Below are 53021 nucleotides of genomic sequence, written 5' to 3'. Positions count from 1 at the left end.
CCTATGACGAACGTTCCTATGTCGAAAGCATTGCGATACGTGGACGTGTTGGTCATCGGGGCGGGGCTATCGGGCGTCGGCGCCGCCTGTCGGCTGCGGAAGACGGGCCGTACCTACGCGGTGCTGGAGGCAAGGGCCCGTCTTGGTGGCACGTGGGACCTGTTTCGCTACCCGGGCGTCCGGTCGGACTCAGACATGTTCACCTTGAGCTACCCTTTCCAGCCGTGGCGGGGGAGCAAGTCGCTGGCTGATGGCGACAGCATCCGCCGCTACATCGAGGAGACGGCTCGCGAGCACGGGATCGACCGGCACATCCACTGCGGCGTCAAGATGGTGGCCGCCGCATGGTCCTCCAAACAGTCCCTGTGGGTCGTCGAAACCGAGGAGGACGGGCAGGCGCGGATGTGGACGTGCGCGTTCCTCTACATCTGCGCCGGCTACTACGACTACGAGCACGGCCACCAGCCGGACTTCGCGGGCCTCGACGCCTTCACCGGCCAATTCGTGCACCCGCAGTTCTGGCCGGACGACCTCGACGTGACCGGCAGGCGAGTGGTCGTGATCGGCAGCGGGGCCACCGCCGTCACGCTCATTCCCGCGCTGGCCAGGACTGCGAAAAAGGTCACGATGTTGCAGCGGTCGCCCACCTACCTGGCCTCCCTGCCCGAGGTCGACCGGGTGGCCGACGCGCTGCGCCGATGCCTGCCCCCGCGGCTCGCGCACGCGGTCATCCGAGGCAAGAACGTGCTGAACAGCCAGCTGACCTACTGGCTGAGCCGACGTTTCCCGGAACAGACCAAGCGGCACCTGCGCGCGGCCATCCTGCGACATCTGCCGGATCCCGGCTATCTGGAGCGGCATTTCACCCCCCGCTACCAGCCGTGGGACCAGAGGCTGTGTGTCGTACCCGACGGCGACTTCTTCCGCGAGGTGACCGCCGGCCGAGCGGCCGTGGTCACCGACAGGATCGCCCGGTTCGCGGAGCACGGGATTGTGCTGGAGTCGGGAGCGATACTCGAGGCCGACGTGGTCGTCTGCGCAACTGGCCTGTCGCTGATCCCCCTCGGAGGGATCCACCTCTCGGTGGACGGGCGCACCGTCGATGTGGCCCAGACCACCGCCTACCGCGGGCTGATGCTCAGCGGCGTGCCCAACCTCGCCTTCTGCGTCGGTTACACCAACGCCTCCTGGACGCTCCGCGCCGACCTGTCCTCGCGCTACGTCGTCCGCCTGCTCGGACACATGAGACGGCGCGGCCTCACCCTCGCGATGCCCGCCAGGCCCTCGGGCGAGGCCAGGCGGCCGCTGCTCGGCCTGACCTCCACCTACATCCAGCGCGCCGCGCACCTGTTCCCCCAGCAGGGCGAGCGCGACCCCTGGACAGTCGGTCAGAACTACCTGCTCGACCGGGCCCGGTTCCCCTTCCTCGACCTCCGCAAGGGAATGGTTTTCGATGACTGACCTGACCGGCCGCCGCGTGGTCGCCCTCGGCGGGGCTGGAGCGATGGGCCGGCCCGCGGTCGAGGCGCTGGCCACCCGCCGGGACATCGCGGAACTGGTGATCGCCGACCGCGACCTCGCCGCCGCCGAGCGGCTCGCCGCCCGGCTGGCCGGCACAGGCACCGCCTCCCTCGTCCCTGTCGCCGTCGACGCGACCGACCAGGCGGGGCTGCGCAGCCTCTTCCGCGATGCCGATCTCGTCGTCAACACCACTGGCCCCTTCTTCCGGCTCGGGGTGCCCGTCCTGCAAGCCGCGATCGACACGCGTACCCACTACGCCGACATCTGCGACGACTGGGAGCCGACGCTGGAGATGCTCGCGCTCGACGCCGAGGCGCGCGGCGCGGGAGTGACCGCCGTGATCGGTGCGGGGGCCAGTCCGGGCACCAGCAACATGCTGGCCGCGCTCGCCGTCCGCGAGTTGGAGAGCGTCGACGATCTGTTCACCGCGTGGCCCGTGGACGTGCCTTTCGTCGGCGACGACCCAGTCGAGAACGCCACCGCCGCCGTCTCCGCCGCCACGGTCCACTGGATGCAGCAGCTGTCGGGAACGATCCGGACCTGGAGCGCCGGCGCGCCCGCCGTACGACCTCCGCTCGAAGCGGTCACCCTGGACTATCCGGGACTGGGCAAGGGCACCGCATACACCGTCGGCCATCCCGAGCCTGTCACGCTGTCGGCCACCCTCTCCGTCGCCGGCGACTCGGCCTGCGTCATGGTGGTCCAGCCGGCGACCGCCGCGTACCTCATGGCACTGCGCGACGACATCGATCGCGGGAAGCTGACGCTGGAGCAGGCCGCCGCCGCCATCGAGGACCCGGCCGCGGGCGCCCTCGCCCGCTCCGTTCTTCGCCGGCTCTCCCTGCGTGGCCCCGGCGCCCTGCCCGCCTTCTTCGCGCTGGCTACAGGCAGCCGGCACGGTCGGCCGTACACCGTGGGCGCACGACTCGTCGCCTCCCCTCGGGGGATGGCCAGGGCGACCGGGATACCGCTGGCGCTCACGGCGGGGCAGATCCTCGACGGGGCGGTCCGCGACTGCGGCGTGCATCCGCCCGATGCGGTGCTCGACCCCGACCGGTACATCACCGAGCTGGCCGTCCACTGCGATCCGCCGCGGAGCGGAAGCGGCGACGTGGTCGCGGTGGATCGCGCCTGATGACCGCTCCGACGCTCCGCGGCGACGTCGCCTCCGGCTGGGAACCCGTCCGCGACGCCTTCGCCGCGCTCATGAACAGCCCGGCGGAGCGCGGCGCCGGATTGCACGTCATCCACCGCGGCTCCACCGTCGTCGATCTCTATGGCGGCGACCACGGTCCGGACACCACCCAGGTGATCTTCTCCGCCTCCAAGGGCGTGGCCGCCGCGTGCCTGGCGCTGCTGACCGACCGTGGCGAACTTGACCTCGACGCCGCCGTGACCAGGTACTGGCCCGAGTTCGGTCGCCACGGGAAGTCGGCGATCACCGTCGCGCAACTGCTGAGCCACCAGGCCGGGCTCATCTCTCCCGCGCGTCCTGTCACGCTCGCCGACGTGCTCGATGGACGCCCGCTCGCCGCCGCCCTGGCGGACGAGCGGCCCCGCTGGCCCGTCGGCAGGCCCGCCTATCACGCGGTCACCTGGGGAACCCTCGCCGACGAACTGGTGCGCCGCGTCACCGGTGGGCGGCTCGGCGAGGTGCTCGCCGAGTTGGTCTGCCGTCCCCACGACCTGGCGATCGGCATCGGCGCCCCCGCCGGGGCCGTGCCCCTGCCGGTGCACGCCGCCGCCCGGATCCCCTTCACGGTACGCCTGGTCACGGCGATCTTCGCCCGGCGAGGGACGCCGCTGTGGCAGGCGATGACCGTGCATGGCGCCATCGAGGAGCCTCCCGACGTGTGGGTGCGCCGCTCGGAGACCCTCAACGCCCAACTCCCCGCGGCCAACGCCGTCGCGACCGCCGCCTCGTTGGCCCGGCTCTATGCCATGCTGCTGCCGGGGACCAGGACTCCGCTGGTCAGCGATCGCACTCTCCGTGCTGTGACTCGTCCCCGGGTGGCCGGACGGGACCGGGTGCTCGGTGTTCCGTCGGCCTTCGGGTGCGGGTTCGCGTTGCCGAGCCGTGCCTGGTGGCTGGGGTCCGCCTCTGCCTTCGGCCATCCGGGGATCGGTGGCGCGCTGGGCCTGGCCGATCCCCGCCGGGGGCTCGCTCTCGCCTTTCTTCCGCTCGCCATGCCCGCCGACGCCCTGAAGGACGTTCGCCATCGCGCTCTGCTGAACGCGGTGGCGAAGGTCATCGGACCATGACGGTCGTCGCACACGTAGGGGAGCGCACCAACTATCGTGCATATTCGATAGTTGAATGACGGATAGACGAGGAGCCTCTCGTGAGGAACCCCGGCGCCCTGCTGTCCGCATGTACCCGACAGTGGGCGGCGTCGCCATCCCGGCGTGCCGCCCGGCCGTACTCGAAAGGCCCGCAGCATGACCGCCGAACCCCAGATCCCGGGAGCCGACGTCCAGGTCCCCACCCGGATGCTCGTCGAAGCGCTCGTCCGCGCCGACCTCACGGTCGACACGGGCGAACTCTACGCCACCGGCAACCTGCTGGGCATGACCGACCAACAGGTGCGCCTGTGCATCAAACGGCTGGTCGCCGAAGGGCGCTTCACCCACGAAGGCCGAGGACGCAAGGCGACGCTGCGGGCCACCGGCGCCACAGAGCGGATGCTGGGCCTCGACGTCGAATTCGTCGCCCACGCTTTCCGCCAGGACGCCGGGCTCGCCCCCTGGGACGGCACCTGGCACCTGGTCGCCTTCGCCGTTCCCGAGACCGCCCGTGCCGCCCGCGACGCCCTGCGTGCCGCGCTCACCCGCCTGGGCGGAGCTCCCATCCAGGGGGGCCTGTACATCAGCGCCAACCCGTGGGAACCCTACGTCCAGGACCACGCCCGCGACCTCGGCGTTCTCGGCCATCTCACGGTCGCGACCAGCCGGGACCTGCGCCAGGGCGAGGAGGACGACCCGGCCGCACTCGCTCGCGCCCTGTGGCCCCTGGCCGAGATCGCCGAGCGTTACCACCGGCTCACCGCCATCGCGGAGCCGCGCCTCGATCGCCTCCGCGACCACGCCGGTCTGTCGGAGGCGGAACGGCTGACCATCGCGGTGGAGCTGGCCGCCGAGTTCACCCGCGCCATAGAGCCCGACCCCCTCCTGCCTCCCCAGTTGCTCCCTCAGCCCTGGCCGGGCGGTCAGGCCCGGGCGCTCCTGGCCCAGTGCTGGGCGCTTCTGGCCGAGGCCGCCGCCCCGGACAGCCGCGAGAGCACCCGCGTGTTCCGCCTCTACGACGACATGACCCGCACGGCAGGGGCCCGCCGGTAGGCGGCGGCCGCCTACCGGCGCGAGCGCTCTGGTCCGTGGTCCTTCGTGGTCAGCGCCCGTGCTTTTTCGCGTACTCGGTGAGCATGTCGAGGTAGCCGGGCACGTAGAGCGAGCGAGGCGCGGCGACGGCTGTGATCACGGCCCAAAGGCTGTCGGGGTTGTCCAGTTCGTTCTTGACCGCGTTGTGGGAGCCGTTCGGGAGGTTCGCGACCGTGAGCAGGTCCCGGGGGACGCCTGCTCGATAGGCGGCTTCGGTCTCCTTGACGTCGACGTTGCGGTCGAGCTCCCCGAGTACGAGAAGCGTCGGCGTACGTACCTTCGGCAGTTGGTCGGTCACATCGGCGCGGAAGTTCTTGAGCACGAACCCCCAACGGTCCTTGCTCATCGGCGGGTTGTCCAGACCGGAGGCGACGTATTGGTCATATCCGACACCTTTCTCCAGGAGGCGGATCTGAGCGGCACGCCGACGGAGTTCGCTGTCGAGCTTGGCTTCCGGTGCGCCCTGCTCACGAAGTTCTGTCCGCAGGTTGTACTCGCCCTGCCGCAACCAGTTCACCGCCGCCCCGACCAGGATCATGAAGCGCAGGTCGGTACGCTCTCCCGCCACCTTGGGCAGCACCCAGCCACCCTGACTGATCCCCCACAGGCCCAGCCGGTTCGGGTCGATCTCCGGTTGCTTCTTGGCCCAGTCCAGCGCTGCTTCCACCTCCGCGCTGCGATCGCTCATGCTCTGGTGGAGCCAGTTCCCCGGCGCGCCGTCGATGCCGGGCTTGTTCCAGGACAGCGAGGCGTAGCCGGCACGTGCGAACGCCTCCCAGATGGGCCGGTAGAACCCGTCCCGGGAGGCGTCCGCCTCACCATCCCCGTGAGCGAAGACGACCAGTCCCCGCCGCCCTTCCCCCTCCGTCGGCAGGGCGAGCACCGCCTTCAGTGGGTGCTTCGGTCCGGGAATGGTGACCTGCACCTCGCGCACGGCGAAGTCGTTCTGCACGACGACCCACACCCCGAGCCCGGCCACCAGGGCGAACACGCAGGCGAGGGAGATCCAGAGTCGCTTGACCCAACGTCTTGCTTTCATGAAACTATCGTAACAGCTACGATAGTGTGCAGAATTAACGAAGTGCTGCGCGTCTCCACTGACATGGAGATGTCGCCGCGCACCTCCAGGCGCATGTTGAAGTAGGGGTGGCCGTTGAACTTGAAATCAGATACTCCTCGTCGGGCGAGGAGGACACCTCCGTCATGCGGTGGACGTCGTAGCGGACGCTGAACTCGGCAGGCTGCTGGATCTGCGTCGCGCCTACGCCGACCTCGCGCCATCTTCGCGCCTGGCGTGGTCAGCGTGACTGGGTGCCGGAGGACGGCGACGGGCAGCGGCTCTCGCCGCTCTGTCCCGCGCGGCTGGGCTTCTGTCCGGGCGCGCGGAGCCGCTCATGTGGCCCGTCGTCGTGCTCGCCCGCGCCGATCGGCTCGCCGAGACAGCCGAGGCGAGAGCGACCGCGCTGGCCGTCAACCTTGATCTCGGCGGCTTCTCCGACCGGCTCCGTGACCAGGGCAGCCGGACGCTGCGAAATCTGCGGAGTTTGGCGGTTGCGTCACTCGTGTGGCTGGACTCTTGGCGCTCCCGCCAAAGCTCAGTCATAGGACCGGATTCACACTGGTGCGAACTCATCCAAGAAGAGAACCGCAGACCCCACGGAAGGACAGCAATGGTCAAGACGTCGGAAAGCAGCCTGCCCGCGGGCGAGCGCGTTCCTCCGGAGGACACGGCGGCGGCCGGAGTCGGGGAGGGGCCGGTTCGGGTTGCCCTGGACAAGGCGTTCACCAGGGCGGCCGCGGAGTTCGGTGATCCGGGCGTCCAGGCGGTCGCGATGTGCGACGGCGAGCTGATCTGGTCGGCGAACTCCGGCAAGGCGATCAACGACCCGCCCGCGCCGGTCACCGGCTCGACGATGTTCAGCTTCGCCAGCTTCGGCAAACTGATTCTGTGCACGTACACCCTACGCCAGGTCGAAAGCGGGGTCCTGGCCCTAGACAACCCGATATCGGCCTATGTCGGGCAGGACGTTCCGGGCTCCGACGTGGTCACGCCCCGGATGCTGCTCACGCACACCGCCGGCTACCCGGACCTGTACGAGCTCCCCGAGACCGCTCCGCTGTTCGAGGGCGGCGACCACTACGATCCGAACGAGCCCTACACCTTCGCCATGCTGGCGAAGGGCATCTTCCAGCCAGTCAACCCCGGCGAGCGGTTTGAGTACTCCAACGCCGGATTCCTCGTTCTGACGTACGTGCTGACCAGGATGTCCGGCGGAGACGAGGCGCTCGAGCGCGACCTCCGGCACTTCCTCCGACCGGCAGGGGTGACGAACGAGTCGCTGACCGCCGAACGGTCCCAGGAAGCCTTCCGTCGCCTGGCCCACGGTTACTCCATCGAGAAGGAGGGCGTGCTGGTCGACTTCTTCACTGCTTTCGGCGCCACGGGCATCCCCACCGACTTGTACGGCCTGCCGTTCGGGGACGGGCTGTTCGCTGGCACCGCGCTCGGCGGGGCCAAGTTCCTCGACGCGTTGTTCGTCGGGAAGCGGCTCCTTCGGCCCGACACGATCGAAGAGATGATCAGGACGTCTCCGCAGGCGGCCGCGCAGAGCGACACGTACGGGATGGCCACCGAGCGGGCCGAGGTCAGCGGGCGCGTCTGGCAGGGCCACCCGGGCGGGTACGGCGGATTCGGCTCGATGGGAGCGACCGACCTGACGCGTGGCGTGACCCTGATGGTCGTGGCCAACCGCATGAACGCCGATACTGCCGTGGAGATCTGGAAGGAACTGGCCGAGGCGTACGCCTCCGTCGCTCCCTGACGCAGTTCATATCCATCGTCGGGTTCGTCCTCGTCGACGTGCTGCAGGGGAATGGCCGTTGCGCGGCGGGCCGTTCGGTTACATCACGCCGTCGGAGTACGGCGGGACGCGCAAGGACAGGGGCTGGCCCGCACGCTGCTGGCCCATGTGCTGCGAGGACTGCGGGCTGACTGGTTGGACCATGCCGTACTCGACGTCGACGCCGAAAGCCCCACCGGCACCGTCGGCCTGTACCGGAGCCTCGGCTTTACCGTCACTTTTTCGGCATCCCTGTAGATAGACAGGAAAAAATTTGCAACAAGAGCGATCTGGCTGTCGAATGTTCACTATGAAGCGATCTCTGGCGCTTGCCGCAGCAGCCCTCCTGACGGTCTCCGCCTCCTCGGGCGCGCCTGGCGACGCCGGTGGGGGAGATCCGTACTTTCCCGGGCAGGGCAACGGCGGTTACGACGCGGGCCACTACGATCTCGTACTCGACTACAACCCGAGCTCCAACGTCCTTCGCGGCGTCGCGACCATCAAGGCGCGCACCACGCAGGAGTTGAGCAGGTTCAATCTGGACCTGACCGCCGACCTCGGCGTCAGCGAGGTGACGGTGAACGGCGCGCCCGCGACCTTCACCCAAGGCGGGACCGAACTCGCCGTCACGCCCGTCGCGGCGCTCGCCTCGGGCCGTGCCTTCACGATCGTGGTCACCTACAAGGGCAGGCCCAAGCACGTCGTGGACCCCGACGGCTCACGCGGCGGCTGGATCCGTACCAGCGACGGTGTGTTCAACGCCAACGAGCCCCAGGGCGCGATGACCTGGTACCCCGGCAACCACCACATGACCGACAAGGCCACCTACCGCTTCTCGGTGACGGTGCCGAGTACCAGAGTGGCGGTCGCCAACGGTGACCTGATCTCGCGCAGGAGCACCGGTGACCGCGCCACGTACGTCTGGGACGCCAAGGAGCCGATGGCCAGTTACCTCGCAACCGTGTACCGCTTCAAACTCCTCACGTAGGGCCTGAGCTGGGTGTTCTCCGGGGCAGCTACGCGGCTCGGTGGTACTCGTTGATCAGTCCGCCGAGCACTCTCCGGCGTTCGATCCGGCCTTCCAGCGGGACGGCGGTCTGCTCGTCGTGATCGGGTGGCCGCTGCGCGCGGGACGGGTGCGGCCGATGCCCGTTGTAGTGATCGACGTACTCACCAAGCACCGAGCACCGAGTGCAGATGCCGTTCGCCGTAGATCAGCATGCGGTCGGTGCACTCGGCCCGTACGGTGCGTACCCACCGCTCGGCGTAGCAGTTCGCCCGCGGTGTGCGCGGCGGGATCTTCAGCACCGTCACGCCCGCGCCGGCGAAGACCGCGTCGAAGGCACCGGTGAACTTGGCGTCTCGGTCGCGGATGAGGAAGCGAAAGGATCTGACCCGGTCCGCGAGGTCCATGAGCAGGTTGCGGGCCTGCTGAATCGTCCAGGCTCCGGTCGGGTGGGCGGTCACATCCAGGATGTGCACGCGCCGGGTGGCGACTTCCGTTACGAACAGCACGTACAGGCGCATCAAGGAGACCGTGTCAACATGGAAGAAGTCGACGGCCAGCAAACCGTGCGCCTGAGCCGGCAGAAGGGTCCTCCACGAGGTGCCGGTGCTTCGCGGAGCCGGGCCGACCCGCCGGCTGCGAAGGATCCGGCGTACGGTCGCTTCGCTGACCTGGTAGCCGAGCCGGATGAGTTCACCGTGCACCCCGCGATGCCCCCAGGCCGGATTCTCCCGCGTCAGGCGCACCACCAACTGTCGGATCTCCTTGCTCGTCCTTGGGCGGCCGGAGCGGCTCGGATACGTCCATCGGCGTCGGATCAGACGCCGATGCCAGGCCAGCAGCGGGCCCGGCGTCACCAGCCGATGAGCCAGGAGCCCGGGCCACCGTTTCTGCTGGTCAGCCAAATGCGTTGGATGTTCGGCGGATGCTACGGAGACCCCGAACCTGACCCTCCCAAAAGGCGAGAGGTACCCTTGACCTGGGGCAACAATGCGCTGCCGATCTTGTGGGTACGAGAGCCTCGCCGACTCGGCATACTGCGAACGCCGGCCGTCAACCAAGTGCTCCGCGGTGACCTGCCGCGCCCCGAATTCCGCAGGCGCTGCACGAGGCGGCCCCGCCGGTGTGGCGTGGCCGCGCGGTCATGACGCTCCCGTACGGCAGGGGCGAGTACGTGCGGCGCGGTCAGGGCATCGACGTCGCGGGCGCGCTGGCCGCCGCCGCCATGTGCGTGGCGCACGCGGTGCCGGCGGCGCGCGGTGAGTGGGTCACCAACGAGAAGCGGCTCCTGCAGCGGGCGGGGCTGCGTGGCGTGGGCGACCTCGTGGCCGCGCTGGGGCCGGAGCCCCGGCGCCCTCGGCCAGGCGCTGATGGAGGCGGAGAAGTTGTTCGAGGCCACCGGGCCACAATGATCGCGCAGGCCCGACGGAGACCAGCACACACCCGCGCCCTGCGGCCCGCCTCCCACATGACGGTCCGGACGGCCATCCGACCGGGCGTTGTCCCGCGGGCAGGCGAGGGACGATGATGCCGCTGTGAACGCACGACGAACGGTGATCCTGGTGACGGCGGCCCTGGTGGTCATCGCGGCGGTGGTGCTGGCGGTGCTGCGCTGGGACGACGCGAACAAGCTGGCGAGCTCCCTGTCCGCCCTGGCTGGGCTGGCCGCGGTCGGTGTCGGGATATACGCGGCGCTGCCCAGCTCCGCTCGCACCCGCGTCCGGGTCTCGCGTACCGGCCGGGCGGTGGCCAACGGCGGCACGGCCAACACCGGCGTGTCAGGGACCACGGCCGTGGCCGGCGAGGTGCAGGTCGACCATACCGGCGACGCGCGAGCCTCCGGCCGCGGCGACGCCAACACCGGTCTCCACCTGGACTGACACGACCGCCCCCAGGAGCCGGGGAGCCGCGCGGGCCGGCGCCGCCAGGCCCCCGCGCGTGAGACAGCATGGATGGCGCAGCCGCCGGAGAACCACACCGAAGACCGGGTGATCGATGAATGTTTCGCAGGGCGAGGGGAAACCGGTGCCGGGGATGAGGGGCACTGCCAGGCAGACCGGCCAGGCCCTGGCCTCGCACGGGGTGGCCATCAGCGGCATCAACACCGGGGACATCCACCTGGCGCCGGCGCCGGTGCCCCGGTCGGCCTACCGGCATCAGGTCGCACGCATCGCTCCCGTGGAGCTGATCGGCCGCGAGCGGGAGCTGGCGCAGCTGACCGCCTTCTGCACCGCCGCGGACGGCCCCGCCTACCAGTGGTGGCAGGCGCCGGCGTGGGCGGGCAAGTCGGCGTTGACGTCCTGGTTCGCGCTCCATCCGCCGGCCGGGCTGCGCATCGCGTCCTTCTTCATCACCGCCCGCTTCGCCGGCCACGCCGACCGGGTCGCGTTCACCAACGTGGTGATGGAGCAGCTCGCCGAGATCGCCGCCGAGCCGATGCCCGCCTTCCTGACCGATGCCACGCGTGAGGCCCATTTTCTCGGCCTGCTGGAGATGGCGGCCCGGCGCTGCCGGGACGACGGGCAGCGTCTCGTCCTGGTCGTCGACGGCATCGACGAGGACCAGGGGTCGTGTCCGGGCCCGATGCCTACAGCATCGCCGCCCTGCTGCCGCCCAGGCCACCGGCGGGCGCGCGGATCGTCGTCGCCGGGCGGCCTGACCCGCCGGTCCCGAGGGACGTCCCGCACGATCATCCGCTGCGCGACCCGCGGGTCGCGCGCTGCCTGGAGCCCTCCGCGCACGCCCGGGTGATCAGGATGGACGCCGAACGGGAGCTCAAACGCCTGCTGCACGGCGCCCCGGTGGAGCGGGACCTGCTGGGGCTGGTCACCGCGGCCGGCGGCGGGCTCAGCGGGTCGGATCTGGCCGCCCTCACCGGATTGTCGCAGTGGGAGGTCGAGGAGCGGCTGCACACGGTGGCCGGGCGGACGTTCGCCAGCCGCAGCCCGTTGTGGCAGCCGAACGCGGGAGTGGTCGTCTACGTGCTTGCGCATGAGGACCTGCGCGCGGCCGCGCTGCGCTACCTCGGCGACGGGCGGCTGGCGGAGTTCCGCGAGCGGCTGCACGTCTGGGCGGACGGCTATCGCGGGCGAGGCTGGCCGGCGGACACTCCCGAGTACCTGCTGCACGGCTACTTCCAGCTCCTCGCGGAAACCCGTGAAGACCACCGCCTGATCGCGTGCGCGCTGGATCAGGCCCGGCACGAGCGGATCCTGGACATCACCGGCGGGGACATCGCCGCGCTCAACGAGATCGCGACGGCGCAGGGCGTGATCTGCCTGTGGCGGGACCCGGACCTGGCGACCATGCTCGTCCTCGCCGCGCAGCGCGACCACCTCACCCAGCGCAACACAAACGTCTCCGCCAACCTGCCCGCGGCCTGGGCGATGCTTGGCCATCCCGTGCGCGCCGAGGCTCTGGCCCGGTCCATCACCGACCGCCACCGCCGGGTGGAAGCCCTGGCGGAACTGGCCGGCGCGCAGGCCGAGACGGGGGACCTCGGTCAGGCACGAAAGCTCCTCGACCTGGCCGAGGAAGAAGCGATCAGTCTGTCCGACGAGTGGGCACGGGCGCGGGTCGCGTTGATCCGTGCGGCTGTGGCCATCGGGGACGCCGGCCGGGCCGATGCGCTGGCCGGTTCGCTCGCAGATCCCTACCGCAGGGTATGGGCCCTGGTCGAGCAGGCGGTGGCGACCTGGACGGGCGGCGATCTCGAACGGGCACGCCGGGTCGCCGACCGGGCCGGGGCGGCGGCCGCGGCCATCGATGACCCGGGGGAACGGACCCGGGCGTCGATCGAGGTGATTCGCGCCAGGGCGGCCGTCGGCGATCTGGCGGGGGCCGAGGCCGTGGCCGGATCCGTCACCAACCCCTACTGGCGGGTGTGGGCCCGGGTGGAGCTCGTGGGCGCCATCGCCGCCTGCGGTGACCTCGATCGGGCTGAGGCGATGGCCCTGTCCCTCCGCGATCCGGGCTGGCGGGGCTGGGCCATGATCGAGCTCGTCGACGTCCTGGTGGCCGCTGGTGAGCTCGACCGGGCGCGCGACCTGGCCGTCCGCGCGCGGGACGTGGCCGAGGCCGTCGCGGAAACCGGTCAGGGTGCGCGCGCACTGGCGCGGCTGGCCTCAGCGTGGGAACGGCTGTGGGGCCTCGGCGACGCCTGGGACCTGGCCCGGTCCTTCACCCAGGCGCAGGCCCGCATGCAGGCGCTGGCCGCGCTGGCCGTGGCCGCGACTGGCTCGGACGAGCCGGAACGGGCCGAGGCGCTGACCGCCTCGATCGAGGACGCCCACTGGCGGGTATGGGTGGCGGCCGAGCAGGCGAAGCGGCTGGCAGCCGCCGGTGAGCTGAAGCAGGCCCGCGACCTGGCGGCCCGGGCTGAGCTGATGGTCCGCGCCGGCGTCGACCCGGGGCATCAGGCGCGACGCATGGTCCGCCTGATCGAGAATCTCGTCGCGGCCGGCGACCTCGACCAGGCACGTGGCCTCGCCGTCGAGGTCGGGACCGCCATCACCGCCGACCCCCGGGGGGACATCGGGAACGTGATCGAGGTGGCCGAGGCCCTGCTGGGCGCGGGCCAGGCCGAGACCGCGCACGAGCTCGCCGTCAGGGCCGCGTCCCGAGCGCAGGCGGGCGCGGCGATCAACGCGCCGGCCGTCATGACGCTGGCCAGGGTCCTGGCCACGGTTGGGGAGCCGGTGCGCGCCGAGGCCCTGGCCCGCTCCCTCCCGGGTTCCGGCGCCGGGCACGCCCTGGTCTGCATCAGCGAGGCGTACATCGCCTCTGGCCAGTTCACTCGCGCGGAGGAGAGCCTCACTGCCATCCCCGAACCCGCGCCGCGCGACCGGACGCTCACCGCGCTGGTCATCGCCCTGGCCAATGCCCGACACTTCGACCGCGCCGAGATCCTCGCCCCCTCCATCATCGTCGCGACGGCGCAGGCCCGCGCGCTCATCGAGCTGGTCAAGGCGCTGTCCGCGGCGGGCCAGCCCGACCGCGCCCGCCGCCTCGCGGACCGGGCGCGGACGCTGGCGCGCCGTACCCACGACGACGCGGAGAGCTCCCGGCTCCTGGCCGAACTGGCGTCGGCCTGCTCGGGGACGGACGCACCGCACTCCGAGGCGTCTGCCGGGGACGGCCGGCCGGGCGGCCCCGTCCAGACCCGGCACGGCGCCGCCCATGCCCACGCCCACGGTCACGACCACGGCGAACGCGCAATCAACGAACGGCTGCGGGCGTTCGCCGGGAACGTCGGCTGGGCCGGTGCGAGCGCCCACGCCGAAGATCTGACGCACCTGCTCGCCTCCCTCGCCGAGCACGCGGCCCTGATCGTCCACCCGCAGCGGCGAGCGCGTGCCATCCTGTCGATCGCCGAAGCCGGCGGGCCGGACGTGGTACGGCGGCTCATCGCCTTCGTCCTTCACCTCGCCCCATGGGACACGCCCCTGGAGGCGCTGGCCGTCGCCGACCCGTCGGCGCTCAGCGCCGCCGCCTCCGCCTACTTGGCGTCCTCCTCCTGAAGGTGTTCCCAGCCGCCAAGTAGCGCCGACAAGCCAGAATCCAGGTTCTGCAGGGTTGTGGGCCGAGATGGCGGCTGGGGACACGTTCGGTTGCGACATGAGGTCGCACGTTGTGAGTGATCACGAGAAAGGAGGCCCGGCGATGTCGGGACCGTGATCCAGGTCAGTGTCTGAGACCTGTCCCCGCTCTGGCGTGCGTCGCGGGTGACCGTGGGGTGCGGAGCCCAGAGGAAAGCCCAAGGGTGCCCGTTTCGGCCGGGGACCACAGGCGAAGGGAAGGCTGGAAGGGCTCAGAGTGACCGTCCGTCAATCGCTGCATCCTGTTCGCGCTCGGCGTGGGCCCGCACGGGACAGGCTGAGGCGTGATTTCTTGGGACCAGTTTGGGACCACACGCTATGCCGTTCGCGAGACAACATGCAGGTCGGCGAATGTCGAGCTCAGTGCAGGGGTGCGCTTGACGTGCGGAAACGCCTACTCCCACGTTCTGGGGGTCAAGGGGTCGCAGGTTCAAATCCTGTCGTCCCGACCAGGTTTTAGCTGGTCGGTAAGGGTGTCACTCAAAAGGGTGGCACCCTTTCGCATGGGTGAGTGACTACCGGGCGAAGATCGTGTCCATCGCCGCAGCTCCTTGCAGGAGTACGGGGCGGATCTGCTTGCGATAGACGGCTTCGGTGACCGCCGTCCCGCTGTGGCCGACGAGCCGGGCGATTTCCTCCAGGGGGACGCCTGAGTTGGAGAGCAGTGAGACGAAGCTGTGCCGCATCTCCCGGGGCGTCCAGTAGTAGGCGGGCATCCCGGCGTCCTTGACGATCTTCCGGAACGCTTTCGGCCAGCACGGCATGGAGGTGCCGTTCGCCGAAGGTCAGCAGTCGGTCGGTGCGCTCAGTGCGTGCGGTGCGGGCCCATCGCTCGGCGAACGCATTGCGCGAGGCATCCGTGGCGGGATCTTCAGCACGTGATTGTCGTCGCCTGCGAAGACCTCTCATCGAAGCTGTCGGTGAACTTCGTGTCCCGATCCCGGTTCAGGAGCCGGAACGTGCTGGCCCGGTCTTGCAGATCGGTGAGGAGGTTTCGGGCTTGCTGGGCAACCCATACGCCCTCGGGGTGGGCGGTCACGCCGAGCACGTGTACGAATCGGGTGCCGACCTCCACGACGAAGAAGACGTACAACCGGCGCAGCGTGACGGTGTCCACCGTGAAGAAATCACACGCCGGCGTGTTCGCGGCGTGGGAGCGGAGGAAGTCTCGCCAGCGGTCGTCGGCACGTCGCGGTGGCGGACCCCAAGCGCGCCCGTTTCAGGACCCGACGGATCGTCGCACCGCTCACCTGATGGCCCAGATGCCGTAGTTCGCCACGGATGCGCTCGTAGCCCCAGCGAGGATTCTCTCGCGCCAGCTGCTGGATCAACGCCACGACCGCCGAATCGGTCGCAGGCCGTCCCATCCCTCGGTTCGGGTAGGTCCAGTGACGCGCGACCCAACGCCGGTGCCGGCGCAGCAGCGTCCCCGGCGTCATCAGTCGCTGTGCCCGCATCATCTCCGGCAGTCTGCGGGCCAGCGCGGACAGCACCGCCCGATCTGCCCACGACAGCCTCGGACGGCCAAGTTGACGGCGCAACATGGCGACCTCGTGCCGCAGCACGAGGATTTCCATGTTCTAGGTCGCGTTGCTACGGGTCGGAAGCGTTAGCCAGCCCACGAGGCGGCAGAAGATCAGATAGAAGAGACGGAGCGCCACGAGCTGGAGCATGCCCGACCCAGCTACTGCTCCGACCTGGAAGCCAAGACAAACCCGCAGCTCACGGTCGTGAACGGAGTATTGACACCCTTCAGGCCAACCCCGCGCGCGCGTCCGCTTCGCAGAGGTCGCACTACCATTCAAAGACTTCTAGACACCAGGCTGCGGACCGTGCGGCGGGCCGCCGTCTTCAAGGGCGGCCCGCCCGCGAGGCGTCAGCTTCGCCAGGCGATCTTCTGGCCGCCGTTGTTTCCGCCCTCGCACCAATACTCTGTGCTGGTACCCCAGATGGGCCCCGTATTGCCCTCCCAGTCGTTCCATCCAACGATTGCCCTGGTCTGCCTCGGCACGGCAACGCCACCGTAGTCGTTGCAGTCAGCGAAGCTGATGTCGGCGCTGGCTGGGCTGGCCACGCCGAGCGCGGCGACGATACCCAGGAGGGCAGTGATGGCACCTATCCGTGTGAGGCGGGTAAGCATGTGCCGTGTCCTTTCGCTTGCGGCTTTGGGACACACCATATGCTAACTCTATGAATTAATTTGACTACAGATAGTGACTACTGGCCCCCTGGGTAGTGATAGCGCCGCCCCCGTCTGGCGTTTCAGGGTGCCCCTGGCTGGCGCGGTCAGCGGCGGAGCAGCGCTTGTGCCTACGAGGCGGTTTCCCGTAACGCGCAAAACACCTAAATCGGGCGGTGGTGATCAAGGTGACAGGCACCCCAGCGTCGAACGTATGAGCGAAGTGCACTGCCGGAAGATCATCAGCGAGAGCCACCTGGCCAGCGCCGCCCTCGTCGCCGCCGGCGAGGTCTTCCCCGCGATGGTGTTTTCCTACCGGTAGTACGCCAACGCTGCCCTCAGCTTCACCAACCTGCTGCGACAGACTGGAGGGAAAGGTCTCTCACCTCCACTCGAACCAACATGACACCTGAGCTTCGGTTGATGCTTTACACCCCTTCGACTGACCTGCGTTCCTGGGTGATCGGTGGCGATCATCTGGGAGGTCGGGTTGGCGCTGGTGGAGTTGAGCGTCATGGAGCAGCGGTATTGCGCTGTGTTGGAAGTAGGGGCGGGCTGTCCGGTGGTCGAGGTCGCCGAACGGCATGGGGTGTCACGGCAGTCGGTGCATGCGTGGCTGCGCCGATATCGGGACGGTGGGCTGGTGGGGCTGGCTGATCGGTCGCATCGGCCGGGGTCGTGTCCGCATCGGACCGAGGCTTCGGTGGAGGCTTTGGTGTGTGAGCTGCGCCGGCCGCATCCGCGGTGGGGGCCGCAGCGGCTGGCTTACGAGCTGGAGCGGCGGGATGTGGTGCCGGTGCCGTCGCTGGTCACCCTGTATCGGATCTTGGCGCGGAACGGGCTGGTCGTACCCGGGGCGCGGCGTCGGCCGCGGTCGTCGTATGTGCGCTGGCAGCGTGAGGCGGCCGATGGAGTTATGGCAGCTGGACATCATGGGCGGGGTGATGCTCGTCGACGGCCGGGAGTTGAAGCTGATCTCGGGTATCGACGATCATTCCCGGTTCGTGGTGATCGCGCGGTTGGTGACGCGGGCCTCGGCGCGGGAGGTGTGCCGGGCCTTCGCGCAGGCGCTGCGGACGTTCGCGGTGCCGGAGGAGGTGCTCACGGACAACGGCAAGCAGTTCACCGGCAGGTTCACCCAGCCGCGGCCGAGTGAGGTGCTGTTCGAGCGGATCTGCCGGGAGAACGGGATCATCGCGCGGACGACCAAGCCGCGCTCGCCGACCACGACGGGCAAGGTTGAGCGTTGGCATCCGACCGTGCGGGAGGAGTTCCTGGCCGCCCACGGACCGTTCGACGGTTTGGAGCATGCGCAGTTGGCGCTGGATGCCTGGGTGGCCGATTACAACACGGTGCGGCCGCATCAGGCGCTGGACATGGCCGTCCCGGCTGGTCTGTTCACCGGCCCGGTGCAGGGCAAGGGCTCCACCGGCGTGGAGCCGCCGTTGCACCTGCCGCCCGGTCTGGAGGCGTTGCCGGCCGCGGGATCGGCAGCCGGGCGCGCCGGCATGACACGCGAGGCTGCGGTAGGGCGTGGCGGGCTGGTCGTCGGGGCGGTGCCGGTGGCGGTGGAGTTCGAGCGGAGGGTGCCGCCGAGCGGGAATCTGGGCGCGTGTGGGCGTCAGATCTGGCTGGGGCGGGCGCGGGCGGGGCAGCAGGTGACCATCTGGGCCAGCAACACCACCATGCACGTCCTCTGCGGCGAGGAACTGCTCAAGACCCACCCGGTCACGCTTACCAGCGGCGACCTGGGCCGGTTGATGGCCGGTGGGGGCCGGGCGGGTCGTGCGTTGCCGGCCAATGCGCTGCCTGGCGGGCCGTTGCCGGCTGATGCGGTGGTCGAGGTCGACCGGCAGGTGAACAACGCTGGTTGCGTCGGCCTGGCGGGCAAGTTGCTCAGTGTCGGTCTGCCGCTGGCCGGTCGGCGGGTGACCTTACGGATCGACGCGCAGACCGTCCAGGTGATCGCCGATGGGGTGCTGGTGCGCACCAAGCCGTCGCCGCTGGCTCCGGTTCGGCGTGGACGGCTGCATGGTGTTCGGTTGGCCGGTGCGTCGCCGGTCGCGCCGGATGGGTTCCCGCGGGTGGAGCGGGTGGTGGCCAGCAACGGCAGCTTGAAGGTGGCCGGCTGCAAGGTGCAGGTCGGCCAGGTGCACCGGGGCAAGGTCGTCACCGTGTGTCGGTTGCAGTTGAAGCTGTCGGTGTTCGCGTGTTGTTGTCGGTGCTCGTGTCGGTGTTCAGGTTGAGTTGTCGGGTTCCGCCTTCGGCTCCGATCTTGGTGAGGCAGAATGCTCAGCCATGACGGCTTTGCGTGCGCTGGCCGGCGGGATGGACGCGCCTCCGCGGGTCGGGGAGTTTGAGGTCCGGTACGTCGCTGAGGGCGGCGGTTTGCGGCGCATCTCGCTGGATGAGGCGGGCAGGGTGCGGTTCGAGGCGGCATCGCCGGCTCGGGGGTTTGCCTCGTACAAGGGGCAGCGGAACTTCCCGGGGTTGTGGTGGTCTGCGACCGTCGGCGGGCACGTGGGTTATGAGTCCTGGCTGGAACGCGATCACCTGATGATGCTGGACTTCGACCCCACGGTGGTCGGGATCTCCTCGCAGCCGTTTTGGCTGTCGTGGTCGACGGATGAGGGCAAGGTGCGCTCGCACGCGCCGGACTACTTCGCGCGGCGCGCGGACGGTTCGGCGATGGTGGTGGACTGTCGGCCGCTGGAGCGGATCAAGCCGCGCGATGCGGTGAAGTTCGAGGCTACGCGGCGGGCGTGCGAGCGGCTGGGCTGGGAGTATTGCGTCGTTGGCGCCGTGGACGCGGTGGTGGCCGCGAACGTGCGGTGGCTGTCGGGTTATCGGCATCCGCGGCACGCGCGAGATGAGCTCGCCGCCACGCTGTTGGCGGCCTTCGATGAGCCGGCGGAGCTGATGGCCGGGGCGCAGGCAGTCGGTGATCCGATCGCGGTGCTGCCGGTGCTGTTTCACCTGCTGTGGCAGCACGAGTTGGAGACCGATCTGTCGGTGCCGTTGCATCCGCTGGCGCACATTTCGGCGACCGGGCGGGCCGTCTGATGGGTGCGGTGCTGCGGCCAGGCGACTGGGTGCATTTCGACGGTGGTGAGCACCAGGTCGTGGCGTTGGCCGGCACGTCGGTACGGCTGCTCTCCAGCGAGAGCGCCGAGTCGGTGGTGCTGGCGTCGTACTTGATGGCATCGCCTGGGTTCGGTCTGGTGGAGGGTGCACCGTTGCCGGCCATCGAGCCGCTGGGGCTGCTGGAAGGATTGCCCGAGGACGTGCTCGCCGCGGCAAAGCAATGGCAGCGGCATGTGGTGGAGGTCGAGACGGGGCTGCCGCCAGGGGCCGGGGCGGAGGTGGAGCCACGGCCTGAGTACGACCCGGCGGCGCATTCGCTGGTGCAGCGCATCAAGTCCAAGGCGACCGAGCTGGGCGTGAGCGCGCGGACGGTGGAACGGATGCGGGCGCGTTACCAGTAGCAGGGGCTGTGGGGGTTGGTGGATCAGCGAGCTACCCGGGCCGGGGAGACGACCGGGCGAGCCGATGCCCGCCTGGTCGCGGCGATCCAGGAGGTGCTGGACGCTGAGACGCACACGTCGACGGGGGCGCGGTCGCGGTTGATCCGCCGGGTGGTCAAGACGGTGGAGAACACCCACGGTCCCGGGGTGGTGCCGTTGCCGGGTCGCACCACGTTCTACAAGCTGATCGACCGGTTGGCCACGGGACGGCACACCTTCGGTTCGGCGGTGACTCGGCGGCAGACGGCCAACCGGCCTGCCGGGGCGTTCACGCCGACGCTGGCGGCCCGCCCGGGCGAGCAGGTGCAGATCGACTCGACGCCGATCGATGTGATGGTGCTGGCCGACACCGGACTGCCGGTCCGAGCGGATCCGGGTCCAATCCGACGCTGCGTGGCTCTGCGGTGGAGGCTGTCTGGACCGTCCCGCAACTGCAGGATCTGTTGGATGAGTGGCTGATCTGCGGCTGGCAGCATCGCCCGCACGACGCGCTGCGCGATCCGTTCTCGCCGCGGCGGGCGATGTCGCCCAACGATCGCTACGCCGCGCTGGTCGCCGCGGCGGGTTACCTGCCGCTGGTGCTGTCGGGTGAGGACTATCTGGAGTTGCTGCCGGTGAAGTGGCAGAAGATCAACGCCTACGGGATCCAGATCGACTACCGCACCTATGACTGCCCCGAGCTGAACCCGTGGCGGTTGCAGCACTCGGGAGTAGCCGCCAAGAACGGCTTGTGGGAGATCCATTATGACCCCTACGACCTGTCGCAGGTGTTCGTACGCACGCCGGACGGCTGGGTGAGCGCCCCGTGGACGCACCTGCCGATGGTCGCGGTGCCGTTTGCGGATTTCACTTGGCGCTACGCCCGCCACCTGGCCGCCGAGGCGGGGCTGGATGACACCAACGAAACCGTGGTGGCGCGAGTGCTGGACGCGTTGCTAACTCGGGCTCAGGCCGGTCCTGCCGAGGGCGGAGATGGGCTTTTGGACGGTGCCGGGGCGCGCGTCGTGGCCCGCACGCGCGTTGGCGCGGCGGCTCACCGTCCCCCGGCGTTGGAACCTGCTGGCACGCAGTCACCTGAGTTGCCCGAGGCGGTGGAAGAGTCCGGTGAGGCGCTGACCGGCACGGTGGTGCCGCTGGGGATCTTCGACGCGGAAGCGGAAGCGGAAAGGTGGATATGACGCGCGGTTTCGACCCCTGGCCAGCCCTTGCCGATGCCACCGGCGGAGGCGACGATGAGGTTCCTCCGGATGCGCCGCTGACCACCAAGGAGGGCTGGCGGCTCTTCGTCGACTACCAGCCGACCCCGCCAGTGCTGCTCGCCCCCGACCAGATGCTGGCGCTGTCGCGTCGTGAACGTGCCGTCTATGACGAGGCTCGCCGCGACTACCACGGCGACCTGCCGTTGGTGAACACCCCGACGATCCGGCAGGTCATCAACACCAGCCGGTTGCTGGTCCAGCTCAACCGGCGGCAGGTGTCGGCCCGCCGCGGCGTCATCATCTCCGGCGCGTCCGGCACCGGCAAGACCACCGCGCTGACGCAGCTGGGCCGCACGCACGAACGTCACATCCGCAAACGCCACCGCGGTGACCGGCACCGGTTGCCGGTCATCTACGTCACTGTCCCGCCGGCGGCGACCGCGCGGATGGTCGCGGTCGAGTTCGCCCGTTTCCTCGGGCTGGAACTGCCCTCCCGGGCCAACATCACCGACGTTGTCAACGCGGTCTGCCACACGGCCGCGCATACCCATGTCGAGCTGGTCTGTGTCGATGAGATCCACAACATCAGCATCGCCACCCGCACCGGCGCCGAGGTGTCGGACCAGTTGAAGTACTTCGCCGAACGGCTTCCGGCCACGTTCGTCTACGCGGGCATCGACGTCGAAGCCCAAGGGCTGTTCGCCGGGGTGCGGGGCCGTCAGATCGCCGGACGGTTCACCGTCATCCCCGCCATCCCGTTCGCCTACGGCACCGCCGAGCAGCGCGAGACCTGGCGCTCGCTGATCGCCACCTTGGAGAGCCTGCTGCGTCTGCACGACCAACCCGCCGGCGCCCTGGTGGCACTCGCCGAATACCTCTACCGGCGCAGCGGCGGAATGATCGGCAGTCTGTCCCAGCTGGTGCGCGGAGCGGCCATCTTGGCCACCGAGACCGGCACCGAGCGCATCACCCAGGAGCTCCTGGACGTCGTCCCGGTCGACTACGCCGCCGAGCGCGCCGCGTCCCAGCCGCACCTCCCCGCGCGCGCTCGCGCCGTCCGCGCGGCCGCTGACGCCGCGAGCTGATGCGACCACGCGCGCTGCCGATCGCGGTCCCACCGGCACGGCACGAAACCGTCGCCTCCTACCTCGCTCGTCTGGCCGCGCTGCACGGCCTGGACGGCGACGAACTCTGGAAACGAGTCAGCGTCCCCACGCCCAGCCCGGCCCGGCGAACCATCGACATCCACCAGCTGTCCGCGCTCACCGGCCGCCCGCCCGGCCATCTGGCCGGCGCGTTACCCGAGCTTCGCGACCCGCCCCCAACCTGGGAAGCGTTCCGTCACATCCCGCAGCTCGGCTGCCGCCACTGTGACGCCCGCTACCCCGGCGGCCCGGTGTTTCGACTCTTCCCGCACCATCGCTACGTCTGCACCCGGCACCAGTACTGGATCGGGCCGCCCGACATCAACCATCCCGGGCCGCACCTGGAGATCTTCCCTGACATCGTCGCCGCCCAACGGCGGCACCTTCGCCTGGTCCGCCGCCACGGCTGGGCCAGCACCTACGACGCCGTCCTGACCGCCTTCATGATCTGCGCCCATCTCTGGGAACAGGACCCCGACGGCAACCCCGGCATGGCTCTCAACCAGGCTGTCTGGAACGTTCGCTCGTTCGTCTTCATCCCGAAGAACACCGAGCAGGAGACCTTCAGCGCGTCCAGGCTGTTTGCCGCCATCTATCCCGAAGCGATCAGCATCGCGGCCCTCCTCGGCTCGCCGACTTGGCGCCGCCTGGCCGCCGGAGACGATGAGCAGCTCAGCCGCTTCACCACAGAGATCGGCTGGCGGCTGGGTGACCCCCTCTACCAGCCGCGCGGCGAACGCGACCCGATCGCTCACTGGATCGAGCAAGACTGCTGGCGCCCGCCCAGCCCGCCCCCGACCACATTCGCCGCCGCACCGGGGCATCGCCGGCCTGGCCACCTGGACACGACTGTCACCCGGGCCAACCGCGAGCGCCATGACAAGGCCGTTTTGTGGTTCTCCCGCAAGCGGCGCCCCGGTCAGGTGATCCTGCACCATCGCACGATCCACCCGGTCGTCATTCGCGAATGGAGCACCCTGATGGAACAGTTCGCCGGCGCGATCTGGCAAAGCCAACGCACCACAGACCGGTTCAAAGCTGTTCCCTAGACGGGCCAGCAGCGTGGAGCCGTTCCAGGCATGGAGGCGCCACTCACCGCTTCGCTGAGGAGTCGACTTCTCGATCTTCCAATGTGCCGACTATCGGTATATAAAGATCCTGTGTCTAAGTTGCGCTCTTTACAGGAGCCTTCGTTCCTCATCTTGACCGCACTGGCCGCGGAGCCTCAGCACGGTTACGGCATCATCGTCGATGTTGAGAGGATCTCCGAGGGTGAGGTCCGGTTGCGGGCCGGCACTCTGTACGCTGCCCTGGACCGGCTCCAGTCCGAAGGACTGATCGCGGAGGACCGGGAGGAGATCGTCGGTGGGCGGTTGCGGCGCTACTACCGGCTCACCGACGAGGGCGGCGCCCGTCTGGCCGCTGAAGTCGAAAGGCTGCGGCGCAACGTCAGGACCGCCGCCGCCCGGCTGTACCCGCGCCCCGCCGGAGGTGTCGCGTGAGCAACCTGGAACGGCGCTACCGCCGCCTCCTCCGCTGGTACCCGCGCGCGCATCGGGAGCGGCACGAGGAGGAGATGCTCAATGTGCTGATGGCGGCGGCGCGGGCAGGGCAGAGTCGTCCGGAGCCGCGTGACGTCCTCGACCTCCTCAAGGGTGGCGCTGCGATCCGCGTCCGCTGGGCGTTCGGGCTGGAGTCCATGGCGCGGTGGCGCGATGCGATGCGTGTCGTCGCGGTGGTCGGCCCCATAGTGTTGCTCGCCTACCAGATTCAGTTGGGCGCCGTCAGTGGTGAGATGCTTTTGATGGGCATCCTGACCGTCTTCCTGGCCTGGACCAATCGCCGCTGGCCTGCTGCGGCGGTCGCGTGGATCTGGGCACTCCTCTTCAGCGCGGCCATGGTCGCCATGTCGATGTTGTCGGCCACAGGCGTCTCCTTGGATATGAGGGTGGCACTCGGCGGCATCGTTGGCTCCTTTGTGCTGGTAGCGGCGGCACTAACCGGTGTGGCGCAGCCGCGGCGAGGGCTGTCGCTGGTCGGGCGCGGGCGGATCCTGGCGTGGTCCGGGGCGGCTCTGGTGGTGGCCGTGGTGACCTTGCAACTGAAGGGGGCCGACCTCCGGGAGTTCGGAGTGCTGCCCGAACTACTCCCGCTCGGGCTGAGTGCGGTGGTCTGCGGAGTGGCCGCACAGTCTCCGGTAGGGCGCAGGACCGTAGTTGTGCTCTCGCCGGTCATGCTGGCGATGTTCCCCCAGCTCATGACGGTTGGGCTGTGGGGGATCGCGCTATTGGGGCTGGGGTCCGCCGGGTTTCTGGTTGCCGCCTTCCGTTCTAGGTCGCTCGCGCAGAGGGCCATCGACCGATGAGTGATGCTGGAACGGCAGCCAAGACCTTCCGCGGCCGTCGGCGGATGCGGAGTGCCCCATGCGCAAGGTGATCGTTGTCCTGATCGCGCTCGTCGTCCTCCTCATCATCGACCGAGTCGCCGTGGCGAGCGTCGAGCGCGAGATGGCGAACAGAATCGCCGCCGTCCCCAACCTCTCCGGCACGTCGAGCGTGTCGATCGAGGGCATCCCGTTTCTCACGCAGGCCATGTCGGGGCGTTATCCAGAGGTGCGGTTCAATCTCGGCACCTTCAGCTACGGCGGCGTGCCGGTCAAGAATCTGCGGGGTGTTGCGTACGACGTGAGGGCACCCCTCGCCGACGTCCTGCAGAATCAAGCCAATATCCAGGCCGGTCGCGTGACCATGAGCGGCACCCTGTCCAGGGCGACGATCGACAAGTACGCTCCGAGCGGCGTGAAGATCGGCGGTAACGGGCAGCGGCTCACGGCCTCGGGGGAGGTGACGATCGGGGCGAGCAAGGTGAAGTTCAACGCCGAGATGCGGGTCGAAGTCGCCGACGGGAGGATCAAGCTCCAGGCCGAGAAAATTCAGGGCGTGCCCGTCCCGGACCAGGTCGCGCAACTGATCTCCTACCCCATCCCGTTCAATCTGCCCTTCGATGTGAAGCTGACCGGGGTCAGGAGCCTGCCTGAAGGACTGGAGCTCTTCGCCGAAGCGCTTGACGTGCCGATTCGTGGATGAGGTTGAACCACTTCGCCCTGTCGTCCGTGGTGAAGACCTCCACCCGGGGGAGCCGGGCAACTGAGCGATGGCAACTAACCTCAGGCCGTGTTCGCGGGCGAACGGGATGGATGCGATGGGCGGGGAGATCGCGTGAATCGCGCGCTTGTGGGATGGTTCGCCAGCCTCTCGCTGCTGGCGGGGATCGTTGCGGCGATCTGGGGGCTGGCGTCTGCGATCAAAGGCGCTGGACAGGCGCACGGAGTGGTATCCGTGCATTGCCGGGACATACCCCACAAGCTTCCTATTGAGGTGTCGAGCGGCTCGGATATCTCAGTGGCAGGCGCCGTGTACACCATCGGGGATGGCACGCTGCTGGCAGCGAACTCCACCGTCGCCGAGCAGATCGCCGCACACGGCGAAGACCTTCTGATGGGTATCTGCGCGTTTGCGGCGGGCGTCCTGCTGTATCGGCTCTTTCGATCGTTCCTCCAAGGGCAGCCGTCTCTCGGGCGCAACCCGGCACGACTCACCTGGCTTGCGGCGCTCTGCTTGACCGTCGCCGCCGCTGCGCCGCTCCTCCCGTTCCATGCTTCCTCGCTGGTCGTCGACAGACTCGGGTTCACGGGCAGTTGCCCGGCCGTCGCCGTCTATTCCCGAACTTCGGTGGTGCTCATTTTCGGGGCGGTGATCCTGTTCGCACTGGGCGAGCTAGCTCGCAATCGTCCGGAGTTGATGGAGGCATGCCGCCGCGCCCTGAACGGCGATCAGCAGCGTCATCTGTGACCACTCCGCCGGACCACTGCCGGCCACGAGTCGTGGTCGATAGCTGGTGACGCTGCCAGGACGCCTGCGTAGGCAGGCACCGAGACTGAGCACCGCTAGTTGATCTTTCATGGCTGAAAGATCGTTTGTGTACGGTTGCCCCCTCACGGGCCTTCTCTCCCGACTGACAAGAAAACCTGAACGGCTTCCCTCGAAACCGTCCGGGTCGAGGCGTCGTGCCGCAGGTCAGACCCTGCCCCATCCGCCAACTTCATCTGGAACGGACATTGACGGTGTCGATCCGGTCCATCGGGTTGGCCTGCAGCAGGTCGTGGCGGACCGCCCACTTGGTGAAGGAGGCGATCGCGGCGCGCTTGCGCTTGCGGCTGGCCGGCGACAGCTCGGCGAGCTCGGCCAGGAACGCGCGGATCGGCGTCGCGGTCAGCTCGCCGATCTCCTCGCCGTGGTGGGCGGCGAAGGCGATCAGGTCGCTGCGGTAAGCGCGCAGGGTGTGGGCGGAGGCGCCGGTGTTGGCCAGGTCGGTGAGGAAATCGTCGAGATGACGGGCGAGCGGGTGGGGGCGGCCGAGCTGCTCAGCGATTATCGGATCCATTCGTACGCCTCCACCATTGGCCCCACGAGCGGTCCCTTGCCCCGGCTGAGACGGCTCTCCCGACTTCACCTGCGAGGCAGCAGTATCGCGGCGGCGCACATCACGCCCGCGGCGGTGAAGAGCGACGTGCGCGTGTCGGTCCAGGTCGCCACGAGGCCGCCGAGGAGGATGAACAGGGGCTGGGTGACCGTCGTGGCGAACGACCAGAGTGCGGCCACGCGAGCCATGAGATGGTCAGGGGTCTGTAACTGCCGGTAGCCGGCCATCGTGGAGTTCGCCGCGCCGGCGAACAGCAGCACCATGCCGAACCCGAAACCGCACATCAGCAATCCCGGCGTGCCGGGGAACGCCGCGAGCTCAACTTGAGCAGCGCCTCCTGGACCAGGTCGGCCGCGTCATCGGCGCTGCCGGTCAGCACCGGGCCGTAGCGCAGCAGCGCATGGCTCCTGGCGCGGACGAACTCCTCGGGACGCATGGGCCGGTGCCCTCGTTGCAAAAACCTTTCTGGGTCGACCAGCTCGACAGCTCACTCCCGCACACCTTCCCGGGGCCGAAGACCGACTCCGGCACGATCTTCCGGGCCCTGCTGCTCATCGGAATTGGATGCTGCAGCCGTAGGCCAGGGGCTGACGTAACATCCGCCGAACATCCAACAGATTTGACTGACCAGCGGAAACGTTGACCTGGGTCATTCCGGGGCCAACACCGATGCGGGGTTGGCTTGGTCGTCGTGTTCGCGGAACATGCGCATGACCGTTGCTGGGGAGGGCGTCATCAACGTGGACGCCGAGGCGGAGCTGGCCAAGCTCGACACCAGCGGCTGGCGGCCGTTACGGCCGGTGCAGCTACGTGAGCTGGGGCTGATGCCCTGACAGGTTGGCGGGGGGCGGGGGTATGGTCGACCGGCTGCCGCACCCTTGATGGGGGAGCGCAGGGGTCAGGCGCGGCGGTGTGCCCACGTGGAGCGGAACCGGGCAAGGCTGACGATGAGCACGATGCTCAGGACGAGTGCGCCGCCGTCGGTGAGGATGGAGGGCAGTAGACCGGGGACGCCGTACATCTCAGCGCTGGCCTTCCACATGACCGGGGGGATCATGCCGAGCGGCCCTGCGGCCTGGGTCATGTTGACCAGGAGGGCCACCCAGAACGTCCACTTCCAACCGCGCAGGGCCAGCATGCCCAGGGTGTTGCCGATGACGTAGACGGCGCCGACGGCGCGGAATCCGGCCAGGAACCCTGGGGCCTCCGCTGCCGCCTCCGCCGGCGTCTTGCCGCTGAGGGTCATCATCAGCTCCAGGGTGTCGGGGTTGATGATGACCCAGCCGTGCAACACGGTGCCGAGGGTGAAGACAGCCGAGCAGACGAAGGTGAGGACCTGCAACCGTGGGGTCCACACGGTCGGAACCTGGTGCGTAGTGGTAGCCATGATGGTGCCCTTCGGTCGTTCGGAGTGATCACCATCCTGCTGATCGGCGCTGGAAAGATCGTCCTACGCGGGCGGGCTCCTGGTACTGCTACGCCGGTCGTACAAGAGGGCACAAGACCTCGCATCTACTTCTCTGGTAGTACGAGATGCCGCAAATCGGTCTGCCTTCGGTAGCGTGAGCGGGTGCTCAAGGGGAAGATCGACACTGCCGTCGACAGCGCCGTCGCCGTGGCAACGGCGGTAGGGTTGGTCGTCGGCAGCCTGCTGGTGGCCCGGGTGGGCCCGCAGCGTCCGCTGGATTCCGTCGGAGGTCTGCTTCTCGTGGCCGGGGCGGCGGCACTGGCGTGGCGGCGCCGATATCCGGTGGGCGTCGCGTTGGCCGCGGGCACGACGTCGGTGGCCTACTACGGCCTGCTCTACCCGGGGATCTTCGCCTCCGCGCCGGTGCTGCTGGCGGTCTACACCGTGGTCAGCCTCGGCAGGCGGCTAGAGGGCGTCGTCGTGGCGGTCGTCTACGCGGCCGCGCTCTACCTGGTCATCGCCGTCCCGCGGGGCTCCTACGAGGTGCATGACGGGGTGTTGTGGAACGCCGGATTCCTGGTCGCAAGCGTGGTAATCGGGGCCATGGCCGCCACCCAGCGTGCGTACCTGGCGGCGGTCGAGCAGCGCGCCGCCGAAGCCGAGCGGACCCGCGAGGAGGCCGCACTGCGCCGGGCCAGTGAGGAGCGCCTGTGGATCGCGCAGGAACTCCACGACACCATCACCCACAGCATCTCCGTCATCAACGTCCAGGCCGGCGTCGCCGCGCATCTGATGGAGCGCGACCCCACCCAGGCCAAGGACGGGCTGATGGCCATCAAGGAGACCAGCCAGGACGTCATGTGCGAACTACGCGCCACCCTCGGCGTCCTGCGCCAGGCCGACGACGGCGGCAAGCCCGGCATCGACCGGATCCCGATCCTGGTGGAGCGGGCGCAACGCGCCGGACTGCAGGCCGTCCTCGATCGCCAGGGCGAACCGCGCCCATTGAGCGAGGCCGCCGACCGGGCGGCCTATCGCATCGTCCAGGAGGCCCTGACCAACGCGCTGCGCCACTCACCCCAGGCAGCGGTCACCGTCTGCCTCACCTACCAGCCGGACACCCTCGCCCTCCGGGTCGCAGACGACGGCGAGGCTGCACACCCCAGCCCCGGCTCCGGCATGGGGCTGATCGGCATGCGGGAACGAGCGATCGCGGCCGGCGGCTCACTGACGGCCGGGCCGCGGCCCGGCGGTGGATTCCTGATCGAAGGGGTGCTCCCCGTGCACGAGGAGCCGCGAGCGTGATCCGCATCCTGCTGGCCGATGACCAGCCGCTGATCCGGGCCGGGTTCAGGGCCCTGCTGTCATCCGAACCCGACTTCACCGTGGTCGCCGAAGCGGGCGATGGCGCCCAAGCCGTCGAGCTGGCCCGCGAAACCCTGCCCGACGTCGCGTTGCTGGATGTCAAGATGCCGATGCTGGACGGCATCGCCGCCACCCGGCGCATCGCCGCCGATCCCGGCCTGGCGGCAGTCCGGGTCGTCATCCTGACCAACTACGCCCTTGACGAGTACGTCTTCTCCGCGCTGCGAGCGGGGGCCAGTGGGTTCCTGGTCAAGGACATCGAGCCGACCGAGCTGCTGCACTCGGTGCGGGTGGCCGCCCGGGGGGACGCGCTGCTGGCGCCGGCGGTCACTCGACGGCTCATCGAAGAGTTCGTCGCCACCCCGCCCCGTCCCGTCGCTCCAGCGGATTTGGATGTGCTGACCGCGCGGGAGCTGGAAATTGTGCGGCTGGTCGCGGCGGGGCTTTCCAACGAGCAAATCGCCCAGCATCTGACCATCAGCCACCTGACGGCCAAGACCCACGTCAGCCGTGCGATGACCAAGCTGCATGCCAGAGATCGTGCCCAGCTGGTGGTCTTCGCCTACGAATCCGGCCTGGTCACCCCTGGCCTGAGCAGCTGATGCCGAGGCCCGGGCAGCGAGAGGCCCGTTTATATCCCGATTGGGTTTGTTTCACAGGCGACCGTTACCTGTAGCGCCTGAGGTACTGTCCACGACGTCCATGACGAATGACTTTCTCCCGGTGATCTGCCTGCTGGATGTGGTCATCTGCCGCCGTCCATCACGCAGATCATTGGAGGAAGCATGCAGGTGCAACGGGTCTTGTCGCCCGCCACAGGGCTGGAGTCATGGACCGTGCTGGGCGATGACGACGGTCCGATTCAGCCGATCGAGGCCTATCTGGGGTACCTGACCGACATCGAACGATCCCCCAACACGATCAAGGCGTACGCCCACGATCTGAAGGATTACTTCACCTTCCTCGGCCTGCAGGGGCTGGACTGGCGCGACCCCGAGCTCGGCGAGCTGCTTGCGCCACTCCTCCGCCGTCGAGGGCACGCGCGGCACGGCCGCCTCCTGCTGTTGCGGTGCCAGCGCGGGCGCGGGTTGAGGTCGCAGGAACGAGCGCAGCGCGCGCTGCCCACGGGCCCGGCGCGCCACGTTGATGAACTCCGCTGCCGCCTCCTCCATCGCCTCGCGCATGGCGAAGAGGGCGTCGGCCAGCTGGCCGGAGTCGATGCCGTGCGCGATCCGCAGGCGCGCCAGGTCGGCCTGCATGGCGAACAGCTCGATGCACGCCTCGCGGGCGTCGGCGGGCAACTCGTCATGCGCGGCCGCCAGCGCGGCGGCGCTCACGTACCCGGCCGGCGTCTGCTGGTACCGGGTGGCGGCCTTCTCCAGCACGCCGTGCTCGACGTCGGACAGGCGCAGGTTGACCCGCTTGACGCGCTGCCCCTGGCCGCGTTCGCGGGTCCGCCGGCGGCGTGCCGGAGGCGGTTGCTCGACGTCGGCCACGCACGCCTCCCTACGTTCGGGGAACCCAACGTACTATCTTGCTCCGTCGCGAAGGACGGCGTGAAGATGCCTCGGTGTGCAGGGCGGATGGCGTCGCCGGGCACGAAAAACCCTGGCGGTTCGGCCGGGGTTGCCCGCGTATCGGTGTCGATACCTTGGCACTCTCGTCCGAAAGTCCATTTCTTCTGAAGGCTCCTCAGTTTGAACTGTCGGGTATTCGTTCGTTCCTAATGTGGCTTCTTCTGTCGGTTGCAGTTGTTGAAGTTGTCCGGTGTTCGTGTCGCTGTCCAGGTTCGGTTGCGGATTCCGCCTCGTCTTTGATCTTCTCGGCGCGAAGGTGGCCTCACACCGTGGACAATCGGGGCATGGGAGACCCAATCGAGATCGTGGATCATGACCCGGCATGGCAGACGGAGTTCGCCGCGATCGGGACAGCGTTGCGCGGGGCGCTCGGTGACGTCGCACTGCGGGTCGATCACATCGGCTCGACGTCGGTGCCCGGCCTGGCCGCAAAGCCGGTCATCGACATCCAAATCTCGGTACGCTCGCTGGAGCCGCTGGCCGCCTACAAGGCGCCGCTGGAGCGACTCGGCTTGGTGCATCAAGCGAACAACCCGGAGTTGACCAAGCGATACTTCCGGGAGCCGCCAGGCAGCCGCCGTACCCATATTCACGTGCGTGAGCTCGGCAGTTTCTCCCAGCAACTGCCCCTGCTGTTCCGCGACTACTTGCGCGCCAACCCCGCCGCCGCAGCCGAGTTCGCGCAGGCGAAGCGACGATGCGCGAACCAGTTCCGCGACGACCGGCAACAATACGTCTCCGCTAAGGAGCCCTTCGTCTGGGACATCGTACGGCGCGCCGACACCTGGGCCCAGAACATCGGCTGGCAGCCAGGCCCGAGCGACGCCTGACCCGGCCGACAACAAGACCTGAACGACTCCGCTCGAAACCGTCCGGACCCAGGTGCGGTGCCGCAGGTCAAACCTGTCCCGCCGCCAACTTCTTCTGGAAGGGACATCTTCCTTGAGTTCAGATCATCAATTGATCTTGTTGTCGTTCTCGTGCTGATCATCGTTGATGAGTCGGCGTGCCTGTTCGGCGTAGCGGATGGCTTTGCTCTCCTCGATGCCGAAGACCACAGCGAGATGGAGCGCGTCCGGGACGCGGAAGGTCGGGTACGGTCAGTGTTGATCCGGCTTTCGGGGGGTTGTTCGCAGCGGTCAGGTGACCGCCAGCCCGCGAGAAAGCCGGATGCGACGTGGCACGTGTCGTCGATGAAGACGAGTTCCCGTCAGCCGACCGGCCACCGTGTGGTGATCGGCTCACCGCGTCGGGACTGTGGACGGTGAGCCGCGTCTATTGGTGGGGGATGTCCACGCCGGCGGAGCGCAGTTTCGCCTCGACCAGCGTGGTCAGCCGGGCCATGGCCGACGCCTGGTCTTCGCCGTGATGGTTGAGCAGGCCGTATCGGGTGACGTCGGTACGGGCCTGGAGGCCGCTCGAGATCTCGAGCAGTGCGGGGTTGGCGAGGAAGCGGTCGGCCACGGCGGTCGCGAGTTCCTCGATGCGGGGGTCGTCGGGCGCCAGGTCCTTGGCGGCCCAGCATTCCTTGTTCAAGGCGACGAACCGGGTGTCGTCGAGGACGTGCTCGGCCTTGGTGAGATAGTCGTCGAAGCCGTCGGGGACCAGGGCCCTGGCCAGCACCATGCCCTCGCGGTAGGCCGCCACCTCATCCGGGGTGAAGCCTAGGTCGGCGGCCCGGTCCAGCAGCGCGCAGGCCCGGTCGGGCAGCAGGGCCCGGTCACTGTTGGCGAGCCGGTCCAGCGAGTCGCCGCGCGCGATCAGCTCCTCGATCCGCTCGGTCAGCTGCCGTTTGACCTCGGCCAGGCGGACGGCGAACCGCTCCGGATCGGCATCGAGCAGGGCAGCGATCTCGGACAGCGGTACGCCGGACTCGGCCAGTGTCCGGGCCTGGACCAGCCGCAGCAGGTCGGACGACCCGTAGCGGCGATAGCCCGAAGCGTCCCGGCGTGGTTCGTCGACCAGGCCGAGCCGGTGGTAGTGGCGGACGGTCTTGATCGTGACGCCGGCGAAGGCCGCCGCCTGGCCGATCGTGACGCCGCTGGTCATGGTCGTCAGCGACTTTCGCGGGTGAGGGCGGCGAGCTCGCGGGTGGCCTCGGCGATGGCACGGAAATCCTTGCGCACGATCGTGCCGTGGTTGCCGGTGACCTTCGCGCCTATCGTGAGGTTCGGGTTGCGGGCGAGCACAGGGTTGAGAGTAGTGCGCATCTGCTCCTGCTCGTCATTCTTGCTTCCCAGGGCCTCCCCGAGCCGACCACGTACCGGACCGGGACCGTCAGGCTGTCGAGGACCGGTTCGAGGGCGGCGTGCAGGATGTGGGCCTCGATGTTGATGTCGGCATGCTGTGCGGCACTCATCCGCGCGGCGTTGCCGATGAGGCGCGCCATCGGCAACGCCCATCGGGCCTTGTGGAACAGCCTCCGGATGCGTTCGTGGCCGGCCTCGTCGGTCCACCCGGACGGAAAGGGGCCGTCGACCCCGACCACGCCGGCGACGCGGCCCGGATGCCGGGCGGCCCAGTGGACCCCGAGCAAGGCGCCGTAGGACCAGCCCACCAGGAGCGGCCGTTCCACCCGCCTGGCTTTCAGGACGGCGTCGAGATCCCGGACGCAGGCCTCGAAGGAGTAGTCCGCCGACTTCTTCGATCTGCCGCGAGCCCGCTCGTCGTAGGTGATGTGCCGCCACCCCGGCTCCAGGGCGTTGATGACGGGCCGCCAGTGCCGCCGGCTCGCGTAGGAGCCGTTCAGGTAGACCACGGGGATGCCTGACCCGCCGGTGTCGGTCACGGCCAGCGCGGTGTCCGCGGGTCTCCTTCACCACCACGCCGCTCATCGACCCCGGCTACCGGCCAAGATCTTCTGGGGGTGCCCCCGGAATGCGGCAGAAACGGGCCGCGTCCGGCTGACCCGAAAGAACACAGTCCTGCCCGGTCACTGTGGGCGTATCGTCCCCGATCACCGAAGCGGCGGCATCGCTACCCGTCGTCCCGCCGCCGGTGGGAGAGGCGCGCCACCGCGCCGAGGACGGAGGCGGCGGCGACCGCTGCCGGATCGTCGCCGCCGCGCAGCCGTTCGAGGGCCGCAACCGCCTGGTCGCGGCCGACGTCACCGGCGAGCAGCCCGACCGCGATCCGGTACCGCAACCCCCGATCGCCCTCAACGGCGAGCCGCGCCAGCAGCGCCCCGGCCGAAGCGCCCAGCGCGGCCCGCGCCCGCACCCGAAGATCGCCGTCCTGAAGCGCGTCGTCGAACACCCCGGTGAACATCCCCGGCCCCCGCAGCCGGGCGAGCGCTTCGAGGGCGACCATCCGGACGGGCGTTCGAGCCGACTCGGGTGGATCGTCATGATCCCGATCATCGAACTCGCCCGGATCCCGCACGAGAGGTGCCACGACCGCCGCATCGCCGGAGTCCCCGTGCGCCGTGAACCACCGCAGCGCCTCGGCCCGCGTACCCGGATCGGCCGCCGACAGATTCGCAAGAATCTCCGCCCTCACGCGTCCATGATCCCTCCAATGACGGAAATCGGGGTCCCGGTGCAAGCCATCTGACCGCCGCGTGGCTTCTCTACTGCCTGCGGCGATGTGCTCGCACGGCCCGTTTCTGCCGCATTCCGACGGCACCCCTACAGCGGCTGTCTTCCATCGCCACCATCGGCTGCAGCCCTGCCTCCACCTACGACCAGCGCATGACCTATCTGCGCAAGGTGGCCGGCCGCGGGGTGGACACCTACAAGCTGCTCTACTCCCAGGAGGCCCAGATCGACAAGGCGCGCTGCGAGCGCGCCTTCGTGGGCAATGGCGTAATCGACGACATCCCAGACGACGTGGCCGGCGGTGGAGAGACAGCAGAATGGCGCGGCCAGGTGAAGGAGTTCTTCGTCGACTCCTGCATCAGCGGCAAGCCCAAGCACGTCCCCGGCGATCTGCCCGACCTCACTGCGACGCAGCCCTCAACCACGCCGTCTCCCGCTGTGCCGTCAACGGCTACCCCGACCCCTACCCGCTAGCTAGCTGGATTGACCGGCGAAAGCCACGGGACCACAGGCTGCCTGTGGTCCCGTGGCTTTCGTATCGAGGGCGATGCTGGGAGTACGACGGTCCAGGATCTTCGTCCCCCAGTGACGCTGAAATCCGAGAAGCGAGATCTCCCACTGTTGAGCGACAGGAGAGTGTCAGCGGTCCGCGACACTAATGTCGCTAGCAGAGTGTGATCAGGCAGGTGGACGGAGAGTCTCGATGGACGGCGACACTGAGGGCATCCCGCTGGCTGACTGGACGGCCAAGGTGGGCCGCTCGGAGAAGTACATCCGTAACTTCTGGCGTCCCCAGGAGGGCTTCCCCGCCCCGATCGGGCGACGGCCGACCCCGCACACCACCGGCCCCGATCCCGAGCTGTACGACGAGGCCGCCTTGGACGCCTGGCGGGCCCAGACACTCACGCAGCCGACGCCGTACCCTATGCCGGCCGAAGCCGATCAGATGCGCACCCTGGGCGGCATTGGCCGACTGCTGGGCGTGGACGGCAAGACGATCAGCCAGTACCGAGACGCGATCGAGGCCCGTGTAGATGACCGCGAGCAGCGAGGCAGCCGGACTCTCTACCGGGTGCGTGGGGCCGCCGATCGGCGGATATCTCTTCGGTGTGGCGCTGGTGCTCCCGTTCGCGGTCGATGGCGGGGCCCTGGCTCTGGCGGCCGCGCTGATCTGTAGCCTGCCCAAACATATTCGCGTCGAAGGCCGGTTCGTACAGCAGCAAGGGGCAGATCTGGAGGTGACACTCGCGCCGGACTGCGGTGGCTGATCAGACATCCTCGGTTGCGAATGATCGTGGCATTGGGTGCCGTGTTCGCGGCGATGGACAGTGCCTGGTTCGCCGTGCTCGTGCTCTACGTGCCTCAGGTGCTCGGTCTGCCGGCGTGGGGCTATGGCGTGTCGCTGGGCGTCGGCGCCGTCGGGGGGCTCGCCCGGAGGGTTCTTCGCGACACGGGTCACCCGAATGATCGGACCCGCGCGAGCTCTGGCCGGGTGTCTCGGCTGCGCCGCGATCGGGCAACTGATGATCGACCTTACCGCTTCCGCCGTCGTGGTCTCCGCGGGTCTGGTCATCACCAGTGCCGCGTTCGGCGTGTGGGCCGTCGTGCCCCGTACCACCCGTCAGCGGCTCACTCCAGCCGACATGCTCGGCCGAGTGAGCGGCGCGGCGATGACCGCGGTGATGAGCGCGTCTCCGCTGGGAGCTCTCCTCGGTGGCCTGCTCGCGGCCGCGCGGGGGACGTCGCTCCTACCGCCGGCCGCCCGTCCCGGAAATGTCAGCATTCGACGTTGAAATCGAGTTCGTCGTAGCGGTGCGTTGCGACCTGCTCCCGGGTCCCCGAGATGAGGGTGATGCAACCGTCCCCGAAGACCGTGCTCTCCGGGAGGGAGGCGAACAGCACCTTCCCGCGATCTTCCACTGGGTTGTGCCAGGCGCGGGAGTAGCCGCCGAGCTGGATGTCAAATCTCCACTGGACGTCAGGAAGATCCTTTATCTCATCGATCAGCTTCGCCACGAGGCCGGCCCGCTCGGCGTCCCCCTCGGCGTAGAGGGCCACTTCCGCGATCTGGGACCAGCGGAAATCGTCCGGCATGGTGGTGCCCGGGACCGCGTAGAGCGGAAACGGCTCGTGATTCTTCCGCTGCGAGTGGCGTTCGGTGGTCTCGGTGCCTGGCGGCAGATGGATGACGAAGCCTTCGTCGCAGTCCGTGATTTCGGCGAGGATGACCAGGTGGCCGTCGACGGGAAAGTCGATGTCGAGGACGCCGGTGGGCAGAGCCGCGCAGTCGATGGTCACCACGTGCGGCACGTACGAGGGCACTTCCATGTTCTCGGGCAGGTGGGGAAGCCCGACGGCCCGAGCCACCGGACGGGCGTCCTTCTTCAGAATCTCCGGCAGTTCGTCGCGGGCGCAGAGGTAGACGCAGGGGCGCAGGAGGCGGATGAACGCCTCGATCACCGGCTCGGGTAGGCCAAGGGCCCGTCCAGCGTCGAGGACGGCTTCACGCACGCGTACATTCACCGACATCACAGTGCCATGGGCCACTGACACTTCTGCGCCCGGCCGGCATGATCAATGCGGCTCCGCGAGCGCACGCCGATCAGGTACGGATCCACCTGGTCCGTCATGCGGCCTGGCCCTCGATGCCCTTGATCGCGATGTTCAGCAGCCGGTCCGCCTGCTCGCCGTCGTCGTCGTGGTGCTCGGTGGCCAGTGAGATGGCGTTGACGAGCGCGAGCAGGTCCTCGGCGCGGATCCCGGGGCGTACGGCGCCTGCCTGTTGTGCTCGCCGCAGGAGTTCGCGCGCCGCATTGGTGATCATCGCCTGGCAGCCTTCGTTCTGCTCCAGCATGTCGGCATCCCGGCCGTCGTGAAGCAGTGAGGCGGCCAGGCCGCGACTGGCGCCGGCGTAGGCGTTGAGGTCACCCAGCCAGGCCAGGAGCGCGGGGCCCGGCTCGCTCTCCTCGGCGTGTTGTGCCGCCATGGCGCACAGGTCCTCGACGCGGTCGTGGAAGACGGCTTCGAGCAGGGCTCGGCGGGAGGGGAAGAGGCGGTGCAGCGTTGCCGATCCCGTACCGGCTTGACGGGCGATCTCCTTCAGGGCGGCGCCGGCGCCATCACGTGCGAAGACGTCCCGGGCCGCGCTGACGATGCGGTCGTAGTTGCGCTGGGCGTCCGCACGCAGGGGCCGTCGCTGGGTGGCGTGGGTCATGGCCCTCCTCCGGGTTTTGACAAGTGGGCTGGCGCTCCGGTTAGAGTAGCCCAACGTAAGTGGGCCGTCAGCCCACTTACGTCCGGAACGACTGGGAGAGATCATGCGCGCCGTCCAATACACCCGTTTCGGCCCTCCCGAGGTGCTGCGCGTCAACGACGTACCCACGCCTGTGCCCGGGCCTGGAGAGGTGCTCGTCGAGGTCCGCGCCGCCAGCGTGGACGCCGGGGAACTCGCCTTCCGCGCAGGCAGACTGCGCCGCATCGCCCGAGCCCGGTTCCCCCGCGGCCTGGGAGGCGACTTCACCGGCCGCGTCGCGGCCCTCGGCTCCGGAGTACACGCCTGGAGTACGGGAGAGGAGGTTTGGGGGCTGATGCCGCACTTCGCCTTCGGCGCCATCGCCGACTACGTCACCGTCCCCGAACAGCGGCTCGCCCGAGCCCCCAAGAACCTGAGCCTGCTGGACGCCGCCGCCCTGCCCTCGTCGGGCACCACCGCCCTGACCGCCCTGACCGAGAAGGCCGGCCTCAGCGTCGGTGAACGGCTCCTGGTCCGCGGCGCCACAGGGGGCGTCGGCAGCATCGCCGTGCAACTGGGCAAGGCGCTCGGCGCCCACGTCACCGGACTCGCCGGCGCCCGCAATCTCGACTGGGTCACCGAACTCGGCGCCGACGCGGCCCTGGACTACCGCACGACCCGGCCGCAGGACCTCGGCCACTACGACGTGATCCTCGACCTCGTGGGCACCGAACTCGGCGCCTACCTGGCCCGGCTCACCCGGCGCGGCCGCATGGTCGCGCTCGCCTTCGACCAGAACCACATCCTGACCTCCATGGCCACCACAGGACTGCGAGCCGCCCTCTCGCCCCGGCGAATGAAGCTCTTCAGCAACAACCCTTCCGCCGCGCGCATCGCCGAGCTCACCGCCTCCGCCGAGGCGGGCAACATCCGCCCTGTGATCGACGCCGTCTACCCGATCAGCGACGTCACGGAGGCTCACCAACGACTCGAAGCCGGCGGAGTCCGCGGAAAGCTCATCATCGACATGCAGCGCTGACCCCTGCGCGAAGCGGGTGGGCGAGGTGGTTGTTGACCGTCGCCGGCGCCATGGCGGCCGCGCTGCCGTCTTTTCGTCGCCGACCGGCGGCCTGATGATCGCGCCAGGCGGCCACCTCGCGGGCGGTCGCCGAGACGCGCTCGTGCCCGAGTCCGGAGGTGATCCAGACGCGTAGTCCCCACCTGGGCCGGGATCGCCACCCGGCTCATCGACGCCGCCGGCATCGCCCCACTCGGCGACGTCGAAGCCTGCCGATGGACTTGTTGGGTGACAGGAGAACGTCTGCGTGCCACGACACTAGGGTCGGTCGCGGAATGTAACCCGGCAGGTAGTGCCAGAGAGTCCCGGTGAGCCCCACTCACTACTGAACAAGACGTTGTCCCCGATTCTGTCGCTTGACAGCAGCGTGATCGCTCACCATCTCAGGTGTGACCCGTGCATACCGCAGGCTGCGTGCATATTTTCAGGACAGTGGCCTGGTCCGGATCGACCTCAGTTTCGGCAATATCGAAGAGATACTTCAGGACCACCTTCCAGATCGTGCCTTCGAGGACGAGACGTGGTGGACCAGACGACGGCGCCCATGGGCCAAGGCAGGCTTCAGAGCCACGCAGATATACCTCCCCGAACAGGCCGTCAGGTTCAGGAAATCAGGCGAACGCGATTCCCGCCGGAGATCGGTGCCGGAGGTGACGCCGATGAGCTGGCCGTGACGCCACAGCGCCTCGGTGCGTGCCGCGGTGAACGCGGCCGTCGCGCCGTCGGTGAGCCCGGCGAGGTTCTCGGCGGGGAATCGCATCCGCAATGCCCAGCGGCAGGCCAGTTCGCGGGCGCGGCCTGGATGGCGAACGAGGGCTGGCGGCAGCAGCAGCACGGCGAGCACCGGCATGGCCGCGGCGTACAGCCTGTCTCGGGGCCGGGGAGGGATGGTGCGTGGTTCGTCCATGACGAACCACCCTTGGCGCCAAATATGAGCGCGTCGTCCGCCGAATGTCACCGTTTGTCGACGGCTCCAGGCTGTGCGCCTCTCACCGTCGAGCGGACCGCTCCGCCTGTGCGCAAGCCAGGACGTGCTCGGTGAACCGGGCGAACTGCCAGGACGGCCGGACGGCATCCTCCAGTGCTGGGACCGGAGCCCCCGCTTACGCGATCAGGAGGCCGGCCAGCGCCGGACCGAAGGCGCCGCCGAGTTGGTAGCACAGGGTGAACAGGGCGAGCGCGGTGGCTCGATGCGCGCCTGGCACGGCCTTGCCGGCGCGATCGGAGTGCCAGGCCATCGCCGCCGTGGCGGCGAACACTGCGAACGCGTTGGCCGCTACGAGGGCCGTCGGCCAGGGCGCGGTCAGCGGCAGGGCCACGGCCACGGCGCCGGCGGTCAGGAGGACCGTCCGGGTGAGGGCGGGGTCGTACCGGGAGGTCCAGCGGGTGAACAGCAGCGAGGCGATTGAGCCGGCGGCCAGCATGACGAGCGTCGCCAGCCCGATCCGTTCGGCCGGCCAGTGGCGTTCCAGCATGCTGGGAACGGTGTAGAGCAGGGCGAAGTAGCAGGTGGACAGCGCGCACGCGGTCGCCGAGGCGATGATGGACACGCGGGAGCTGACCAGCGCCCGGAGGATGAACCCGGCGTTGTTCCTGCGGATGTGCAAGGGTCAGGAGCGCGGTCGCGATGGCGGCTGCGGCCAGTGTGGCCGGGCCCAGGCGCGGGGGCAGGATGAACGCGCTGATCAGCGTCATCACCAGCAGGATGCCGACGATGTCGGTGGGCGCGGAGGCGTCGGCGGGTCCGGCGTCATGATCGTGGGGGTGTGCTGGGGCGTGGCGCAGGACGGCGGGGACGGCCGGCAGCGCGGGCAGGGACAGCAGCAGCGGCGTCTGCCAGGAGATCGCTGACAGGGTAGAGCCGACCAGCGGGCCGAACGCGCCGACGCTCGCCGATGAGACTCACGCTGACTGCTCTCATGGGTGCAGTTCGTCTTCAGGGAGCCGGTGAGCTGTGAGTTTGCGATCCAGGCTGTTCGAATGGCAGTTGTTGCCTACCTTGTGAGCAAGAACGCGAGGTGCTCATGAGCTCGCCGCTGGAGGAGCTGGCACGCCGCGAGGACGCCGCTCGCGCTCGGGTAGAGCAACTGCGCCGCCGGTTCGCCGACGTGCACCGGCAGTTGGACGCCGGCTGTAAGTCCAATCAGGGTCGAGCTTGAGGAACTCGCGCAGGCGACGCCGTGATCAAGGGTTGAAGGAACAGGTACTCCAGTCTCGAGGCGCCCTTGTGATGGGGGCGGCAGGCTCGGCAGACGAAGCCGTGTTGTGCGTGACGATAGCCGGGCTTGATCTTCCGCAGATCGAGCAGGGGCGGGGAAGGCCGGCGGCGGCCTGCTCCTCGACCTCGCCGAGTGCAATCGCCGCTACTGGGTGCCCATCGGCCCCGGCGGGCTCCGATCGGGCAGCAGCAGCCCGATGCCGTCGAGCATACGGTGGAGCCCGAACTCGAAGATGTTCTCCGGTTCCGATGCCTCGAACGCCTCGTCCCCGAACTCCGCGACCATCGGCAGCCGCGCCGCCCCGATGCTGCGCGCGAACGCCTCCTTGCGGGCCTGCGCCCACTCCCGCCGCGTGTGCCTGCTGGTACGGGCGGCCTGCGCCTCGTGGGCGAGCGGCACGGCGGCGCTCTGCACGTACGTGCCGATCATGATGGCGACCTGGACGAGCGTGGCGAAGTCGAGCCCGTGCCCGTCGAGGGCGCGCATGCGCCAGTCGGTGTAGGCCATCAGCGCGGGCGCGACCGGCGGCCGGGTGGTGACCGCGACGAGGTGGGACATCCACGGATGCCGCCGGTAGAGCTCCCACTCCTGCCGGGCCGAGAGCTCCAGCCTGGCCCGCCAGCCGTCGGGCCCCGGCTCGGGCAGCGGGCGGGCGGCGAAGACGGCGTCGACCATGAGGTCGTTGAGCTCCTCCCGGCTCGGGACGTACCGGTAGAGGGACATCACCCCCACTCCCAGGTCGGTCGCGACGCGCCGCATCGACAGCGCGGCGACCCCCTCCCGGTCGGCGAGCGCGACGGCGGCCCGGACCACCCGGCCCTGGTCGAGCGCCGCCTCGGCCGGACGTCCCGGCTGGGCCGCGGGCTCCTCGGGGGCGGGCGGCTCGGCGAGCCGCGCCCGGTAGGCCCTCGTGCGGCAGGCACGCGAGCAGTAGCGCCGGGGCCGCCCCCGCTCCGCCGTCCGCAGCTCCCGCCCGCACACCTCGCACGTCACCGCGCCCGCCCCCTTTTCGTCACCGTCAAATTCCGTGACGAAACTATATCTCACACCCATGACGTCGCACTCATATGCGATTGATGTACGGTGTATTTATGACTCGTGCAGTGTACACAAATTCTGTGACGGAAATGGCACTGGAACTCCACCATGTGACGAAACGCCACGGCGAGGGCGCCACCGCCGTCACCGCCCTCGACGACGTCTCCCTGGCGATCCCCACCGGCACCTTCGCCGCGGTGATGGGCCCCTCGGGCTCGGGCAAGAGCACCCTGCTCCACTGCGCGGCCGGCCTGGACCGGCCCGACTCCGGCTCGGTCGTCCTCGACGGCCGCCGCCTGGACGGCCTGGACGAGGCCGCGCTGACCCGCTTGCGCCGCGAGCGGATGGGCTTCGTCTTCCAGTCCTTCAACTTGGTGCCCACCCTGACGGTCGCGCAGAACGTGACCCTGCCCCTGGAGTTCGCCGGCCGCCGCGTCGACGCGCGCCGGGTGCGGGCCCTGCTCACCCGGCTCGGCCTGGGTGAGCGCACCGGGCACCGGCCCGGCGAGCTGTCCGGCGGCCAGCAGCAGCGGGTGGCCATCGCCCGCGCGATGCTCGGCGGGCCCGCCGTCGTGTTCGCCGACGAGCCGACCGGCGCCCTCGACACGCAGGCCGCCCGCGAGGTGCTGGCCATCCTGCGCCAGGCCGCCGCCCAGGACGGACGGACGATCGTCATGGTGACCCACGACCCCGTGGCCGCCTCCTACGCCGACGTCGTGGTGTTCTTCGCCGACGGCCACGTCGTGGACCACCTGCCGCGCCCCGACGCCGCGACGGTCGCGGCCCGCATGGCCCGCCTGTCCGCGCCCGCCCACGCCGGGGGTGCGCGATGAGGTGGCGGCTGGCCCTCGGCACGATCGGTGCCCACCGGGCGTCCTACCTCGCCTCGGCCGCCGTCATGGCGGCCGGGACCGCGCTGCTCACGGCGTTCGCGACCCTGCTGGAGACCGGCCTGGCCACCGGCCGCGACCCCGGGTTCCTCGTCATGCTGCCGGCCATCCTGGGCGGCTGGACGCTGGCCGTCGTGGCCTTCGGCGTGGTGTCCACCGTGTCGCTGACCATCGGCCACCGCGAGCGGGAGCTGGCCCTGCTGCGTTCCATCGCGGCCACCCCGCGCCAGATCCGGCAGAACGTCGTGCTGGAGACGCTGGTCGTGGCCGTCCCCGCGATCGCCGCCGGGCTGCTGCCGGGCGCCGGGCTCGGCGCGCTCGTGCTCGCCCGCCTGGCGGACGCCGGGCTCGTCGGGGCGGGCGTCCAGCTGGTCGCGGGGTGGCCGAGCGGCGCGCTCGGGGCGGGTACGTCCCTGGTCGCCGCGCTGGCCGCCGCGCTGATCTCCAGCAGGCGCGCCGCGTCGATCCCGCCGGTGCGGGCGCTGGCCGCCGCCGGGCCCGCCCGCGCGCTCGGCCGGGGCCGCCTGGTGGCCGGAGGGCTGCTGCTGGCGCTGGGGCTGAGCCTGTCGGTGACGACCCTGTTCATGGCGGACGGCCCGCTGCTGTCCAGCACGGCGGGCCCGGCGGGCGTCGCCGTCGCGGTCGGCCTGGCCCTGCTCAGCCCGGTCGCCGTCCGGCCGGTGGGACGGCTGGCCGGGGCCGGGCTCGGGGCGTCTGGGCGGCTGGCCGTCCGCAACCTGCACGCCCGCGCCCCGCAGACCGGCAGCGTCGCCGGGCCGCTGATCCTCATGGTCGGCATCGCCGGCGGCACGCTCTACATGCAGAGCACCGAGGACAGCCTCCATCGGGACGCCGCCGACGTCAGCGCCCGGCTCGCCCCGGTGAACTACCTGGTCGTCGCCATGATCATCACGTTCACGGCGATCGTCGTGGTCAACACGCTGATCGCCGCGACCCGCCGCAGGAGCCGCGAGTTCGGGCTGCTGCGCCTGTCGGCCGCCACTCGTGCCCAGGTCATGGCAACAGTCGTGGCCGAGGGCGTGCTGACCGCGGTCCTGGCCGTTGCGCTCGGCACGGTCGCCGCCGCCGCGACCACCGTGCCCTACAGCCTGGTCAAGACCGGGTCGCCGATGGCCGCCGGGCCCGGCTGGGTCTACGCGGCCATCGCCGGGGGCGCGCTGTTGCTCGTCCTGGCGGCCACGGTGCCCACCGCCGCGGGGGCGCTGCGGGTCAGGCCGGTCGAGGCGCTGTCCGCCCCTGACCGCCGGCACCGAAGCTTCGGCGCCTTCGAGCACAAACGCTACTGGTATGACTTCTTCGCCTTCTTCGGCCTCGGCAAGACAGCCGTGGACTCGGCCAAAATGATGGTGCTGGTCGGCGCCTTCGAGGTCCTGCTCGGACTGGCGATCCTGGTCAAACCGTGGCGGCCGCTGCTTGTTGTTCGTCCTGGTCTGGAAACTCGGCACCGAACTGCTGCGCCCGCTGGTCGGCCAGGAGTGGTTCCAGTTCGTCGAGCGCGACGGCGACTACGTGCTGCCGATCACGCTGCATGTCAGCGCCGCCGCCTACGCCCTGGCGCGCAGCCGTACCCGCACCGAACCACTGTCCCCGCCGACCCCGGCCGCACCCAGCGCCCCGCCTGACCCGTTCCCGGGACCGTCCCCGCTCCGCTCACCCGCCGCACCGATCACCGAACCGTCGGTGCCGGTTTCGCCGCCCCCAGGCATGCGTGCTTCACCTCCCTGGTACGGCGGACTGCCGGACCGGCCGCACGCCTGCCCGAGGTGAGGTGCGGACGGAGCCGCAGCAGCCGCCCCGCTCAGGGGCGAAGCGGTGCGGTCGATGGGGATGCGGCGATGAGGCCGGTGGCCAGGTCGGTGCAGGTGTGGGTGGCCGTACGGCCCGCGCGTCTGGTCGTGACCAGGCCCGTAGCTCGGAGGGCGGTGAGGTGCTGGGAGACGGCGCCGGGCGTGACGGCGAGGCGGGAGGCCAGGTCGCCCGTGGACAACGGCTCCGAGGCCCGGGTGCGGCCGAGCACGGCGGTCAGGCACTCGGGGGCGGACTGGGTGTCGTCCCAGAGCCGGCCCTCGCCGCCCGCCGGATAGACGAGCCAGCCCGCCTCCAGAGGTGAACGGTCGACGAGTACATCCGGCCAGGTGAAGACGCTCGGGGTCAGCACCAGGCCGCGCCCCTCCAGCTCAACGGTGTCGTCGCCCGCGCACCGCGACACCACGAGCTCGCCGCCGCTTCAGGCGACCTGTGTGTGCAGGTGGGTGAGCATTCCTTCGACGCCGCCCTCCGCGAGCCGTCGCGCCTGCCGGTCGACGTCGGCGTCGAGGATGGCGCCCAGCTGGTCCATGAGCGGGGCGATCAGCGCGGCATGGCAGCGCTCCAGTTCCTCTGCCACCCGCTCGAGCAGCTCACCGGCGGGCCTCGCCCGTACACCCGCCTTGGCCAGCTCCGACCGCTCGACGCGGTCGTTGATCTCGGCCTTGAGTTCCATCAGCAGCTGCTCCTCGTATTTCATTCCGATGCTCCACGCATGACGAAGGGCAGGTTCCGGAGCTTCTTGCGGGCGCGGTGCAGGCGCACCTTGGCGGCGCCCTGTCCGATGCCGAGGGCGAGCGCGACCTCCGTCACCGTGACCCGCATCCCCTCAACTACGTGCTCGACCACCTGTGAACTCTCCGATTCATCGTCGGCGAGGGCCGACAGGTTGTCCAGGATGACGTAGATCAGGCGCCGTCCGGGCGGACTTCAGGGCCGCCCACGTGTGGTCGGTGCCTTTGTGGGCCCGGTTGACGCCCCACAGCAGGTCATCACCGACCGAGTAGCAGCCGTGGAAGTACCTCACGCCCTGGGGGCGGCGGTAGGTGGCCGGTAGCCTGTCCGGCGTTACCGGCAGGGGCCCAGCCGGAACCGGCAGTGGGACGGATGCCGAGCGGCCCGAACTCGTCGAAGGCGAAGGTGCGCTCAGGCCGGGCGGCCAGGTCGGGACGGAGATTCCCCCGGCCAGGCTGAAGGCATCTGGGCCGGGACGCGCTGTCAACCGGCGGGGAGCACCGCGATCGCGTCGATGGAGATGAGCAGGTCGCGCGGCAGGACGACGTTGGCCGGCGCCGAACGAGCCGGCGGCGGGTCAGGCATGTGGCGCGCGTAGATGGCGTTGATGGCCGCGAAGTCATCCACGTTCGTATAGAAGATGGTGGTCTTGACCAGGCACGCCAGCGACGCGCCGGCGGCGGTGAGGATCGCCTCGAGGTTGCGCAGGGCTTGCTCGGTCTGCTCCTCGATCCCGTCCGGCAGGGCGCCGGTGGCTGGGTCGATGCCTGCCGTGCCCGAGCAGAAGACGAATCCGTTGGCGATGAGGGCCTGGCTGTAGGGTCCGATCGCCTGTGGTGCGTTGTCCGTCGAGACTGCCTGCCGAATCATCGGTGAGGCCCTCCGTTCGTTCATGCCGGGAGGGGGAGGTTCGGCCGGCAGACCTGCCGGGGGCGACGGCTGAGGCAGGGTGAACCCCTTGGCGAACAACCAGAGGGGCAGGACCAGGACTTCGAACAGTCCGCCAGGAGCCAGCATGATCACGCCCAACCCTTTGTCCATGTCCAGGACGCCGAGAAGATCCAGCGGCACTCCCAGCAGGAGCAGGGCGTAGCCGAGGAGTCCGAGGGCCGCGACGGGCTGAGGAACGATTCCCGAGACGAACAGCAGGTACGTGCAGATCAGGCCGCCGACGGCTGTCGGGATGTAGACCCACAACATCGCGTTCGGGACGGCTTGCAGCTGTGTCAGCAGGTAGATGCCGCAGGTGGCGGAGACCGCGAACTCGACCACCCTCATGACCGGGTACCAGAAGGCCAGTTTCTGGTTGAAGCCCTTCAGGATCCGGTACATGAGCAGGCCGATTCCCACCACGGCCAGACCCGAGCACACCATGAGCGCCACCCCGGCCGTCAGGGCTGTTGTGTTCGGGTCGCCGTCGATGAAGGCCTGGGTGAGTGTGGTGCCGATCATGGCCGCGACCATCTGGAAGATGAACAAGGCTCCGACCACGGCCGCGAGCTTTCGGGTTGTCACAACCGGACCGTCCTTTCCTGAGTTCCTGCTCGGTGACCCCTCCGCGACGGGGCCCTGTGTGGCGCTGTCATCCGGCATCGGCCTGTCCTGCTCCTGGGGTCGTGCTCAGCCGGCGTCCGCAGATGAGCAGCCAGAAGATGAGCACCACTTCGCCGACGGAGGTGAACAGGCGGTGGCCCGATGTGCGGGCTCGAACAAGGTGAGCAGCGCGCCGGCCACGATGACGTTGAGGACAGCCACCAGGACGAGGGCGACGATCCCCCAGCGGAACAGCAGTTCGGAGCCGGAGAGGTCGCCGGCCGTTCTGCCCGCGTCGTCCGGCGTGATGAGGGCGTCCACGACGATGAAGTTGCCGAAGACGGCCAGGACGGTCATCAGCACCAGGGCGAGGCCCGCGATCAGGCCGGCCGTGCGCGGTGACCGGGCGGCGTGGCCGACATCGGACCCGGATCTGTCGTAACGGGTGGTCTTCATGGGCGGTCGGCGGTCGGGCCGTCGACGGCGGCCATCCCGGTGGTGAGGGGGAGGGCCTGAAGCCCTTGACGGCCAGCCAGAGGCCGAGCGACCCCTCCCAAAGGAATATCGGCAGGGCCGTGAGGCCCGACAGCACGACACCTGGGAGTAGAGGCCGAACGTCACGGCGATCGAGGAAAGGAGGAGCAGCGGCGCTCCGATGAGTCCCACCGCGGGAATGACGCGGGGCACCAGCCGGGACCGGTACAACAGGTAGCCCGGCAACAACGCGTTCACGGCCGGAATGACGTCGGGGCCGAGGAGGAATGTCCAGTTGTGGATCGCGACGAGCGCCTTGCCGGTGATGTCGAGCGAGTCCGCATCGGCCCCGGTCGCTCCAGGTTGCCTCAGGCTGACGACTGCGAAGAGGCTGAGGATGCCGACGACGATGATGGCGGCCTCCAGAATCCGGGCGGCGACGAAGCCGAGCGCCGCCGCTTCGTTCTGCCGTTTGACCACCGGGAACAGCACGACCGCGGTGCCTGTGCAGGCGAGGACGCAGATCGTTTTCCAAGAGACCGGCCCAGAGCACACCGGTGTCAGGGCCGGGGCCCACTATGTAGTCGGGGTTGTTCAGCACCGGGGCGTGGAGGGCGAGCGTGGGGATGGAGGTGACGATGGTGATCAGGGAGAGCACGCCCGCGACGAGCGCGGTTCTCCGCAGTGAGTCCTGTGGGATGAGTTCCGTGGTGACGGATCGATCCGTGATCACCATGACGGATTCCTCTCGCGGTGGTTCACCGCATCAGGCGGCCCTTGAGCCGGATCTCGTGCCGCCCGGACGGGCGCGGTCACCTGAGTCGACGCCTGCCTGTGCCGGGTGAGAACAGGCGGTCGGCAAACAGTCCATCAGCGGAAGTGATGACGAGGACGTGGCCCGCCATGACAGGCCCGGAACTCGGGTATGCCTGCGGTCAGGACATCATCCGCAGGCTGCGGTCCAGGCCGGTGAGGCGCAGCATCTGGGCGGTGTACGGCCGCGGGTGGGCCAGGCCCAGGGTGATGCCCTGCGCTCGGGCGCGATGCTGGATGCCGACCAGCACGGCCAGGCCAGAGGCGTCGCAGAACGACACCTGGGACAGATCGAGGATGAGCAGCCTCGTGCTGTGGCGCAAGGTGTCCGTCAGTTGCCGGCGAAGCAGCGTGCTGGTGAAGATGTCGATCTCGCCCGACAGGTTGACGATGGTGGCAGCCGCTGCGCCCGCTTCGGTGGGTGAGGCCGCATCGATGACGGTCATGAGGATCTCCGATCGGAGAGGTGAAGAAACGGTGAGCGGGTGTGGGCGTCGTGGCGGGAACGAGGGCTCCAGGCCGTGCCTCGGGTGTGATCGGCGGGTCACGCGCACCGGCCCCTGGGCAAGCACGCAGTGCACTTGAGACGCTTTTCGCGGATCGGCCGTGTCCGGCCAGGGCGCTCGGCGGAGTCAACGGGGTCGGCGTGACGCCGACTTTCAACGCGACTCCGGCCGGAGCACCCTGGCGGCCCCCAGGGACGGGTCGCCGCCCATGAGAAGAGTCAATTCCGTGCCCCCACTTGGGGCAATCACGTAGGAGAGAAAAGCTCATCTCCTACGGTGATCAGCGATATCTCCGCGCGCTCGTCCCATGCTCGTGAGCAGTGACAGCAGCGCGGCGAAGGTGGCCGTGGCTCACGCGTTGCGACCTCGGACGGACACCGGCGTGTGCAAACGGTCACTCGACCACGATCTCCTGCGTGATTTACAAGCGATCACTCGATGTCATGGCCAGGGCGAGCGGTTGGCTGTCAGCTCGAGACGGCGGTGCCGCCGGGCTCGTCTCCGCCGAGATCGAGCCGGAAGGGCGGGTATCGGTCGGTCATGAGCGCCGCGTAGCCGGCGACCCGCAGCCCCCAGCGGTTCAGACCGAGGATGAGGTCGAACAGGGGCCGGGGGTAGCGGCCGGTGACGGTGAGCGCGATCCCGGCGATCAGGACGAGCAGTGCGACCAGACCGCCGCCGCCCCAGTCCCATGCGTCGCCGTCGGCCTGCCAGCCGATCCAGGCGCTGCCGCTGAACAGGATCCCGACGATCAGGAGGTGCGGGACGGCCAGGAGCCACTTCACCAGGACGAGACCGCGGTGCAGCCGCGTCGGGTACGTGACGTTCAGCCCGGCCGGGTAGCCGGGGATCTCACGCAGCGCGAACGGCGGGTAGCGATCGGTGCCGAGCGCGTTGTAGGCGTAGTAGCCCACCCGCCAGTTCCACCGCATGACGCCGACGTTGAAGTCGAAGATCGGCCGCGGATACCGGCCGCTGATCACGATCGCGATCAGCGCCACGAGGCTGAGCACGCAGAAGGCGATCCACAGCGGGATCAGTATCAGCACGTGTGGCACGATCAGCAGCCATTTGACCAGCCACAGCCAGCGTGACAGAGGGTCGTCCTGCTGGGCGCGCACCTGGATCGGGTACGGCCTGACCGCGGGGGTGGGGGCTTGTATGGCCAACGGGGTTGTCGAGCTCATGGTCGAGTTCCCTTCTTGTCCGAGAGTCGCAGGTAGGAAGAGGCCGCATGGCCACTGCTCGGGGAGCGCCAGGCGGTGCGGACGTCTCTTCGGCAGAGGTCTGTTGCGGGCGCGGGGCCGGCTGTGAGCCAGGCGCCGGCAGGACACGCGAACCTGCTCGTTTTGCGAGGGGATGAGCGCGCCGTCGGATCCGCGCTGAGAGATCGAGCCGTGCCCCGTCTCATCGGAGGTCTGTGTCCACCGGGAACGACGGCTCGGCGTGAGTCAGATGGTGACGGGCCGTGCCGGCACGGAGGTCGTGATGCGGCCGCCCTCGTTCTCCCAGGAGGCTGAGTCGTCCCGGCCGGGTGAGTCCTCCTCCGGGTGTGCGGGGTGAAGGATGTCGGCGGGACGGACGCCGGCCGTGCCTGCGGCTGCGAACGCCAGCGCGGCCGTGGCTGGGCCGTCCGCGGTGCCGGGCGGGATGACCAGCAGGGTGATGGGGACGGTTCCGGCGATACTCAGGGTGATCAGGTGCGGGTCGGCGCTGCGGAACCAGCCCACTCTGACCTGGCGGCCGCGGGCCGGGATGCGGCGCGGGATGTGATCCCAGGCGTCCAGATACAGGCCCACGCGCAGGACTGCCCTGCCGAGCCGCTGGTCGACGGCGGAGATGAGGGCGGGCAGTTCGGCGGCGGCGTCACGGGTGCGCGGCCACCACGCCCCGTCGACGGTGCCTCGCCGGTCGAGGACGGTGTTCAGGCTGAGCCTGGGGGCGGCCTCGGCCGCGAGAACGGGGCTGGACGGGAAGAGGGGTGTCGTCATCGTGATCGCCTGGCCTGTCGGGCCCCCGTCACGGGGCCGGAAGTGGTATATCGCCGCGGGCGACGCCAACCTGGATGCCAACGCTCGAAATGTCCTCGGTATTTGCTATTCTACCTCGCTTTGCGAGGCAAGGAAAAACATCATGTCGCCGGCAGGCGGCGTTATCGATTGTGGTGATAATCGGGTCGATGATTGCCGGTGGTCTGTTCCCGCCAGGAAGAGCAGCCTGGTGCCGGGGTCGAGAGCAGCAGAAGGGAGGCGCCATGAGTCCGACATGGAGGATCAAGTCCAGGATGCGGGCGGTCCGGAGTTGGATCATGCTCTACTTCGGCCGTGCCACCGGAAACCAGCATCTGGAGTCGAAAGGCATGGCCGACCGGGCTGGAAATGATCCGGGGCGGCGCAGCGAGAAATCCAAGAGGATGTTCAAGCGCTGATGTGGCGACCGTCAACGGCGCCTAAATGTGCCGGCCCGGTCCAGTGCATTCGTTCTTCACGTCATCAGTAAAATGCCGGCACAAATCTGGGGTAGCCATGAATCGTGTCATCGTCGTGGGCGCCGACGGTTCGGATGCCGCCACCTCGGCCGTCGAGTGGGCCGACGACGCCGCTCGCATGGCGGCCCGGCTCCGCATCGTGCACGCCGTGGACCGCTCGCCGTACGAGATCGCGAGATTCTCCACCCCGGGCCAGGACGACGTCATCATGCTCAGCGCGCAGAGCGTGCTGAGCGACGCCGAGGCGGCGGCGCGCAAGCGACAGCCCGGCATCGACGTCGGCTGCGAGCTGCTTCAGGGCGCCGCCGCGGCGGTGTTGCGCAGCCGGGCCGGTGACTGCGCCGAGATCGTGATCGGCGGCACCGGCCTCGGCGGCTTCCCCGGGGCCGTGCTGGGCTCGGTGAGCACCCACGTGGCCGGGCACGCGCACGGCCCGGTGGTCGTCGTCCGATCCGACCCACCGTCCACGGGGAGGTCGTGGTCGGGCTCGACGACTATCACGCCTGCGAACCCGCCCTCGGCTACGCCTTCGAGCAGGCGATGCTTGGCCGGCGACCTGGAACCTGAGCCGGTGGCCCGTCTGGGCCGGTCAGCCGGCAGGCTCGGGGGTGAGCAGCGGCTCGGACGGCCCTGCTGACGCGCCGGGCGGGATCGCCGGGCCGATCATCGGGCCGTAGACGAGCTTGTCAGACGGTGGCGGCCGCCTGTTCCTGCCGTCATTGCCGGGGCTGGGCACGGGCTCCGGCGGGGGTGTCGGCCGGTCGGCCGCTTCATCGAGGTGTTCGTCATCGGTGCGTAGGTTCATGGCGCTTCGCCCTTTCATGAGCTGTTTCGGGTGTCTTGCTGTGATATCCCTGCTCGTCCCGGACGGCTGTGATCAGCTGATCGGCCGCGTGGACAGCCAGAGCCGGCGCGACGGCGAGCTGCTCCTGGGTCGCCGTCCAGGTCTGCGGCGACTCGGTGATGAGCGGCTTGCCGCCCTTTGCCGAGCTCGCGATGACTGATTTGTTCCTCCGTGCTCGGCGGCTGGTACCGGCGAATTCGTTCCCAGCACAGCCGCACCACGATGAAGCCGGTGGCTGCGACCACCGTCGCCACCATCACGATGGCGACGATGGTGGTCATCGTGGACATGTTCGCCTCTCAGGGGCAATCCTGTTCAACCGTCCCGCCTGGCCGTTGCGCCTGATTGTCCGGGTGGCCGGCGGAGGTCGGCGTCGGGCGCGGGCTCGTGACTGCCGCGCCGGCTGGCATTGTGGCCGGCCAGGTCGTCCATGGCGTCCTGTCGGCTTCGGACGGTCGACCCACTCCAACGCGACCGGGTGCGGAGCAGGAGAATCGACACAGCGAGGACACCACCGAGCATCAGCATGACGCCCACGATGCGCAAGTCGAATCCGCCGGGCAGCAGGTCTGCCACGGCGGGCACCGGCC

General features: G+C 69.3%; 64 protein-coding genes and 2 pseudogenes (2 of these 66 cut by a window edge). 36 read left to right on the top strand and 30 right to left on the bottom strand.

The window, feature by feature from the left end; all coding sequences use genetic code 11:
- The 4 genes from ACNF49_RS41205 to ACNF49_RS41190 form a co-directional block, all read left to right on the top strand.
- Positions 1-1461, top strand: partial view of a flavin-containing monooxygenase gene (locus ACNF49_RS41205; RefSeq protein WP_482941151.1) — the 3' portion only. The gene continues 105 nt to the left of window position 1, outside the view; 1461 of the gene's 1566 nt are visible here — the last part of the coding sequence; its start codon lies off the left edge, out of view; it ends in the stop codon at positions 1459-1461.
- On the top strand, positions 1454-2656 hold the full coding sequence (locus tag ACNF49_RS41200; protein WP_482941150.1) for a saccharopine dehydrogenase family protein: 1203 nt from the start codon (positions 1454-1456) through the stop codon (positions 2654-2656). The genes ACNF49_RS41205 and ACNF49_RS41200 overlap by 8 nt, the downstream gene beginning before the upstream one ends.
- Positions 2656-3783 carry a serine hydrolase domain-containing protein gene (locus tag ACNF49_RS41195; RefSeq protein ID WP_352329454.1) on the top strand — a complete coding sequence of 376 codons (1128 nt, stop codon included), beginning with the start codon at positions 2656-2658 and terminating at the stop codon, positions 3781-3783. The genes ACNF49_RS41200 and ACNF49_RS41195 overlap by 1 nt, the downstream gene beginning before the upstream one ends.
- 177 nt (positions 3784-3960) lie before the next feature.
- Positions 3961-4857: a PaaX family transcriptional regulator C-terminal domain-containing protein gene (locus tag ACNF49_RS41190; protein WP_482941149.1), complete on the top strand. Its 897-nt coding sequence runs from the start codon at positions 3961-3963 to the stop codon at positions 4855-4857.
- A gap of 49 nt (positions 4858-4906) precedes the next feature.
- On the opposite strand, the gene ACNF49_RS41185 is transcribed toward ACNF49_RS41190, so the two are convergent.
- Positions 4907-5887, bottom strand: a complete 981-nt coding sequence (locus ACNF49_RS41185) for an alpha/beta hydrolase family protein (protein ID WP_352321285.1) — start codon at positions 5885-5887, stop codon at positions 4907-4909.
- Positions 5888-6290: 403 nt separating this feature from the next.
- Between ACNF49_RS41185 and ACNF49_RS41180 the strand changes: the two genes are divergently transcribed.
- Genes ACNF49_RS41180 through ACNF49_RS41170 form a run of 3 tightly spaced genes read left to right on the top strand, consistent with a single transcriptional unit; the run spans position 6291 to position 8724 of the window.
- Positions 6291-7718, top strand: coding sequence for a serine hydrolase domain-containing protein (locus ACNF49_RS41180; protein ID WP_482941148.1), 1428 nt, complete (start codon positions 6291-6293; stop codon positions 7716-7718).
- A gap of 51 nt (positions 7719-7769) precedes the next feature.
- On the top strand, positions 7770-7994 hold the full coding sequence (locus tag ACNF49_RS41175; protein ID WP_482941147.1) for a GNAT family N-acetyltransferase: 225 nt from the start codon (positions 7770-7772) through the stop codon (positions 7992-7994).
- A 52-nt stretch (positions 7995-8046) separates the two neighbouring features.
- Positions 8047-8724 carry a gluzincin family metallopeptidase gene (locus tag ACNF49_RS41170; protein WP_482941146.1) on the top strand — a complete coding sequence of 226 codons (678 nt, stop codon included), beginning with the start codon at positions 8047-8049 and terminating at the stop codon, positions 8722-8724.
- Positions 8725-8752: 28 nt separating this feature from the next.
- On the opposite strand, the gene ACNF49_RS41165 is transcribed toward ACNF49_RS41170, so the two are convergent.
- Both ACNF49_RS41165 and ACNF49_RS41160 read right to left on the bottom strand, forming a co-directional pair.
- Positions 8753-8917, bottom strand: a complete 165-nt coding sequence (locus ACNF49_RS41165) for a hypothetical protein (protein ID WP_482941145.1) — start codon at positions 8915-8917, stop codon at positions 8753-8755.
- A complete protein-coding gene (locus ACNF49_RS41160) occupies positions 8907-9494 on the bottom strand; it encodes a hypothetical protein (RefSeq protein ID WP_482941144.1) in 588 nt (195 codons plus the stop codon). Before ACNF49_RS41160 ends, ACNF49_RS41165 begins: the two co-directional genes overlap by 11 nt.
- A gap of 392 nt (positions 9495-9886) precedes the next feature.
- Between ACNF49_RS41160 and ACNF49_RS41155 the strand changes: the two genes are divergently transcribed.
- The 3 genes from ACNF49_RS41155 (at position 9887) to ACNF49_RS41145 (ending at position 14261) form a co-directional block, all read left to right on the top strand.
- A complete protein-coding gene (locus ACNF49_RS41155) occupies positions 9887-10270 on the top strand; it encodes a hypothetical protein (protein ID WP_498703315.1) in 384 nt (127 codons plus the stop codon).
- 7 nt (positions 10271-10277) lie between these two features.
- The gene (locus ACNF49_RS41150; protein ID WP_364417656.1) at positions 10278-10622 is read left to right on the top strand and encodes a hypothetical protein; all 345 of its coding nucleotides are present in this window, start codon (positions 10278-10280) and stop codon (positions 10620-10622) included.
- 690 nt (positions 10623-11312) lie between these two features.
- A complete protein-coding gene (locus tag ACNF49_RS41145) occupies positions 11313-14261 on the top strand; it encodes a hypothetical protein (RefSeq protein WP_482941143.1) in 2949 nt (982 codons plus the stop codon).
- Between the two features lie 593 nt (positions 14262-14854).
- Here ACNF49_RS41145 and ACNF49_RS41140 read toward each other — a convergent pair.
- Positions 14855-15055 (bottom strand): tyrosine-type recombinase/integrase, encoded by a 201-nt coding sequence (locus ACNF49_RS41140; protein WP_482941142.1) that lies wholly within the window; start codon positions 15053-15055, stop codon positions 14855-14857.
- 10 nt (positions 15056-15065) lie between these two features.
- Between ACNF49_RS41140 and ACNF49_RS41135 the strand changes: the two genes are divergently transcribed.
- Positions 15066-15221, top strand: a complete 156-nt coding sequence (locus tag ACNF49_RS41135; RefSeq protein ID WP_482941141.1) for a hypothetical protein — start codon at positions 15066-15068, stop codon at positions 15219-15221.
- Here the strand turns inward: ACNF49_RS41135 and ACNF49_RS41130 are convergent.
- The 3 genes from ACNF49_RS41130 to ACNF49_RS41120 form a co-directional block, all read right to left on the bottom strand.
- Positions 15211-15456 carry a hypothetical protein gene (locus tag ACNF49_RS41130; protein WP_482941140.1) on the bottom strand — a complete coding sequence of 82 codons (246 nt, stop codon included), beginning with the start codon at positions 15454-15456 and terminating at the stop codon, positions 15211-15213. The two genes, ACNF49_RS41135 and ACNF49_RS41130, sit on opposite strands and share 11 nt — an antisense overlap.
- 10 nt (positions 15457-15466) lie before the next feature.
- A complete protein-coding gene (locus ACNF49_RS41125) occupies positions 15467-15916 on the bottom strand; it encodes a helix-turn-helix domain-containing protein (RefSeq protein ID WP_482941139.1) in 450 nt (149 codons plus the stop codon).
- Positions 15917-16215: 299 nt separating this feature from the next.
- Complete coding sequence (locus ACNF49_RS41120) at positions 16216-16479, bottom strand: hypothetical protein (RefSeq protein ID WP_482941138.1); 264 nt, start codon at positions 16477-16479, stop codon at positions 16216-16218.
- Positions 16480-17032: 553 nt separating this feature from the next.
- On the opposite strand from ACNF49_RS41120, the pseudogene ACNF49_RS41115 reads away from it, so the two are divergent.
- The 12 genes and pseudogenes from ACNF49_RS41115 to ACNF49_RS41060 all read left to right on the top strand — a co-directional run.
- Positions 17033-17335: pseudogene (locus ACNF49_RS41115) on the top strand (helix-turn-helix domain-containing protein); the annotation flags it as partial.
- 91 nt (positions 17336-17426) lie between these two features.
- Positions 17427-18764, top strand: a complete 1338-nt coding sequence (locus tag ACNF49_RS41110; RefSeq protein WP_482941137.1) for an integrase core domain-containing protein — start codon at positions 17427-17429, stop codon at positions 18762-18764.
- A 52-nt stretch (positions 18765-18816) separates the two neighbouring features.
- On the top strand, positions 18817-19581 hold the full coding sequence (locus tag ACNF49_RS41105; protein WP_482941136.1) for a TnsA-like heteromeric transposase endonuclease subunit: 765 nt from the start codon (positions 18817-18819) through the stop codon (positions 19579-19581).
- Entirely contained in the window at positions 19581-20003 is a 423-nt protein-coding gene (locus ACNF49_RS41100) for a hypothetical protein (protein ID WP_482941135.1), read from the top strand. The genes ACNF49_RS41105 and ACNF49_RS41100 overlap by 1 nt, the downstream gene beginning before the upstream one ends.
- Positions 20004-20096: 93 nt before the next feature.
- Positions 20097-20501 (top strand): hypothetical protein, encoded by a 405-nt coding sequence (locus tag ACNF49_RS41095; RefSeq protein ID WP_482941134.1) that lies wholly within the window; start codon positions 20097-20099, stop codon positions 20499-20501.
- Entirely contained in the window at positions 20486-21220 is a 735-nt protein-coding gene (locus ACNF49_RS41090; protein WP_482941133.1) for a Mu transposase C-terminal domain-containing protein, read from the top strand. The genes ACNF49_RS41095 and ACNF49_RS41090 overlap by 16 nt, the downstream gene beginning before the upstream one ends.
- Positions 21217-22326 carry a TniB family NTP-binding protein gene (locus tag ACNF49_RS41085; RefSeq protein ID WP_482941132.1) on the top strand — a complete coding sequence of 370 codons (1110 nt, stop codon included), beginning with the start codon at positions 21217-21219 and terminating at the stop codon, positions 22324-22326. The genes ACNF49_RS41090 and ACNF49_RS41085 overlap by 4 nt, the downstream gene beginning before the upstream one ends.
- Entirely contained in the window at positions 22326-23435 is a 1110-nt protein-coding gene (locus tag ACNF49_RS41080) for a TniQ family protein (RefSeq protein ID WP_482941131.1), read from the top strand. The genes ACNF49_RS41085 and ACNF49_RS41080 overlap by 1 nt, the downstream gene beginning before the upstream one ends.
- Positions 23436-23588: 153 nt before the next feature.
- Positions 23589-23888 (top strand): PadR family transcriptional regulator, encoded by a 300-nt coding sequence (locus tag ACNF49_RS41075; RefSeq protein ID WP_482941130.1) that lies wholly within the window; start codon positions 23589-23591, stop codon positions 23886-23888.
- Positions 23885-24751 carry a hypothetical protein gene (locus tag ACNF49_RS41070; RefSeq protein ID WP_482941129.1) on the top strand — a complete coding sequence of 289 codons (867 nt, stop codon included), beginning with the start codon at positions 23885-23887 and terminating at the stop codon, positions 24749-24751. The genes ACNF49_RS41075 and ACNF49_RS41070 overlap by 4 nt, the downstream gene beginning before the upstream one ends.
- Positions 24752-24809: 58 nt before the next feature.
- Positions 24810-25472 (top strand): LmeA family phospholipid-binding protein, encoded by a 663-nt coding sequence (locus ACNF49_RS41065; protein WP_357785849.1) that lies wholly within the window; start codon positions 24810-24812, stop codon positions 25470-25472.
- 132 nt (positions 25473-25604) lie between these two features.
- Positions 25605-26237 carry a hypothetical protein gene (locus ACNF49_RS41060; protein ID WP_482941128.1) on the top strand — a complete coding sequence of 211 codons (633 nt, stop codon included), beginning with the start codon at positions 25605-25607 and terminating at the stop codon, positions 26235-26237.
- A 250-nt stretch (positions 26238-26487) separates the two neighbouring features.
- Here the strand turns inward: ACNF49_RS41060 and ACNF49_RS41055 are convergent, their stop codons facing one another.
- From ACNF49_RS41055 to ACNF49_RS41045, 3 genes are all read right to left on the bottom strand, one after another.
- Positions 26488-26829 (bottom strand): site-specific integrase, encoded by a 342-nt coding sequence (locus ACNF49_RS41055; RefSeq protein ID WP_482941127.1) that lies wholly within the window; start codon positions 26827-26829, stop codon positions 26488-26490.
- Between the two features lie 65 nt (positions 26830-26894).
- The gene (locus tag ACNF49_RS41050) at positions 26895-27152 is read right to left on the bottom strand and encodes a hypothetical protein (protein WP_482941126.1); all 258 of its coding nucleotides are present in this window, start codon (positions 27150-27152) and stop codon (positions 26895-26897) included.
- On the bottom strand, positions 27152-27304 hold the full coding sequence (locus tag ACNF49_RS41045; RefSeq protein WP_482941125.1) for a SigE family RNA polymerase sigma factor: 153 nt from the start codon (positions 27302-27304) through the stop codon (positions 27152-27154). The genes ACNF49_RS41050 and ACNF49_RS41045 overlap by 1 nt, the downstream gene beginning before the upstream one ends.
- Before the next feature lie 274 nt (positions 27305-27578).
- On the opposite strand from ACNF49_RS41045, the gene ACNF49_RS41040 reads away from it, so the two are divergent.
- Positions 27579-27701: a hypothetical protein gene (locus tag ACNF49_RS41040; RefSeq protein WP_482941124.1), complete on the top strand. Its 123-nt coding sequence runs from the start codon at positions 27579-27581 to the stop codon at positions 27699-27701.
- Between the two features lie 65 nt (positions 27702-27766).
- Here the strand turns inward: ACNF49_RS41040 and ACNF49_RS41035 are convergent, their stop codons facing one another.
- Positions 27767-28255, bottom strand: a complete 489-nt coding sequence (locus ACNF49_RS41035; RefSeq protein WP_482941123.1) for a hypothetical protein — start codon at positions 28253-28255, stop codon at positions 27767-27769.
- A gap of 183 nt (positions 28256-28438) precedes the next feature.
- Here ACNF49_RS41035 and ACNF49_RS41030 point away from each other — a divergent pair, with 183 nt between their 5' ends.
- The 4 genes from ACNF49_RS41030 to ACNF49_RS41015 all read left to right on the top strand — a co-directional run bounded on the left by ACNF49_RS41030 (position 28439) and on the right by ACNF49_RS41015 (position 32048).
- Positions 28439-29581, top strand: a complete 1143-nt coding sequence (locus tag ACNF49_RS41030) for a sensor histidine kinase (RefSeq protein ID WP_482941122.1) — start codon at positions 28439-28441, stop codon at positions 29579-29581.
- Complete coding sequence (locus ACNF49_RS41025) at positions 29578-30243, top strand: response regulator (RefSeq protein ID WP_482941121.1); 666 nt, start codon at positions 29578-29580, stop codon at positions 30241-30243. Before ACNF49_RS41030 ends, ACNF49_RS41025 begins: the two co-directional genes overlap by 4 nt.
- 183 nt (positions 30244-30426) lie before the next feature.
- The gene (locus tag ACNF49_RS41020) at positions 30427-31326 is read left to right on the top strand and encodes a site-specific integrase (protein ID WP_482941120.1); all 900 of its coding nucleotides are present in this window, start codon (positions 30427-30429) and stop codon (positions 31324-31326) included.
- Positions 31327-31502: 176 nt separating this feature from the next.
- The gene (locus ACNF49_RS41015) at positions 31503-32048 is read left to right on the top strand and encodes a GrpB family protein (protein ID WP_482941119.1); all 546 of its coding nucleotides are present in this window, start codon (positions 31503-31505) and stop codon (positions 32046-32048) included.
- 445 nt (positions 32049-32493) lie between these two features.
- Here ACNF49_RS41015 and ACNF49_RS41010 read toward each other — a convergent pair whose 3' ends face one another.
- From ACNF49_RS41010 to ACNF49_RS40995, 4 genes are all read right to left on the bottom strand, one after another.
- Positions 32494-33267, bottom strand: a complete 774-nt coding sequence (locus tag ACNF49_RS41010) for a MerR family transcriptional regulator (RefSeq protein ID WP_482941118.1) — start codon at positions 33265-33267, stop codon at positions 32494-32496.
- A 5-nt stretch (positions 33268-33272) separates the two neighbouring features.
- Positions 33273-33407 (bottom strand): hypothetical protein, encoded by a 135-nt coding sequence (locus tag ACNF49_RS41005; RefSeq protein ID WP_482941117.1) that lies wholly within the window; start codon positions 33405-33407, stop codon positions 33273-33275.
- Positions 33377-34006, bottom strand: coding sequence for an alpha/beta fold hydrolase (locus ACNF49_RS41000; protein WP_482941116.1), 630 nt, complete (start codon positions 34004-34006; stop codon positions 33377-33379). Before ACNF49_RS41000 ends, ACNF49_RS41005 begins: the two co-directional genes overlap by 31 nt.
- A gap of 188 nt (positions 34007-34194) precedes the next feature.
- Positions 34195-34716, bottom strand: a complete 522-nt coding sequence (locus ACNF49_RS40995; protein WP_482941115.1) for a hypothetical protein — start codon at positions 34714-34716, stop codon at positions 34195-34197.
- A gap of 191 nt (positions 34717-34907) precedes the next feature.
- Here ACNF49_RS40995 and ACNF49_RS40990 point away from each other — a divergent pair, with 191 nt between their 5' ends.
- The 3 genes from ACNF49_RS40990 (at position 34908) to ACNF49_RS40980 (ending at position 36547) form a co-directional block, all read left to right on the top strand.
- Positions 34908-35228 carry a hypothetical protein gene (locus ACNF49_RS40990; RefSeq protein WP_482941114.1) on the top strand — a complete coding sequence of 107 codons (321 nt, stop codon included), beginning with the start codon at positions 34908-34910 and terminating at the stop codon, positions 35226-35228.
- A gap of 229 nt (positions 35229-35457) precedes the next feature.
- Positions 35458-35931, top strand: coding sequence for a hypothetical protein (locus ACNF49_RS40985; protein ID WP_482941113.1), 474 nt, complete (start codon positions 35458-35460; stop codon positions 35929-35931).
- A gap of 286 nt (positions 35932-36217) precedes the next feature.
- Positions 36218-36547: an MFS transporter gene (locus ACNF49_RS40980; RefSeq protein WP_482941112.1), complete on the top strand. Its 330-nt coding sequence runs from the start codon at positions 36218-36220 to the stop codon at positions 36545-36547.
- On the opposite strand, the gene ACNF49_RS40975 is transcribed toward ACNF49_RS40980, so the two are convergent.
- Positions 36531-37265, bottom strand: a complete 735-nt coding sequence (locus tag ACNF49_RS40975; protein WP_482941111.1) for a hypothetical protein — start codon at positions 37263-37265, stop codon at positions 36531-36533. The two genes, ACNF49_RS40980 and ACNF49_RS40975, sit on opposite strands and share 17 nt — an antisense overlap.
- 115 nt (positions 37266-37380) lie before the next feature.
- Positions 37381-37968: a TetR/AcrR family transcriptional regulator gene (locus tag ACNF49_RS40970; protein WP_482941110.1), complete on the bottom strand. Its 588-nt coding sequence runs from the start codon at positions 37966-37968 to the stop codon at positions 37381-37383.
- A gap of 103 nt (positions 37969-38071) precedes the next feature.
- Between ACNF49_RS40970 and ACNF49_RS40965 the strand changes: the two genes are divergently transcribed.
- Both ACNF49_RS40965 and ACNF49_RS40960 read left to right on the top strand, forming a co-directional pair.
- Positions 38072-39025 (top strand): NAD(P)-dependent alcohol dehydrogenase, encoded by a 954-nt coding sequence (locus ACNF49_RS40965; RefSeq protein ID WP_482941109.1) that lies wholly within the window; start codon positions 38072-38074, stop codon positions 39023-39025.
- Positions 39026-39453: 428 nt separating this feature from the next.
- Entirely contained in the window at positions 39454-39738 is a 285-nt protein-coding gene (locus ACNF49_RS40960; protein ID WP_482941108.1) for a DUF7662 domain-containing protein, read from the top strand.
- 429 nt (positions 39739-40167) lie between these two features.
- On the opposite strand, the gene ACNF49_RS40955 is transcribed toward ACNF49_RS40960, so the two are convergent.
- Positions 40168-40671, bottom strand: a complete 504-nt coding sequence (locus ACNF49_RS40955) for an MFS transporter (protein WP_482941107.1) — start codon at positions 40669-40671, stop codon at positions 40168-40170.
- A gap of 756 nt (positions 40672-41427) precedes the next feature.
- Positions 41428-42276 carry a TetR/AcrR family transcriptional regulator gene (locus ACNF49_RS40950; RefSeq protein ID WP_482941106.1) on the bottom strand — a complete coding sequence of 283 codons (849 nt, stop codon included), beginning with the start codon at positions 42274-42276 and terminating at the stop codon, positions 41428-41430.
- A gap of 134 nt (positions 42277-42410) precedes the next feature.
- On the opposite strand from ACNF49_RS40950, the gene ACNF49_RS40945 reads away from it, so the two are divergent.
- The gene (locus ACNF49_RS40945; protein ID WP_357987866.1) at positions 42411-43154 is read left to right on the top strand and encodes an ABC transporter ATP-binding protein; all 744 of its coding nucleotides are present in this window, start codon (positions 42411-42413) and stop codon (positions 43152-43154) included.
- The gene (locus ACNF49_RS40940; protein ID WP_482941105.1) at positions 43151-44854 is read left to right on the top strand and encodes an ABC transporter permease; all 1704 of its coding nucleotides are present in this window, start codon (positions 43151-43153) and stop codon (positions 44852-44854) included. Before ACNF49_RS40945 ends, ACNF49_RS40940 begins: the two co-directional genes overlap by 4 nt.
- A gap of 176 nt (positions 44855-45030) precedes the next feature.
- Here ACNF49_RS40940 and ACNF49_RS40935 read toward each other — a convergent pair whose 3' ends face one another.
- The 9 genes and pseudogenes from ACNF49_RS40935 to ACNF49_RS40895 all read right to left on the bottom strand — a co-directional run bounded on the left by ACNF49_RS40935 (position 45031) and on the right by ACNF49_RS40895 (position 51090).
- Positions 45031-45441, bottom strand: coding sequence for an ArsR/SmtB family transcription factor (locus ACNF49_RS40935; RefSeq protein ID WP_482941104.1), 411 nt, complete (start codon positions 45439-45441; stop codon positions 45031-45033).
- A gap of 18 nt (positions 45442-45459) precedes the next feature.
- A complete protein-coding gene (locus ACNF49_RS40930) occupies positions 45460-45738 on the bottom strand; it encodes a hypothetical protein (protein ID WP_482941103.1) in 279 nt (92 codons plus the stop codon).
- The gene (locus ACNF49_RS40925; protein ID WP_482945728.1) at positions 45735-45887 is read right to left on the bottom strand and encodes a hypothetical protein; all 153 of its coding nucleotides are present in this window, start codon (positions 45885-45887) and stop codon (positions 45735-45737) included. The genes ACNF49_RS40930 and ACNF49_RS40925 overlap by 4 nt, the downstream gene beginning before the upstream one ends.
- A gap of 30 nt (positions 45888-45917) precedes the next feature.
- Positions 45918-46186: pseudogene (locus tag ACNF49_RS40920) on the bottom strand (IS630 family transposase); the annotation flags it as partial.
- A 70-nt stretch (positions 46187-46256) separates the two neighbouring features.
- Entirely contained in the window at positions 46257-47288 is a 1032-nt protein-coding gene (locus ACNF49_RS40915; RefSeq protein ID WP_482941102.1) for a Rid family detoxifying hydrolase, read from the bottom strand.
- A 105-nt stretch (positions 47289-47393) separates the two neighbouring features.
- Entirely contained in the window at positions 47394-48335 is a 942-nt protein-coding gene (locus tag ACNF49_RS40910; RefSeq protein WP_498703311.1) for a DUF4386 domain-containing protein, read from the bottom strand.
- A 380-nt stretch (positions 48336-48715) separates the two neighbouring features.
- Positions 48716-49039, bottom strand: a complete 324-nt coding sequence (locus tag ACNF49_RS40905; protein ID WP_482941100.1) for an STAS domain-containing protein — start codon at positions 49037-49039, stop codon at positions 48716-48718.
- Between the two features lie 527 nt (positions 49040-49566).
- A complete protein-coding gene (locus ACNF49_RS40900; protein WP_482941099.1) occupies positions 49567-50286 on the bottom strand; it encodes a DUF4389 domain-containing protein in 720 nt (239 codons plus the stop codon).
- A gap of 264 nt (positions 50287-50550) precedes the next feature.
- Positions 50551-51090 (bottom strand): DUF5994 family protein, encoded by a 540-nt coding sequence (locus ACNF49_RS40895; protein WP_482941098.1) that lies wholly within the window; start codon positions 51088-51090, stop codon positions 50551-50553.
- 534 nt (positions 51091-51624) lie between these two features.
- On the opposite strand from ACNF49_RS40895, the gene ACNF49_RS40890 reads away from it, so the two are divergent.
- Positions 51625-52224, top strand: a complete 600-nt coding sequence (locus ACNF49_RS40890) for a universal stress protein (RefSeq protein WP_482941097.1) — start codon at positions 51625-51627, stop codon at positions 52222-52224.
- Between the two features lie 182 nt (positions 52225-52406).
- On the opposite strand, the gene ACNF49_RS40885 is transcribed toward ACNF49_RS40890, so the two are convergent.
- Together ACNF49_RS40885 and ACNF49_RS40880 are read right to left on the bottom strand one after the other, a co-directional pair.
- Positions 52407-52712 carry a hypothetical protein gene (locus ACNF49_RS40885; RefSeq protein ID WP_482941096.1) on the bottom strand — a complete coding sequence of 102 codons (306 nt, stop codon included), beginning with the start codon at positions 52710-52712 and terminating at the stop codon, positions 52407-52409.
- Between the two features lie 34 nt (positions 52713-52746).
- Positions 52747-53021, bottom strand: the 3' portion of a protein-coding gene (locus ACNF49_RS40880) for a hypothetical protein (RefSeq protein WP_482941095.1). It continues 28 nt past the right edge of the window; only the last 275 of its 303 coding nucleotides appear in the window; its start codon lies beyond the right edge, outside the window; it ends in the stop codon at positions 52747-52749.

This window comes from Actinomadura sp. ATCC 39365, from assembly GCF_054392275.1.
This window is presented reverse-complemented; position numbering and strand designations above follow the sequence as displayed.

Excerpts from the sequence above, each read along its gene's own strand:
- ACNF49_RS41200 (WP_482941150.1), top strand. The coding sequence starts at position 1,454 with ATGACTGACCTGACCGGCCGCCGCGTGGTCGCCCTCGGCGGGGCTGGA.
- ACNF49_RS41195 (WP_352329454.1), top strand. The coding sequence starts at position 2,656 with ATGACCGCTCCGACGCTCCGCGGCGACGTCGCCTCCGGCTGGGAACCC.
- ACNF49_RS41190 (WP_482941149.1), top strand. The coding sequence starts at position 3,961 with ATGACCGCCGAACCCCAGATCCCGGGAGCCGACGTCCAGGTCCCCACC.
- ACNF49_RS41180 (WP_482941148.1), top strand. The coding sequence starts at position 6,291 with ATGTGGCCCGTCGTCGTGCTCGCCCGCGCCGATCGGCTCGCCGAGACA.
- ACNF49_RS41175 (WP_482941147.1), top strand. The coding sequence starts at position 7,770 with ATGGCCGTTGCGCGGCGGGCCGTTCGGTTACATCACGCCGTCGGAGTA.
- ACNF49_RS41170 (WP_482941146.1), top strand. The coding sequence starts at position 8,047 with ATGAAGCGATCTCTGGCGCTTGCCGCAGCAGCCCTCCTGACGGTCTCC.
- ACNF49_RS41155 (WP_498703315.1), top strand. The coding sequence starts at position 9,887 with ATGACGCTCCCGTACGGCAGGGGCGAGTACGTGCGGCGCGGTCAGGGC.
- ACNF49_RS41140 (WP_482941142.1), bottom strand. The coding sequence starts at position 15,055 with ATGCCCGCCTACTACTGGACGCCCCGGGAGATGCGGCACAGCTTCGTC.
- ACNF49_RS41125 (WP_482941139.1), bottom strand. The coding sequence starts at position 15,916 with ATGGAAATCCTCGTGCTGCGGCACGAGGTCGCCATGTTGCGCCGTCAA.
- ACNF49_RS41120 (WP_482941138.1), bottom strand. The coding sequence starts at position 16,479 with ATGCTTACCCGCCTCACACGGATAGGTGCCATCACTGCCCTCCTGGGT.
- ACNF49_RS41110 (WP_482941137.1), top strand. The coding sequence starts at position 17,427 with ATGGAGTTATGGCAGCTGGACATCATGGGCGGGGTGATGCTCGTCGAC.
- ACNF49_RS41105 (WP_482941136.1), top strand. The coding sequence starts at position 18,817 with ATGACGGCTTTGCGTGCGCTGGCCGGCGGGATGGACGCGCCTCCGCGG.
- ACNF49_RS41100 (WP_482941135.1), top strand. The coding sequence starts at position 19,581 with ATGGGTGCGGTGCTGCGGCCAGGCGACTGGGTGCATTTCGACGGTGGT.
- ACNF49_RS41085 (WP_482941132.1), top strand. The coding sequence starts at position 21,217 with ATGACGCGCGGTTTCGACCCCTGGCCAGCCCTTGCCGATGCCACCGGC.
- ACNF49_RS41080 (WP_482941131.1), top strand. The coding sequence starts at position 22,326 with ATGCGACCACGCGCGCTGCCGATCGCGGTCCCACCGGCACGGCACGAA.
- ACNF49_RS41065 (WP_357785849.1), top strand. The coding sequence starts at position 24,810 with ATGCGCAAGGTGATCGTTGTCCTGATCGCGCTCGTCGTCCTCCTCATC.
- ACNF49_RS41055 (WP_482941127.1), bottom strand. The coding sequence starts at position 26,829 with ATGGATCCGATAATCGCTGAGCAGCTCGGCCGCCCCCACCCGCTCGCC.
- ACNF49_RS41050 (WP_482941126.1), bottom strand. The coding sequence starts at position 27,152 with ATGTGCGGTTTCGGGTTCGGCATGGTGCTGCTGTTCGCCGGCGCGGCG.
- ACNF49_RS41045 (WP_482941125.1), bottom strand. The coding sequence starts at position 27,304 with ATGCGTCCCGAGGAGTTCGTCCGCGCCAGGAGCCATGCGCTGCTGCGC.
- ACNF49_RS41040 (WP_482941124.1), top strand. The coding sequence starts at position 27,579 with ATGACCGTTGCTGGGGAGGGCGTCATCAACGTGGACGCCGAGGCGGAG.
- ACNF49_RS41035 (WP_482941123.1), bottom strand. The coding sequence starts at position 28,255 with ATGGCTACCACTACGCACCAGGTTCCGACCGTGTGGACCCCACGGTTG.
- ACNF49_RS41020 (WP_482941120.1), top strand. The coding sequence starts at position 30,427 with ATGCAGGTGCAACGGGTCTTGTCGCCCGCCACAGGGCTGGAGTCATGG.
- ACNF49_RS41015 (WP_482941119.1), top strand. The coding sequence starts at position 31,503 with ATGGGAGACCCAATCGAGATCGTGGATCATGACCCGGCATGGCAGACG.
- ACNF49_RS41010 (WP_482941118.1), bottom strand. The coding sequence starts at position 33,267 with ATGACCAGCGGCGTCACGATCGGCCAGGCGGCGGCCTTCGCCGGCGTC.
- ACNF49_RS40990 (WP_482941114.1), top strand. The coding sequence starts at position 34,908 with ATGACCTATCTGCGCAAGGTGGCCGGCCGCGGGGTGGACACCTACAAG.
- ACNF49_RS40985 (WP_482941113.1), top strand. The coding sequence starts at position 35,458 with ATGGACGGCGACACTGAGGGCATCCCGCTGGCTGACTGGACGGCCAAG.
- ACNF49_RS40980 (WP_482941112.1), top strand. The coding sequence starts at position 36,218 with ATGATCGGACCCGCGCGAGCTCTGGCCGGGTGTCTCGGCTGCGCCGCG.
- ACNF49_RS40970 (WP_482941110.1), bottom strand. The coding sequence starts at position 37,968 with ATGACCCACGCCACCCAGCGACGGCCCCTGCGTGCGGACGCCCAGCGC.
- ACNF49_RS40965 (WP_482941109.1), top strand. The coding sequence starts at position 38,072 with ATGCGCGCCGTCCAATACACCCGTTTCGGCCCTCCCGAGGTGCTGCGC.
- ACNF49_RS40945 (WP_357987866.1), top strand. The coding sequence starts at position 42,411 with ATGGCACTGGAACTCCACCATGTGACGAAACGCCACGGCGAGGGCGCC.
- ACNF49_RS40940 (WP_482941105.1), top strand. The coding sequence starts at position 43,151 with ATGAGGTGGCGGCTGGCCCTCGGCACGATCGGTGCCCACCGGGCGTCC.
- ACNF49_RS40930 (WP_482941103.1), bottom strand. The coding sequence starts at position 45,738 with ATGAAATACGAGGAGCAGCTGCTGATGGAACTCAAGGCCGAGATCAAC.
- ACNF49_RS40905 (WP_482941100.1), bottom strand. The coding sequence starts at position 49,039 with ATGACCGTCATCGATGCGGCCTCACCCACCGAAGCGGGCGCAGCGGCT.
- ACNF49_RS40900 (WP_482941099.1), bottom strand. The coding sequence starts at position 50,286 with ATGAGCTCGACAACCCCGTTGGCCATACAAGCCCCCACCCCCGCGGTC.
- ACNF49_RS40895 (WP_482941098.1), bottom strand. The coding sequence starts at position 51,090 with ATGACGACACCCCTCTTCCCGTCCAGCCCCGTTCTCGCGGCCGAGGCC.
- ACNF49_RS40890 (WP_482941097.1), top strand. The coding sequence starts at position 51,625 with ATGAATCGTGTCATCGTCGTGGGCGCCGACGGTTCGGATGCCGCCACC.
- ACNF49_RS40885 (WP_482941096.1), bottom strand. The coding sequence starts at position 52,712 with ATGACCACCATCGTCGCCATCGTGATGGTGGCGACGGTGGTCGCAGCC.